Below are 57,671 nucleotides of genomic sequence, written 5' to 3'. Positions count from 1 at the left end.
GTTTTGGTCTGCCGCGCCACCGCGAACATTGAATCCGGAGGCACCTTCGCCGGCATTAGTGACTCCGGGCAATAACAAAATCGATTTTAATACGTCGACTTCGCCCATTACGACCGGCATTTTCTTGATCGAGGCGATGGAGAGTTTGTTTACGCTCATTTCAGCCTTACGAATGTTGGTGGCTTTGCGGTTGTCGGTGATGACCACTTCCTGCAATTGCTCTTCGATTGCCGAAAGCTTGAAATTGTTTTTGATGTTTCTTTCAAGATTGATGGTTTCGGTTTGCGTCTGGAAACTCATGTAACTTACTTGTAAGGTGTAATTTCCTTTGGGCAGTGTGATCGAATAGAAACCGTATTCGTTGGTGGTGGTTCCGGTTTTGAGCTCTGGGATGAAAACATTAACGCCAATTATGGTCTCGTTGGTTTTGGCGTCGGTAACGGTACCGCTAATGGTGAATTTGTCTTGTGCGAAAGCAATTTGAACCAATAGTAAAAGAAGGAACGTGGGGAAATAAAATAGTTTTTTGGCCATGAATGATTTGATTGTTTGTTTTTTGATTTTTGACCGCAAACGCCTCAAAATATTAGCTTGCGTTTTCGTGTGCCACTAAGACCGGAAGCGTTTAGGTTTGTTACTAACGGAGTTGTTAAATAAATGTTATGTTTGGCATTGATTTTCTTTATTCATTCTACGACAATTTATTATTGGGGCGTTATTCTTTATGATAAATTACTCTAAATGCATTCGATATCGCCTGATGCATAATTGTGGCATGGTCTTCTTGTGGCAAATAGTCAAAATGAATATTAATCTTTTTATTTTCCATTTTATTGATTTTTTCTACCAATAGATTAGCATCTACTTCCATGACTCGAGGTAGTGCGGTAGGGGCGAGTCCTTCTTTCCCCACACCAATGTATACGTCAGTTGGCTTGTTAACCAATACCGGTTTAACATTCAAAAGAGAACCATTATCCCACCACAAACTCGGACTGACAATAACATATTTATTGAAAAGAGAGGGTTTTTTAAATAAAATTTCTGTAGCGAGAAGTCCGCCTAAGGATTGCCCGATAATTGTTTTGGAACTGTGAGCTCTATATCTATTTTGAATAAAAGGTTGGAGTTCTTTCTCAATAAATTCGATGAATTGGTTTGAGTGTCCCGAAGTAGGAAAGTTTTTTTTGTCTGCCTCGACTGTGGTTGGGAAGGTGAAATCCCGTCTTCGGTCTACGGTAGCGATTCCGACCACAATAGATTTTGGTATGATATCTACCCATTCAAAACTGTCGAATTGCACCAGCCCGACCACATGGATAAAATCTTCGTCAGCAGAACCATCGAGTAGATAGATCACAGGATATTTAGTGGTCTCATCAGCCAAATAGCCTTCAGGAAGATAAATGTTCAACAATCTAGTCTCCCCGAGGATTTTGGATTGAAGTTCTTCAGTAGCTCCAATTATGAAAGGTTTGGATTTTCCAATGGTATTTTTTTGCTGACAAAAAGCCCATCCAGTTATTAAGGCAACTGCAAAGATTAATAAGTGCTTCATTTTAATAATGTTTTGTGGTTGTACATTAAAGTTGGGGTTGCCTAATCTCACCCCTTTAGCTGCTGTTTCCCCAGCTTTTTTAGATCAAGGCAACCCCGGAAAATTAAATTTTTATAACGCGATGTGTTGTTTTTTGCCCATTCTCATATTCGACCACTATATAATAAGTTCCAGATTTTAAGCCTGAAATATCAAGCGTTCCATCCTCGATGGGGAATTGGTGTTTTCTGGCCAGCATATCAATCATAGTTGCTGATTTCGGACGGAGATCATCTGGGGTATAAACAAAAATTTTACCCTGAGTGGGAACCGGATAAAGCAATGTTTCGCTTCTTGTTTCCGGAAGGTGGTTACCCAACGATGTAAGATCGATTTTATGTTTGACCACGCCAAGGTCAGTCGTTGCGATGTAGGCTTCGATATCATCCGGTCTAAAATTGAAATCACAGTTATAGCTTTGTATATAGTAAAGGTCAGTTTGGTTAAGGGTTTCCCAAGTAGTACCGCTATCTTTTGAATAATGGATTTCAAACCTAGAAATAGGACCATCATACTGTGCTCCGATAATCACTTCTGGGTGCAGGTCCGAGTGGACTATTTTATCTACAACGTGGTTGGAAATCAATTGCCAAGTATGGCCACCGCTGTATGATGTATATATTCCCGCGGTAGTTGCCAGAGTCACTTGTTGCGGATCTAACGGATTTTGTGAAATGTCTAAGATAGTGTCGTGGTCGGGATCCAGCCCTTGCAGCCCATTGTCTAACAGTTGCCACTGCGGGAGCGCTACACTGCCTGTTAGTTTATAGATTTTTGTACCTAGATTAATCAAAAGAGATCCATTCGCTATTGCTAAACTATACCCTAAGGTCTGTGTAGGAAGCGCCAATTCATGCAGTTCTGGGTTAGTGTCATTCGGGTCGTAGTAAAATAAACGGCTGTACTCATAGCCCTCTATTGTGTTGTATGCCAAAAGCAACCAATGTTTGCCCAGACCGGTCAGATACTCGTGGACACCAATGCATTCTGTTGTAAATGACGCTTCTAAAGTCGCTCCATATTGACTATAAATATTTACAGTATTGCCAATGAAACCATATAAGTGTTTAGCTACATAATGACTGTTTGATTTGTCATAAACAATCATTGGCGATTCCATTACAGGATAAAGCAATGGGATGACATCATAAGAGGTTTCGACAAGATTGGAAAGATTCCTGTGGCAATGTCCGAATTGAACACCGTGTAAAAGGTGATTGGATTGGTTGTCTTTTTTTAAGCTTACTGATTCAGAGTAAAAGAACGGGGATTTTACCTTGGTAAAGGTCTGTCCGCCATCGTTTGAAAAGAAAGGGTAATAGTTGCAAGCCAGATACATTTCCGAGGAGTTGAACGGATTCATGGTCACATTTAACCCGTAATAGTAGTCGCTGTCAGTATAACCGTAAGTCGTTTTTTGATTTGTTTCAAAATTGTTGGAAGTCAATACTACCTCGTTTTCTTCCAAAACCATTATCCTTGCAGGATTATTTTTGTCAAATTCAATATCCAATATGGCGTTGGAAAGGAAATCATTCCATTGGATCGGGATGATTTCCCAATTATCTCCGCCGTCATAAGAACGATACAGGTTCTCGGTGGATCCATAGTATCCCAAGTTCGTCCCTAATAAGATATGGTTCGGGTCGGTGGGATGAAATGCAAAACAATCTAGCACCACCCCGGGTAGTTTTTCAGTCCAATGTTGCCCGAAATCGTCTGATATCAGCAAGCCCCCTTCCTCATCATTGGGTCCGGAAGCCAACGCGACATATAAGCGTTGTGGGATATTTCGGCCCAAAGCCACATTGTTCACGTGAATCATGTTATTGTCCTGATGCGAATAAATCATATCCCATGATGTCCCTCCGGTTTGGGTATAGTACACCCGAGAGAACGCACCAAATCCGACTCTGTATCGCAGGTAAATAATGAGTTGATTGGTGTTGTCAGGATTGATATCGAACTTACTGACATGTTCCTCGTCTGAAGGCCCTCCATCTTCAGGATAATTAGGAATGGGCACTTCAAAGGTATGTTCAATGGTATTGTCATCGATATTGAGCAAGACAATGTTGTTTTGATGGTAAGTTTGCGAAATAGCAAAGGCAATTCGATGGTCATCGATAATTTTCAAATTGGTCAACCGCGCGTTATTATCTGGATATGAATAATGAACAGACCAATTTTGTCCATTGTCCGTAGAAGTGAGGATGTGGTTCTGTAGGCTCAAGGCAAACAATCTTCCAGGATCGCTGGGATGATAGTGGATGTCGAAAATCCGACCGTATTCATTAGATCCGACCAACTCAGCCTGCGCAATTGAAGACTGAAACAGCAATAATCCGAATAAAATTAAAAGTTTTCTTTTCATAGTTTTTCATTGTTTAGTTTTTAGTTATTGATTTATTTGAAACAAATAATTAAATCATTTACTCGTGTGGCAGTATTGTGCATTTGACTAAAGATTTATATTTGCGAAGGCAAAAATCGGAGGTGTAAGGCTCTAATAAGTTTCAGCCTATAAGATGAAACTCAAATTTTATTATTTTCAACTTTCACCCAATCAATGGGATAAGTGAACATATGATCATTTTTCGATTCACCAAATGAAGATGTATTCGTAAATTATTAGTGTCTTGTGATGATTTGCGACATGTTAGCGATATTAACCAAAGCTCGATAAAAAAATACAGTCATGCTGTTCGTACTAGGAATTTCCATTTCGTTATTTCTTTGTTTTTTGTTGGTTTTCAAACAATCCAAATCCAGGGCAGATTACATACTTGCCGCATGGCTGTTCGTTATTTTCGCCCATTTAGCACTTTTCAAAATCCATGATGCGCTTAGGGCTGATTACTTTTCATATTTATATGGTATAGAAGCACCATTGCCATTTTTGCACGGGCCATTATTATATCTGTATTTGGCCGCTTTGACGAATCATTTTCCCGTAGGTCGATATAGGTTTTTGATTCATTTTATGCCTTTTCTGTTTTCCTACCTGACCATGATTCCCTTTTTTTGTTTGTCGGCTCAGGAAAAGGAATATATTTATCGGCATGATGGTATAGGCTATGAGGATTTTGTATTCTACAGTTCTATTTTTATCAACATCTCTGGGGTATATTATGTCTTCCGGTCAATAGTACTGTTAAGGAGGCACCGAAAAGACATCTTGCATCAGTTTTCAGATATCGACAGAATAAATTTGCAATGGATGACCGGCCTCATTATCGGGATAGGGGCCATCTGGATTGCTGTGCTGTTTGGTAATGATCAGCAAGTATTTGCCTTGGCTGTATTTGTAGTATTGTATATCGGATATTTTGGAATCAATCAGGTCAGGATATTTGGTAACGCCGTGATTACTCAGTCCACCACAATGACTTCAAATGTTTCCCAAGTGACAGCCACGTTAGAAGAAGTTTCTCAAGAAAATAAATTACACGAAAACGTCAAATACGCAAAGACAGGTTTGAAAAAAGAAGCGGCAATGAAAATCGTACAAGCCTTGGATCAGCTCATGGATCAAGAACATTTATACCGGGACACGTATTTGAAGATTTCGGATTTGGCACTCAAATTAGATATCCATCCCAATGTGTTATCACAAGCCATTAATGAGTACAAGAACCAGAATTTTTACGATTATATCAATACCTTAAGGATTAACGAATTTATTTCTTTGATTGGACGGCCTGAAAATCAAAAATATACCATGATGTCATTAGCTTACGATTGCGGTTTCAATTCTAAGTCATCATTCAATAGGCATTTTAAAAGGGTCACAGGAAAAACCCCAACGGAATATGTTGGCCAAGCGATACCGGAGTAACTGTTTTTTTTAGGTTTCAGCTTGTAAGGTCGGGCCTATCCTCGATTTTTTTGTTGAAAATTTGCACCTAAATCAAACTGAAAGATGCAAAATATTAAGACAATTACTATACTGGTTTTGGCTCTTGCTTTTCAAACCGTAGGTGGGCAAAATAGCTGGGATAAATTAAAACACGGAAAAATCCGCATCAACGGGAATAGCTATAAAACTTATCAAGGGAGTATCGAAGTACCGGAAAATTACGATGCGAAGGATAGCAAGTTGATACCCTTATCATTATATATCATCAAATCGAACTCAACCAAGCGTCAAGAACCCGTATTTTTTCTCGACGGTGGCCCCGGAGCGTCCAATATAAAAAAAACGGGAAATCATTATTTATTGGAACACCATGATTTCGTCTGTGTGGGTTATCGCGGAATAGACGGAGCGGTAAAATTAACATCGAAAAAACTTTGTCGGGCCGCTCGAGGACTGAACCATCAAATCCTCAGTGAGAAATCTATTAAAAACTTTAAGAACGAATTGACTCAGTATTTTGTCTCCCTTGAAAAGCAAGGTATGGATTACCGTTTGTATCGAGTGCCGAATGTGATCCATGATATTGATTATGTGCGCCACCATTTGGGTTATCAGCAAATTAATCTCTTAAGTATCAGCTACGGAACACGTTTGGCTCTTTTATATGATTTGAAGTTTCCCGGAGTGGTGAAAAGATCGGTTATGGTAGGTGCCAATCCGCCGAAGCATTTTATCTGGTGGTCTTCCATGAATGAAAAAATCATTGCAAAATATGACGAACTATACCAAAACCAACCCTTTCGATACAAAGGGCCGGGCAGTATCAAACAAGCCATGGAAAAAGCTTTTGCGCAAGTGCCTAAAAAGTGGTCTTTATTTCGGTTAGATCCAGAAAAAATCAGAATGGCTGTTTTTATGATGATGTATGACAGGGATATGGCTGCCATCGCTTTTGATGCTGTTTTTAAAGCTGCTTATAGAAAAGATTACAGTGGATTTTGTGCCATGCAGAAATTTTACAATTATATGTCTTCCCGAAATGTATGGGGCGATATGTTTATAAAAGGAAGCATTGACTATGATCCCGATGTTGATTTTGTTGCCCAGCTTGCTCAAGAGGCGGAATCTACATTGGGTTCCGCTTATTCAAAATTTCTGTGGGGTGCGATGCCAGAAATTTTAAAATCAATTTCGATTCCCCGAGAATACAAAAATATCAGGAAAACACCAACCGAGACACTCGTTATCAGTGGGAGTCTAGATATTTCCACTCCATCAGATTATGCTACTAATGAACTCATGCCTTTTCTAATAAACGGTAAACAGGTAGTCTTGGAAAACAGTTCGCATGCTGATCTAATTAATAAACAAATTGAGAACTATCGAAAAACGGTGGCGTCGTATTTTGATTCGGGCATTCTCAGGGACAATGCATTTGATCGGGATCAGGTTGAATTCAAACCTAAAAAGAACCTCAATCTACTAACGAAGATTTTGTATCCTTTTCTGTTTTTAATTAAATAAGCACAATAAAAAAAGGCAACCGTTTCCAGTTACCTTTTATATTCTTAAAGCGGTTGATTAACCTAATTTCTTTTCCAAATTTTCTTTGATGGCTTCCAAGAAAGCTTCGGTCGTTAGATAGTCTACGCTGGTTAAACCTTCCGGTTTTACGAGCATCGCTAAATCTTTGGTCATTTTGCCGCTTTCTACGGTATCGATACAAACTTGCTCTAAAGCTTGGCAGAATCCAATCAATTCTTGGTTGTTGTCCAGTTTTCCTCTGTGCTCTAGTCCGCGTGTCCAAGCGAAAATAGAAGCAATCGGGTTGGTCGAAGTGGCTCTTCCTTTTTGGTGTTCGCGGTAATGGCGTGTCACGGTTCCGTGTGCGGCTTCGGCTTCTACGGTTTTTCCGTCAGGTGTTACTAAAACTGAAGTCATCAATCCTAAAGATCCAAAACCTTGCGCTACCGTATCAGATTGTACGTCGCCGTCGTAGTTCTTGCAAGCCCAAACGAATCCACCGTTCCATTTCATTGCAGAAGCAACCATATCATCAATCAATCGGTGCTCGTACACCATGCCGTTTTTCTCGAAATCCGCTTTGTAATGCTCTTGGTACACCTCTTCGAAAATGTCTTTAAAACGTCCGTCGTAAGCTTTCAAAATCGTGTTTTTGGTCGAAAGGTATAACGGCCATTTTTTCGTGAGTGCCATCTGGAATGAAGAATGCGCGAATCCGTAGATGCTTTCGTCGGTGTTGTACATGCTCATCGCCACACCGTCGCCTTTGAAATCGTAGACTTTCCACTCGGTAGTTTCTCCTGCTTCATTAGTGAACGACATGGTTAAAGTACCTTTTCCTTTGATAACTTTATCAGTCGCTTTATATTGATCGCCAAAAGCGTGACGACCAATCACAATCGGTTTGGTCCAGCCTTGAACATAACGCGGCACATTGCTCATGATAATCGGCTCACGGAAAACGGTTCCACCGACGATATTACGGATGGTTCCGTTGGGCGATTTCCACATTTCTGAAAGGTTGAATTCTTTCACGCGCTCTTCATCTGGCGTAATGGTCGCGCATTTGATACCGACATTGTATTTCTTGATGGCTTCGGCTGAGTCAATCGTAATTTGGTCTTTAGTGGCTTCGCGGCTTTCGATGCCTAAATCGTAGTATTTGATATCGAGATCCAGATAAGGAAGGATCAATTTTTCTTTGATAAAAGCCCAAATGATGCGTGTCATTTCATCGCCGTCGAGTTCCACCACGGGATTGACTACTTTAATTTTTGCCATGCTGATTGATATTAATGAGTTTGTAATTTTTTGCGGAAACAAATATATTAAAATCCGCTGCAAATCAGCCAGCTTGCCCAGCGAAAACGATTGATTTGCGGATTTGTGAATTTGGGTTTGTCAAAAATAGCAAAGTGTTAATTTAAGGTGAGAAAATTATTAAAATGTCAGATTTCAGTTCGATTCGGAGCAAAAAAAATCCCGATGGTGAAATCGGGACTTCTATAATATTGAGCGAAAAGATTATCTTCTTTTATCTCTGATTTTCGCTTTCTTACCGGTAAGTTCTCTGAAGTAGAAAATTCTAGCTCTACGAACGTGACCTTTCTTGTTGATTTCGATTTTTTGCAATGCAGGCAAGTTCACCGGGAAGATACGCTCAACACCAACTGAACCTGACATTTTACGGATTGTGAAAGTTTCAGTAACACCTGAACCTCTTCTTTGGATCACAACGCCTTTGAAAAACTGCGTTCTGGTTTTTTCACCTTCTTTAATTTCGTAGTAAACGGTAATGGTATCACCTGCTCCGAATTCTGGGAAATCTTTTTTAGCTACTAATTCGTTCTGTACGAATTCTAATAAATTTGCCATGACTAATGGTTTAAATAAAAGTTTTAAAATCAGAGCAACATGCACGGTTCTCGCCAGAGGTTGGTCTAAGTGGGCGCAAATTTAATTAATAATTAATAATTAACAAGGAATAATTTGAAAAAATATACTACTGTAACCACCTCATTATTAATTATTATTCATTGAGCAAGTCGGGACGACGCGCTTTTGTATGCTCATACGCCATGTCTTCACGCCATTTTTCGATTTTTCCGGCGTGGCCACTGGTCAAAACTTCAGGTACTTTCCAGCCGTTGTAGTCTGCTGGGCGCGTATAAATTGGCGGTGATAATAAATTGTCTTGGAAACTGTCGGTCAAGGCCGAAGTCTCGTCGCTCAAAACACCGGGAATCAATCTAATCAACGCATCGCTCAAAACCATTGCGCCGAGTTCACCTCCGCTTAAAACGTAATCGCCAATAGAAATTTCCTTCGTAATAAAATGATCGCGCACCCGTTGGTCCACACCTTTATAGTGCCCACACAGGATAATAATGTTTTCATACAATGACATGCTGTTGGCCATTTTCTGGTTCAGCGTTTCGCCATCGGGTGTCATGTAAATCACCTCGTCGTATTGGCGTTCACTTTTCAAATGCGTGATACAAGCATCAATCGGTTGCACGGTCATCACCATACCAGCACCGCCTCCAAACGGGTAATCGTCTACGCTTTTTTGTTTGTTGGTCGTGTAGTCGCGCAGGTTGTGGATGTGCACTTCCACAAGGCCTTTATCGATAGCGCGTTTCATAATCGAAGCTTCAAACGGGCTGCGTAAAAGTTCCGGTAAAACGGTAATGATGTCGATTCTCATGCGGCAAATGTACAAAGTTTTGGATTTTTTTTACTGCGTCAGTTCACTTCGCTTGGGTCAGAAGCCGGGAACCTGCTCTTCGCAGTGCACGGCACTTTGCTGCGATCAGGGCTAGGGCAATTTCCTGAGATAAACTTTTATCTTAAGCAATCAAACTCCGAATTGCCTTAAATGATGGTCGAGATGTTTCCACATGAGCATATCCCATTCTTCAATGGTAAGTGGCCCCCAAAACGGATGTTTGTGAAGTTTGATGCAACTTGGGCCTTCCTGGGCAAATTTCCGGAATGCCTGAATCAAATCTTTTTTACTGACTTCAAAGTCGGGTTGGTCTGTTATGACAAACTCTTTGGCAGTTGGGCTGTTTTTGTCGAGGTTACCTTTGACAATCACTTTGTTTTTGAGCAATCGACCCAATAATCTGAAAATGAACAGCACCTTTAATTCTATTTTTCCATAAGCTACTTCAATAGCTTTGGTGCTGTGCACGAACATTTGGTTTACACTCATTTTTCCCCATAATGCTTGGGTTTGTGGGGTTAGTTTTTCAATTCTATCGACCATCGCCTGATTATCGATCGGGTTAAATACTGAAGCCATAAGAAGTTATTTTTTAGCGTTTTCAAATTTAGCATATTAAAGTTACCTTTGCCGCTCAATTTTAAAAACACCAAAAATGGAAAACGGTATATACGCTAAATTCAACACGCCTAAAGGCTCGATTTTAGTAAAACTCACCCACGATTTAACACCGGGAACGGTCGGCAATTTTGTTGCATTGGCTGAAGGAAATCTTGAGAACAAAGTAAAACCACAAGGCCAAAAATACTATGACGGCTTAAAATTCCACCGCGTGATTCCAGACTTCATGATTCAAGGCGGTTGTCCGCAAGGCATCGGCACCGGTGGTCCGGGTTACAACTTCGACGATGAGTTCCACCACGATTTGCGCCACGATGGCCCAGGCGTTTTGTCTATGGCCAATTCAGGGCCGGGCAGCAATGGTTCGCAGTTTTTTATTACGCATGTCGCTACGCCTTGGCTCGATAATAAACACACCGTTTTCGGAAATGTGGTAGAAGGCCAAGATGTTGTTGATGCTATTGCACAAGGTGACACCATGGATTCGGTAGAAATCATCCGTGTAGGTGAAGAAGCCCAAAAATGGAATGCCGTAGAAGCTTTCAGAACCTTTGAAGGATCACGCGCCAAACGAGAAGCAGCAGAGCGCGAAGCAGCCGAAGCCGCTATGGAAAAACTGGCCGCCGGATTCGACAAAACTGAAAGCGGATTGCGCTACAAAATGATTCAGAAAGGAAATGGTAAAAAAGCCGAGAAAGGCAGAACCGTTGCGGTACATTATTCTGGTTCGTTAGATAATGGCAAAGTATTCGATTCGTCTTACGCGAGAAAAAAGCCTATTGAATTTCCTTTGGGAATGGGTCACGTTATCGAAGGCTGGGATGAAGGTATAGCGCTTTTACAAGTAGGAGATAAGGCCCGTTTTGTAATTCCATCGCATTTGGGTTATGGTTCGCGCGGAGCCGGAGGAGTGATTCCACCTAATGCGACACTAGTTTTTGATGTAGAACTTATGGATGTAAAATAAAATTTCGCTTAAAAAGGCTAAAAAAATAAAACCCGACGATTGATTATTGTCGGGTTTTTTTATATTTGAAAAACAAACATCAGATATGAAATTAAAGTACCTAGCATTATGCCTTACCGCAGGATTGATTTATTCTTGTGCTTCTAAATCGTCAACCGCTGCAACGCCACCGCCACCGCCAACACCTAACACGGCTGTAGTTAAGGATGTCGTGACAGATGAAGCCTCAGGAAAAGTAGCTTATGAAAATCACTGTGGTAAATGCCATAAACTTTTCGACCCCAAAGATTTTTCAAAAACTGAGTGGGCACCCATCCTAGTGAGAATGCAAAAGAAAGCCAAATTGTCTGATGCAGAAATGGCACCCATCACGAATTATATTTATACCCAATTATAATTATTTCAAGTAGTTACTTGAAAAAGCATCCTTTTTTGGATGCTTTTTTTATTTTGTTTAAGTCGCGGGCAAAATCATTGGTCAATGAATTTCTTATTTTGCTGGGTTGGGTTGTTTTTGTATTGAAAATAAGCGCTTTAAGTCGTTAAACAGTCTAGTTAATTTTTTCACAAACTTTAATTTGTTTAATGTTTAATGTTTTTTGTTAAACAAAATCAATATAGATTTGCTGCAAACAAAAATCAAACGACTATGAAAAATTTAATTAGAACTTTTGCAGTATTTGCACTTTGCTTGTCAGTATTGTCTTGCAGCGACGACGATGATGACAACACAACGTCAACTCCACAGACCATTGCCGCTATTGCGTCGGGTAATCCTAATTTGTCTACTTTGGTTAGCGCGTTAAACAGAACCGGATTGACAGCTACTTTTAACTCGGCTGGCGATTACACCGTTTTCGCTCCAACCAACGACAAGTTCGCAGCTTTTCTCTCTGCAAACGGTTATGCTAACCTTGAGGCCGTTCCGGTAGATGCTCTACGAGAAATTCTCAGAAACCACGTTCTTGGTACGTCATTAACCGCTTCTGAACTTACCACAGGTTATGTAAAAACATTAGCCAAAGGTTCGGCATCAACAACCAATACCTTGAGTATGTATGTGGAAGTGACAGCAGGAAATGTAAAATTAAATGGTGGCGCTTCAAACAAAGGAGCTTCAGTAGTCACAGCAAACATTAATGCTTCCAACGGAGTAATTCATGTTGTCGATAACGTGATTGCCTTGCCAACAGTTGTGAATCATGCTATCGCAAATCCAAATTTCACTTCATTGGTTGGCGCTTTAACTGGAGCAGGTCAGCCTGATTTTGTTGGGATTCTCTCCGGAGCCGGGCCATTCACCGTTTTTGCCCCGACCAACAATGCTTTCACCGACTTGAATACAGAGTTGGCACCGGGCGGAATTGCTGGCGTGAGCGCTGAAAATCTAACTAAAGTACTGCAATATCATGTAGTTAGCCCAGCCAATGTTTTGGCAGCAAGTTTAACAGAAGGGCAAGTGGTCAACACACTACAAACACCGCAGAGTTTTACAGTTTTACTAAACGGCGGCGCACGACTTAAAGATGCCAACAACCGTGAGTGTCCGATTACTGCCACTGATGTACAAGCGGCTAACGGGGTGATTCACGTACTGAGCAAAGTGCTTTTGCCAACCTTTTAATCTTCGCTGGGAAAAATGCTATGAAAAGGAAGATTACAGCCTGATACGAGATTGGGCTGTTAACACGGGTAGTATAGATTTACGTTTGTATTTCTTTACTTCCCGTGTTTTTTATTGTACCGAAAAACCGTCGGGTAAAACAGCCCCTTTTTTCACTACGATAATTCCGTCTTTCACCGTATACAAAGGAGTGTTTGCATCTGCTAGGTGTTTGCCTCCGTTGAGTTTTACATCGTTACCGATACGACAGTTCTTATCGACGATAGTGTTGTTGATGAAACAACGTTCGCCAATTCCGATGTTCTGAATATTGTGCTGGATGTTGTGTCGGATTTCTTCCAGGTTCTGATAATAATCGTTGCCCATCAGATACGAATTGAAAATCGTCGTGCCATGACCGATACGGCTTCTAATCCCAATTACCGAATGTTCAATCGTGGCCGAATTAATAATACAACCTTCTGCAATAATCGAGCGGTCAAAATTAGAAGCGCCCGTAATTTTCGATGGCGGCAAAACCCTGGTTCTGGTATAAACGCGGCTCGAATTATCGAACAAATTGAACTTCGGAAGCTCATCGGTCAATCCCAAGTTGGCTTCAAAAAACGAATCGATGTTTCCGATATCGGTCCAGTAACCTTCATATTGATAGCTCAACACTTTTTCCTTTCCGATGGATTGCGGGATGATTTCCTTACCGAAGTCTTTCGTGTCCGGATTGCCCATCAGTTGGATCAGCAAATCGCGGTTGAAGATGTAAATTCCCATCGAGGCCAAATAGTGCTTGCCTTCCGCTTTCATTTCGTCGCTAACTTCCGAAGTCCATTCTGGCAAGAATTCCGCCGCAGGTTTTTCGATGAATGAGGTAATCCAGTTCTCGGAATCCGTTTTTAAAATTCCGAATTCAGGAGCTTCTTTAGCAGTTACGGGTAAAGTCGCTATGGAAATGGTAGCACCACTTTTCTGATGCGCTTGAATCATTTCGTTGAAATCCATCTGATACAACTGATCGCCCGAGAGAATGAGTGCATAATCAAAATCGTGGTTCAAAAAATGTTGCATACATTGGCGCACGGCATCGGCAGTTCCTTGAAACCAACGCGGGTTATCAGGCGTTTGTTCCGCAGCCAAAATGTCCACAAATGCCGAACTGAACGTACTGAAATGATAAGTGTTTTTAATGTGCTGGTTCAGCGAAGCCGAATTGAATTGTGTCAAGACAAACATCCGCTGAATTTGCGAATTGATGCAATTTGAAATCGGAATATCCACCAAACGGTATTTTCCGGCAATCGGTACCGCAGGTTTAGAACGGCTTTCGGTAAGTGGCGCCAAACGCGATCCTTGTCCGCCGCCGAGTATAATGGCTAAAGTAGATTTGCTCATGTGAACTATTTTAAAGATTCGTAAACGTCTATGTATTCTGTAGCGACCTTATCCCAAGAATGGTCAATTTGTTGGATGTATTTTCGGATGGCATCGAAAGTTTTGGGTTGGTCAAACAGTTGGATTGCCCGAGAAATCGAATGAATCACATCAGAAACACTCGTCTCGTTGTGGCAAATTCCGAAACCGCCGTCGCCAATATCGAGCACGGTATCTCGCAAGCCGCCGGTTCTTCTGACAATCGGAATGGTGCCATACCGCAAAGCATACATTTGGTTCAGTCCGCACGGTTCTATGCGCGATGGCATCAACAGAAAATCCGCTCCTGCGTAGATAATGTGCGCTAGTTTTTCATTGTATCCGATATAGGCGCTGTAATTTCCGGCGTAGAAATTTTGCAAACTCGAAAGTTCTAGTTCTACACCAGTATCGCCCGAACCCAAGATAAGAATATTGATTTTTCCTTGGTTTTGATGCAAAGCCACACTACAAATTTGTGGCAAAAGATCGGCGCCTTTTTCTCCCACCAAACGCCCGATAAACGTAAATAGGGGCAAATCTGGGTTCAAGTGAAATTGCTCACACAAGTAAGCTTTATTGGCGGTCTTTCCTTTTTTGAAATCCTTGAGCGAATAGTTCTTCACCACTAAAGAATCGGTTTTAGTGTTCCAGACTTCGGTGTCAATTCCGTTCAAAATTCCGAGTGATTTCGGACGTTCCCATCGCAAAAGATTTTCCAATCCATTGGCGCGGTTGCTAATTTCATCAAGATAACTTGGCGAAACGGTTGTTACTTTCCACGCACATTTTATACCCGAAGCCAACGGATTAATAGTACCGTTCCATTCCAAATAACCGATTTTAGACAAATCGAACTGTGGCAGGTAATGCAATTTGTCATAACCGAACCAACCTTGGTATTGCCCATTGTGAATCGTGAGAATGGTAGGCGTCAACCGCAAGACTTCGTAGTTCAAACAATGCTGTACCATGAACGGAATCAAAGCAGTATGGTGATCGTGACAATGCAAAATATCCGGACGTTGACGGGTTTCAATCAGCCAATTCAGAAAAGCAATCTGAAAAGACAAAAAACGCTCGGTATCGTCTTCATACGAATAAACATTCGGGCGGTCGAAAAGTTCGGGAATCGCAATTTGGTACAATTCAAAACCTAATTTTCCCGTAGCTTCTTTGGCAATCGAATAAGAAAATACGAAACGACCCAGACGCAATTGGCCTTGATGTACGGTTTCATACTCATTCTCCTGAACGAATTTATTGTTATAAGCCGGAACAACAACTTTAGCCTTATGACCGGCTTGGTTGAGGTATTTGGGCAACGCACCAACCACATCGGCCAATCCGCCCACTTTGGCTACTGGATAACATTCGGCGCTGAGGTGAAAAATTTCCATGAATTGAATTTAGTTTTTTATTTCCATTTGATATTACATCCGATGCTGGGCTTTTGTATTTCGGGCGGCTCTTTTCCTTGAAGCATTAAATCGATGGCTTGTCGCAAATCATAGCCGCTCACCGGAATTCCGTTCGAAGGTCGTGAGTCATCCAACTGGCCGCGATAGAACAGTTTGTTTTGTTTGTCGAATAAGAAAAAATCGGGCGTACAAGCAGCGTCATAAGCTTGGGCAACTTCTTGGCTTTGGTCATATAAATAAGGAAAATCCATTTGGTGTTTGGCTGCAAAGGCTTTCATCAATTCTGGGCTGTCTTGCGGATATTTTATAACGTCATTGCTCGAGATGGCTACAATTCCAATCTGCTGCGCTTGACAGACTTGGCCTATTCGGACAATTTCGTCGATCACGTGAAGCACAAAAGGGCAATGGTTGCACATGAAAATCACGAGTGTTCCTTTTTCGCCCCGCAAATCGCCGTACGAGAAAACTTTTCCAGAAATCGTATCGGGAAGTTTAAAATTTGGAGCTAAGGTGCCCAGCGGAATCATGTTAGAAGCGGTCTGTGCCATTGTATTAGCAAGCGGTTTTGAGATTCTAAATGTAGGAAATAAATTTAAAAATTTTGCTATCGGCAGTAAATGGACGAATGGCTTAAAAATCGAAAATATATTGTTGTTGGTTTCAAAATAGTAATTTTACGCTGCTTCAATTTAAATAGAATCGAAATGGAAATCAACTGGAACGATTTTGAGAAAATAGAAATGCGTGTCGGAACGATTCTCTCCGTAGCAGATTTTCCCCAAGCCAGAAAACCGGCCTATCAAGTCACCATTGATTTTGGTGAAGTAATCGGCATACGGAAATCATCCGCGCAAATTACAAAACGGTACCAAAAGCCTGACTTAATCGGTAAGCAAATAGTTGCAGTAATTAACTTTCCCAAAAAACAAATCGGCCCTTTTATGAGCGAATGTTTGATACTGGGTGCTGTAGGAAATGATCAAGACATTGTGTTGTTGACTCCAGATGTTGTGGTAGCCAATGGGCTGCAGATCGGTTGAGCTAGTGGCGGTAACTCTTAAATGATTGGTTTTTAATTTTCTTGAAGCTTTTCTAGAAAAAATTCAGCAGAGTTACTGAAATTTTACATTTAAAAAATCGTTACAACGGGTAGACTTTAAGTAAACGAATTGTTTTTTAAGGGGTTATCTTCTGAAATAGTTTTATTTTCACAGTATGAATCGCGTATGGGTTTTGTTTTGGATGTTCTTTCTCTGGCCGATAATCGGCTTTGGTTTTACATTTAATGTAACGGCAACACCCGAGAATTGCGCCGGAAGTGGTACGCTCAACTTTACGGTTGCCAACACAGCACCGGGCGGAACGATAGTCTACGAGATCTACGAATTACCCAACATTACCGTTCCGATTGCTACCGTTAGCACTAACATTTTTACTGGGCTTTCTGCCGGAAACTACCGTGTAATTGCCAAAGAAACTGTTGGCACCACCACCACTTCACAACAGCAAGACGTTACTATAACCAATGAAGCGGTCAATTTGGCATTCACCATTCAAAGTTTCAATCAAGCTTGTTCTAGCAATAGCAATATTTCGGTCAATGTTACTTCAGGAGTAGCGGTTTCCTATGAAATTTTTTCAGGCCCGGTTACTTTTCCGTTACAAACCTCCAACACTTTTTCTGGGCTTCCTGTTGGGGTTTATCGCATAAGGGTTTTTGATAATTGTGGAACTGGCGTGGTTTCTACTTTTACAGTGACACTGAATCCAACAGGTTTGACCATCGGAACACCTTCTTTTTCAAATACAACGCCGCCATCTTGCACTGAGTTTATCGCAAGTCACTTAGTTACACCAGCCAACGGAACCGTAATCGGTTATCCGTTACAACTGGTTTTTGAGGTACATCCTCCGGGCGGTGCTCCGGCTCAAACATTTACCAGTTCGGTAGCTAACGGCGATCCTTCTTCAGAAATTATCAGTGAAACCATACCAACTTTTCCGAACCAGAACTATGATTACGATGTAACCATCACTGATTCTTGCGGATCTGTTTTTACGCAAAATTTTTTAGTCAATCAGAACATTTCGCTCACGCCAATTATTTATGATTTGGATTGCAATGCTTATTATTTCGAACTCAAACCCAACAACTACACGCCGCCTTACACTTTGAATTTCACCGTCACGCCACCGGGTTTCAATCCGGCTGTTTTTAATGCGGACTATCCAGGGCCATACAACACCGATACAGTCACTTTTGGAGGCACTTCGGCCCATACGCCAACCGGAAGTTATGAAGTAGTGATTCAAGATGTTTGCGGAAGAACCAATACAGTTCCGTTTACTATTATTGATTTTCCTGCCGCAGCTTCGGCTCTTGCCTACAATAACGGTTGTGCAAGCAATTCGGGCAATATTATAGTTTCGATTCCAGCTTATAAAGTCGTCACGGCCATCATCTTAAGTGCACCTGCCAGTTATCCTTTTCCGTTACCGCACGATGTGACTGCTTTAGTCGATACAACTTTGGGAACACTCACCTTGAATCCTGTTCCGATTGGCGATTATGTAATCATTACGACCAACAATTGCGGCGATTTGATGAGTCCGGTGAATGTCACTGTTCCGGTATATGTCAATCAGGGGTTGCAGAGCGACATTCGCCAAGGTTGTGATTTGAACCGAAGTGCGATTAAAATCTGGAGCGCTAATGCTGCACTGGCTAGTATTACAATTACTGCAGCTCCAGCTAGTTTTTTGCCGAATTTACCATTTGACGGCACCGCCAATATTGCTACTGATGGTAGTTTTTATATGAACCAATTGCCTCAAGGAACTTATAATTTTACGGCAACTGATGCGTGTAATTTCACCAATACGATTATCGTGACGATTGTGCGCGGCTATAGCGTTTTTAGTAATTCTTTTTCACTGCAGGCGAATTGTGGCTCGTTTGATATTCCGCTGAATTATTCTAGTAACGGCAATACGAATGAAACTTTCTGGCTACAGAAGCTAATTGACCCTACCAGCAATATTTGGGGCCATCCCGGAACCGAAGTGGTATATCCGGACGGAACGGTTCCCAACGCGGGCAATAGTTACTCGTTGCAGAACAATACCACGAATTATAACCTGATTTTTAGTGGCACTTTTAGAATTGTCCATAGTTTTTCGACTTACCATAACGGAGCCGATTTCAACAGCGGAAGCGCCGCCAGTTTAGATAAAGAATGTATTGAGTACTTGAGCCCGACTTTGTTTTTTGATCAAGTACTTGAGATTCTCGATGTTTACCGAATGCCTTGCACCAACAACGGCAATCTCGATGTGGTCATTCAGGCCAACGGAGCCGCGCCAATTCATTATACCATCATCGAGAAAGACGGAGCGCCTTTTTTCTTGGATAACTTCAATTCTAATATATTCTACAACTTGCCTGCGGGTTTGTACACTTATCAGCTCGAAGATCCGTGCGGTAATATTTTGACTGGTAGCTTCGATGTAAATCGGTTGCTTTCTCTAATTACGCTACCGCCAGCTGGAAGTTTGCCCGATATTTTGCAATGTAAAACTGTCATAACAGGCAATGAGATTTTCGATTTATCAACTCAAAATGCGGCGATACTTGGTACTCAAAACCCAGCCAATTTTACCTTAAGTTATCATCCGTCATTAGCTGATGTCCAGAACAATACCAATCCGATTTTAAATATCACCAACTACAATCCGGCTACAAATCCGATGACTGTTTTTGTTCGGTTGGTTTATAACCCATTGCCGAATTGTTACGAGACTTCTTCATTCGAATTGTTTGCCGGCCAAGTTCCGGTATTGAACGCCAACCCGAGTTATTTGAGTTGTTCTTTAGCTCCAATTACGTTAGATGTTTCTGCGGGCAATTTACCGACAACCACTTACAATTGGTCTGATGGCTCAAGCGGGGCGACGATTACGGTAAGTCAGCCCGGAATTACACTTCTTACCGTCGAGGCGACAAATAACTACGGAAGTGCCGGTTTGCCTTGTTCCAATTCGCAAAACATCGAAGTTAAGATTTCCGAACCGCCCGTGATTGAAAGTTTCGAAATCAGTGATTGGACGGCCAATGAAAACAGCATTACCGTTATTACTTCTAATTCGGGTTTGTTCGAATATTCGCTGGACGGCATTAATTTTCAGCAAGAGAATACTTTTTCAGGATTGAAACCTGGCGTTTACACAGTTTATGTTCAGGACCAATTGGGCTGCGGTATTACCCAAAAAGAGATTTGGTTGTTGTATTATACGAACTTTTTTACTCCGAATAACGACGCTTACCATGATACTTGGTTTATTGAAAACGCCGAAAACGAACCTGAACTGACCATAGCGATTTTTGACCGTTACGGAAAATTGATCAAATACTTGGGTGCTAAAGAGCGATGGGACGGAACTTACAACGGGCAACAAGCCGTGTCAACCGATTATTGGTTTTTTGTGACCCGAGCTGACGGCCGCACGCACCGCGGACATTTCACGCTCAAGCGATAATTCATTATTTTCCCTATCTTGCCGGTATAAAATAAAACATATGGATTTCTCTGCAAAGATGTTGCGCGAGGATGCGCTCAAAGGAAAAGTAATTGTCGTGACCGGCGGCGGAAGCGGCTTAGGTAAAGCAATGACGCAGTATTTTCTAGAACTCGGGGCAAAAGTGGCCATTACGTCGCGCGACCTTGAAAAACTCAAAATGACTGCCCAAGAACTCGAAGAGAAAACAGGCGGTACTTGTTTACCATTGGCTTGCGATGTGCGCCATTATGACCAAGTAGAAGCCATGCTGGGAGAAGTTTTAAAAACTTTCGGCAAAGTTGATGTTTTACTTAACAATGCAGCCGGGAATTTCATTTCGCCCACCGAACGTTTGTCTGCCAACGCTTTTGATACTATAATTGATATTGTGTTGAAAGGCACCAAAAACTGCACTTTGGCATTCGGCAAGCATTGGATCGATAGCAAGCAAACTTCAGCAACGATCCTTAATATCGTAACTACTTACGCTTTTACCGGTTCGGCTTATGTGGTGCCGAGCGCTACTGCAAAAGCCGGAGTTTTGGCGATGACCAGAAGTTTGGCGGTAGAGTGGGCAAAGTACGGTATTCGTTCTAACGCGATTGCACCCGGGCCATTTCCTACCAAAGGCGCTTGGGACCGATTGCTTCCGGGCGATTTGGCTGAAAAATTCGATATGTCGAAAAAAGTACCACTCAAACGTGTGGGCGACCATCAGGAATTGGCGAATTTGGCCGCTTATCTAGTGTCTGATTTCTCGGCATACATCAACGGGGAAGTGGTTGTGATCGATGGAGGCGAATGGCTCAAAGGCGCCGGGCAGTTCAACTTGTTGGAGCAAATTCCCGAAGAAATGTGGGACATGCTGGAGGCGATGATTAAGGCAAAGAAGGACAAATAGATTTTGAGACCGCTTCGCTGGAAGAATATTTCTTGCGGTGAAGCGGTTTTTTCTCCTAGACCGGATAATTTAGCTTCGAGTTAATGATTTTCTTAATATCAAATGCCTCGGGTTACACGAGCATAGCGAACTGGCGAAGCATATTAAGAGGAGCAAGTCCAGTGGACTTGAGGTAAAGTCCAGATTTTGATTTTAATAGGGCTTTTCAGGATTTATCTCAACGCCTAGCCCGGATAATTTGATATTAAGAGGAGCAAGTCCAGTGGACTTGAGGTAAAGTCCAGATTTTGATTTTAATAGGGCTTTTCAGGATTTATCTCAACGCCTAGCCCGGATAGTAGTGGAAATCCTTTTTTGTTAACGAAAAGAACTTGAGTTTAGCGAGCGTTTAGAACAAAAAAGATTGCAACGGATAGCCGGAAAAAGCTTCTCAAAATTATTATTAATTATTCACTATTTATTATTAATTCGGCGACCCTCAGTTTATTAACTTTTGTTAACAAGTTGCCCTTGAAAAACCCATAATTAATTGTATTTTTACGGCTCAAAAATTTAAAGGTTTACATGGGTAAAATCATTGCTATTGCCAATCAGAAAGGCGGTGTTGGAAAAACAACCACGTCGGTGAATTTGGCTGCATCATTAGGCGTTTTAGAAAAGAAAGTGTTGTTGATCGATGCCGATCCGCAAGCCAATGCAAGTTCGGGCCTCGGAATCGACATTGAAAGTGTGTCGCTGGGAACCTATCAGATGCTGGAACATAGCAACACGCCTGAGGAAGTCACCATTCAGACTACGGCTCCGAATGTTTCGGTAATTCCGGCACACATTGATTTGGTAGCAATTGAAATTGAGCTAGTCGATAAAGAAAACCGCGAGTACATGCTCAAACAAGCTTTGGAGAAAGTCAAAGACCAATACGATTTTATTTTGATTGATTGCGCGCCGTCGTTGGGCTTGCTCACGTTGAATGCACTGACAGCTTCAGATTCGGTAATCATTCCGATCCAATGTGAATACTACGCGCTCGAAGGTTTGGGCAAATTGCTCAACACGATTAAAAGTGTGCAGAAAATACACAATCCGCAGCTCGATATTGAAGGTTTGCTGCTCACAATGTTTGACTCTAGATTGCGTTTATCTAACCAAGTGGTTGAAGAAGTGCAAAAACATTTCAACGATATGGTTTTTGAAACAATCATTCAGAGAAATGTGAAGCTCAGTGAAGCGCCGAGTTTCGGGGAAAGTATCATCAATTACGACGCGACGAGCAAAGGCGCAACAAACTATTTGCACCTAGCGCAAGAAATTATTAAGAAAAACACGCTATAAGATTTATGTCACAAGCAGTCAAAAAACAGGCGTTGGGAAGAGGATTATCTGCCTTGTTGAAAGATCCTGAAAACAATATCCAATCGGTCAACGATAAAAACGCCGACAAAGTAGTCGGGAATATCATCGAACTCGACATCGATGCTATTGAAATCAACCCGTTCCAGCCGAGAAGCAATTTCAACGAAGAAGCACTTCAGGAATTGGCGGTTTCCATCCGTGAATTGGGTGTGATTCAACCGATTACCGTTCGTAAATTAGACTTCAATAAATACCAGTTGATTTCCGGGGAACGCCGTTTGCGCGCTTCGAAAATCAATAAGTTGGCTACTATTCCGGCGTACATCAGAATTGCGAACGACCAGGAATCGCTAGAGATGGCGCTCGTGGAGAACATCCAAAGACACGACCTTGACCCTATTGAAATCGCGCTGTCTTACCAACGTTTGATTGACGAAATCCAACTCACCCAAGAACAAATGAGCGAGCGTGTCGGGAAAAAGCGTTCTACGATTGCCAACTATTTGCGTTTGCTCAAACTCGACCCGATTATCCAAACCGGAATCCGTGACGGGTTTATCAGTATGGGCCACGGCCGTGCGATTATTAATATCGAAGACCAAGACATACAGGCCGATATTTACCAAAAAATCGTCAGCCAAAACTTGTCGGTACGCGAAACTGAAGCGCTCGTGAAAAACTACCAAGACAGTTTGAAACCTACTGCCAAAAAAGCGCCTAAAGCTTCTAATTTTACGATTGCCGACGAAGAAAAGAAAGCCATTTCAGGTTATTTCGGAGCCAAAGTCGATATCAAAATGGCCGGCGGTAAAGGAAAAATCACGATTCCTTTTCATTCTGAGGAAGATTTCCACCGGATTATTAAACTGATTAAAGGCTAAGTGTTGCGGTATGTAGCCATACTGCTGCTGTTTTTGTATGGCGGAAACCAAATTGTTTTCGGCCAGGAGAAAGACACGCCTGTATTGATTACCAAAGATTCGGTCAAAGACAAAGACATCAACCCGCTAGCACCAGCGAAAGCCGCTTTTTATTCTGCTATTTTGCCAGGTTTGGGGCAGGCTTACAACAAAAAATATTGGAAAATACCAATTGTCTATGGCGCTTTGGGAGCGACACTTTATTTTTATACCACCAACAATAATAAATACCACGAATTTCGAGATGCGTATAAAGCGCGTTTGGCCGGAAACCCCGATCCGAAATACGATTATCTCGACGATTCCAGATTGATTGAAGCCCAACGTTTTTATCGCAGAAATCGGGATTTGTCCATGCTGCTCACCATCGGTTTTTATGCTTTGAATATCATCGATGCCAACGTGGATGCGCACTTAGGGCAATTCAACGTGAACGATAATTTGTCATTGCGTACCGATGTGCGCCCAGATGAACGTTACAACAAGCCTACTTTTGGGCTCGCTTTAAATTATACTTTCAAATGAGAATAGCACTACTCGGTTACGGAAAAATGGGAAAGGTGATTGAGCGGATAGCGCTTTCTCGCGGCCATGAAATTGTGCTCAGAAAAACCAGTAATGACAGTTTTGAAGGCCTTGAGAATGCGGATGTTGCGATTGATTTTAGTATTCCCGATGCCGCAGTTGGTAACATTTCGCAATGTTTGCTTACTAACGTGCCGGTAGTTTCAGGAACCACTGGCTGGCTGGCTGATTACGAGAAAATGGTGACTTTTTGTAAAAATAATAACGGCGCTTTTATATACGGATCGAACTTCAGTTTGGGTGTGAACTTGTTTTTTGAATTGAATTCGTATCTGGCTAAAATGATGTCGAAGTTTGATGCTTATAAGGTTTCAATGCAAGAGATTCATCACACACAAAAGCTCGATGCGCCCAGTGGAACAGCTATTACTTTGGCTAAAGAAATTATCGACCATTCCAATTATTCCAGTTGGACGTTGGAAAATGCCAAGGAAGATGAGTTGCTTATTGAAGCCAAGAGAATCGAAAACGTTCCCGGAACGCACACCGTGGTTTACCATTCCGAAGTCGATTCCATTGAAATTAAGCATACGGCACACAATCGCGAAGGGTTTGCCTTAGGTGCTGTATTAGCGGCAGAGTGGATTGTCGGGAAAACCGGTGTTTTTACAATGAAAGATGTATTAAATTTAGACAAATAAAATAGAACGAATAACCTAATAACAGAGTAGAGGTCATGACAATATTTCAATGGTTTGTTTTTTTTCTGATTCTTCAAGTAGTTCATTTCATCGGAACCTGGAAAATTTATGAAGCCGCCGGTCGCAAACGCTGGGAAGCTGCTGTTCCGATTTACAATGCTATCGTTTTAATGAAAATCATCAACCGCCCGACTTGGTGGACAATCCTATTATTTGTGCCCATCGTCAACCTGATTATGTTTCCGGTGGTTTGGGTAGAAACAATTCGCAGTTTCGGAAAAAATTCTACTACGGATACCATTCTTGCCATAGCAACCTTGGGTTTGTATGTGGCTTACGTGAATTACACACAGCCTTTGAATCACATTCCGAACCGAAGCTTGATTCCGACCAATAAAGGTGCTGACACAATCAGTTCATTACTATTTGCGATTGTTGTGGCGACGATTGTGCACACTTATGTGATGCAACCTTACACGATTCCGACTTCTTCGTTGGAGAAATCTTTACTGGTCGGAGATTTTCTTTTTGTGAGTAAATTCCATTACGGCGCGCGCGTTCCTATGACTACCGTAGCGATGCCGATGGTTCATGACACCATTCCGGTGCTGCACAAGAAATCGTATCTGAACAAGCCGCAGTTGCCTTATTTCCGTTTTCCGGGCTTGCAGCAAATCGAGAAGAATGATATTGTGGTTTTCAACTGGCCGGTCGATACGGTGTATAAGTTCTTTGACACTTCTAAACGCAAAGCGGATAAACCGATCGACAAAAAATCAAATTATGTGAAGAGATGTCAGGGAACGCCGGGCGATATGTTGCAGATCAAAGACGGCGTTGTGTTTATCAACGGTAAAGAGTTGGCGCTACCGGAAAGGGCCAAGCCGCAATATTCTTACACCGTGACCACAAATGGTTCTTCTTTTGACCCGACTTACATCGTGAAAGATTTGAATATTACCGATGGCGTATATCAGACTTCACCAAACACTTTCTTGTTTTCTGCCTTAACGACTGAATCTGCAGCGCGTTTGAAAAGCAATCCGATAGTCAACAATATTGTTCGAAATATTGCACATGAGCCCGAACCGACCGTGTTTCCGCAAGTTTCCAACGGTTGGAACAAAGACAATTACGGGCCGATTTACATTCCTGAAGCCGGAAAAACTGTAGCCCTTAATAAAGAGATTTTGCCTTTTTACAAGAGAATCATCACTGAATATGAAGGCAACGACTTAAAAGTGAGCGGCAATGAAATCCGAATCAACGGCAAGGTCGCTACTTCATACACCTTTAAACAAAATTATTATTGGATGATGGGAGACAACCGCCACAACTCTGAAGATAGCCGTTATTGGGGTTATGTGCCGGAGAACCACATTGTTGGAAAGCCGGTTTTTATATGGATGAGTTTGGATTCGCACGGAAGCGGTTTGAATAAAATCCGTTGGGAGCGAATGTTTACTACCGTGGGCGGCGATGGACAACCTTATTCTTATTTCAAGTTCTTTTTGATTGCTTTGGCAGCTTATTTTGGGATCACTACCTATCTGAATAAGAAGAAAGAGAAAGAAACCAACAATTAAAAAGGCAAACACAGATTGCACAGATTAACACAGATTATATCCGTGGAAGTCTGTGCAATCTGTATTAAATATCGTTTTTGATGAACAACATTCTCATTCATCCGACTTATTTCCCATCCATCAGTCATTTTGTAGCGATGGCTCAGGCCGATTCGATCACCCTTGAGATGGACGACAATTTCCAGAAGCAAACCAATCGCAATAGGATGATGATTTACAGCCCGAATGGTATACAACTGTTGAATATTCCGATCAAACACACCAAAGAAGCGCACCAGAAAACCAAAGACGTGAAACTGGAAACGGCTTTTGACTGGCAGAAACAACATTTTAAATCACTCGAAGCAGCCTACAGAACTTCTCCTTTTTTCGAATATTTCGAAGATGCCATCACGCCGATTTTTACCAAGAAGCACACGTTTCTGATGGACTTGAATCTCGAAACTATGGACATTGTATCCAAATGTTTGGCCATGCCGTTTGAGTACAAGCAGACCGCTGAGTATTTCCATGATGCGCCCGATTTTAAAGATTTGCGGAATTTAGCAAACGGCAAGAAAGACACGGCTGTTTTCGACCCATACACGCAAGTTTTCGGCGAAAAGCATGGTTATCTCAATAATTTAAGCATACTCGATTTGTTGTTCAATGAAGGCCGTTATGCGCTAGATTACCTAAAAAAGCAAACGCTTTAAGTTATTCCTCAATTTGAAGCCTGGTCATAATCGGGTAGTGGTCTGAATTCACAAAATCCGGAAAACTCTCAAAACTCTTGACTTTCATGCTGCTGTCGGCAAAAATGTAGTCGATGCGCGCCGGATAGTATTTAAAATGGTAGGTGTTGCCAAAACCACTTCCGGCTTCCTCAAAAGCGTCTTTTAAGGTTCCTTTGATACTGCGATAAACGTACGAATAAGCGCTGTTGTTCATGTCGCCGCAAATAATCACCGGAAAATCACAACGGTTTTTATGGTTCATCACAATCTCCGCCTGTTGCTGCTGTTTTCGAAAAGCAATGCTGATACGGTTAAAAACTAATTGTGATTTCTGCTGGTTGATTTCGTCAATATTCTCGGAAATTTCGTTTACGTCTGGCGATATCTTAATCGATTGCAATTGCATATTGTACACGCGGAGAATGTCTTTTCCTTTTTTGATATCGGCGAAAATGGCACTGTTGTTTGATTTAGGAAACGCCAAATGGCCCTCGTCTATAATCGGGAATTTCGAAAAAATCGCCAGCCCGGATTTGATTTGGTTGCCCTGCATGTTGATATAGCGATAAGGATATACTTTCAAATCGATTTTAGCGCCTTCGGAATATTCCTGAATGCAAAGAATGTCGGGATTTTTATCGTTGATGAAGGTTTTGATGTAGGCGACAACGTCTGTGTCGGGCAGCCAATTGAACAGGTTAAACAGCCGCACATTGTAACTCATTACCGTAAAATCTTTGTCTGTTCTGGGCAAGTCAATCGAAGAGAATTTGTAGAACTTATTGATAAAGGTAATGCCGAGCAACAATACCAACGCGGAAAGCAAGATTTGTTTTTTGAATTGGATCAGCCAATAGATGAAAAACAATCCGTTGAAGATTAATAAGAGCGGCAAAACCAAGGTGAGTACTGCCAAAAATGGAAATAATTTCGGCGCAAGGAAAGGTAACACGTAAGCAAGGAAAGTCAATACAGCCAACACTATATTGGAAAAAAACATGCCTTTATTGAACCAAGAGAGTTGCTTCATTCCTGTTTTCCGGCTTTGAATAGAAATTCCTTTTCGTCTTTGGTCAGGCTGTCGTAACCCGATTTACTGATTTTATCCAGAATTTCGTCGATTTGTTGTTGTGTTTTGTCTTTAGTTACAATTTTTGAAACACGGTTTTGAGGTTTGTCGGTGTTGCGGTGTACTTTTTTGAACGGTGTACTTTTCTTCTGGTTTCGGGCTGCAAACAAACCGGTAATTACGCTGACGATTTTGCTTAAATCAGTTCCGTTTTGGAGCAGTTTGATGTATATAAATCCGAAAAATGCGCCGGAAAGATGCGCGATATGTCCACCGGTATTTTCAGTAAAAATCTGGATCAAATCCAGCAATAATATCACAAAGGTCAGTTGCCACAATTTGACATTGCCGATGAGCAGTAAACGCAAGTTCATGAAAGGCGAGTAAGTAGCTGTTGCCACGAGAACCGCCATAATGGCTCCCGAAGCGCCAACAATTGAAGAAGTATTCCCTGCACTTAAAACCGGATAGAGTATTACAAAAGCCAAACCTGCGAAAATGCCGCTAAGTAAATACAAGCCCAAAAGTTGCTGTTGGTTGAAAAACGTCAGGAACAGCCGGCCCGCAAAGTTAAGGACCATCATATTGAACAACAAATGAAAAAAACCGGCGTGGAAAAAGAAATAAGTTAGTAATGTCCAGGGTTTATAAATCCATTGGGTAATATCAGAGGACAACGCCAACCAATTCGGATAATTGAAAAAACCGAACCTAAATTGGTAGAAAAACAAAATCGACAACAAGAAAACACCACAATTCCAATAGATCAGCTTCTGTTCGAAACCGCCCAATTTGTATTGCATTTTTAAATCGTCTAAAATGTTCATGGTTATTTGGTTTTTAGCAGTGAAATCTCAATACTAACGCCTGACTATATTAATTCCAACGGTTGTTCCTGAATTGGTCTTTCTTCCAGTACCACATCATCAAAAAACCAACTAAGGCGCCGCCAATATGCGCGAAATGGGCGATGCCGGTTCCGCCTCCGAAAATCGAATTTCCTTTAAGACCTAAAAACAAATCCAAGCAAAGCAAGCCGGGCACAAAATACTTGGCTTTAATAGGAACTGGAATAAACATTAGCGCGAGTTCTGCGTTCGGAACCATGAAAGCGAAAGCCACTAGAAGGCCATAGATTGCTCCTGATGCACCAACGGCCGGCGAAGCAAAAGCACTAGTAAAGTTTTGTAATCCGGAATTTCCTAGAGTTTCAATCCAACGCGTGTCCATTTGTTCCTGATTGAGCAAACCGTAGATTTCATCTGGCTTAAAACCGGCCTCGATTAAGGTATTCAACCCTTGATGGAATACCAGATAGTTAACTAAAGTATGTAGGATTGCCGAACCCAAACCACAGGAAATATAGAAGAACAAGAATTTTTTGCCGCCCCAAAAGTGCTCCAGTGCAGAGCCGAACGAATACAATGCAAACATGTTGAAAACAATATGCATAATACCTCCGTGCATGAACATATGAGAAAGCGGTTGCCAGTACTGGAATTTGTCGTTTTCAAAAAAGAAAAGCGAAAGAACATTGTACGCCTGTTCGCCTACCATTTGTGAGCCGATAAAAAACAAAATATTAATAATCAGCAATTGCTTGACCGTTGGGGTAATCTGCATCATAGCGCGAATTTTTTATCTAAATCTTCCACCCGCATCGTGATGAAAGTAGGTTTTTGAAAAGGTGAAACGTCGGGTTCTTTGCAGGCAAACAAACCATTGATTAGGTTTTCTTGCTCTTTTTCACTCAAGTAAGCACCGTTTTTTACCGCGAGGCTTCTAGCCATAGACTTGGCAATAGTATCGCTCTGACTAAAACTGTTGCCGGGAATACCATCTTGCAAGTCACGCAGCAATTCTTCCAGCAAACTCCGCACTTCACTTTCAGTAACATTGGCCGGAATGCCTGAAATAGTCACATCTTGTGTATCTTCTTCAAAATGAAAACCTGTACTGGTCAAAGCGGGCTGCAACTCACGAATCAGATGCAATTCGTGACTTGGGAAATGCAATTGCAAAGGAAACAACAACCGTTGGCTATTTGCTTGTTGTAAAGTCATATTTCCAAGGAATTGCTCATACAGAATGCGTTGGTGGGCACGGTTCTGATTCACGATGAGCATACCTGATTTGATTGGGTTGACGATATATTTTCGTTGAATTTGATACGTTTTATTGCCTTGAGGTTCAGGGTCTTGATTTTCAAATAATGAGGTCGTTATCTCTTCACTTTCGAATTGCATACCCGAAGATTCGGCAATACTGTCGGTGTCGTCTTTCAAGCCTACGTACAAACTTTCCCAAGTTGGCATTGGGCGCTCTTTCTCGTAATGGTGTTGTTTTTTGATTTTGGCTTTGTCGCTGTAAGAAGCCGATTTTTCCTGAGCAAATGGGTTGAAATTACTATCAACTTGAATGGTCGGATAAGTAACTTCAGCGTTTTTATAATGGTAAGGTGTGTCGAGGTTGGCATCGCGGTCGAAATCGAGCACCGGGGCTACATTGAATTGTCCTAAGCTGTGTTTAACCGAAGCGCGTAAAATGGCGTATAGTGCTTGCTCGTCGTCGAATTTGATTTCAGTTTTGGTTGGATGGATGTTGATGTCGATGGACTGCGGCGGAACGTTCAGAAACAAGAAATAACTCGGTTGCGCGCCTTCCTTGAGCAAACCTTCATAAGCATTCATTAAGGCATGGTGCAAATAACCGCTTTTGATGAATCGGTCGTTGACAAAGAAGAATTGTTCGCCTTTGTTTTTTTTAGAGAATTCAGGCTTGCCGACAAAACCGTCGATTTTCAGGATGTCAGTTTCTTCTTGAACCGGAACAAGTTTCTCATTGGTTTTACCAGCAAAAATAGTCACAATGCGTTGCCGAGGATTGCTCTGAGGTAAGATATAAACTTCGCTGCCGTTGTGGTAGAACGAAAAGTGAATCTGCGGATGGGCAAGCGCCACACGCTGGAATTCATCTACAATATGACGAAACTCAATCGTGTCGGATTTCAAGAAATTGCGTCGGGCAGGTATATTGAAAAACAAATTCTTCACCGAAAACGAAGTGCCTTTAGGCAACACGGCTTCTTCTTGCGAAAGGAATTTACTGCCTTCGATAATGAGGTGTGTGCCGAGTTCGTCTTGCTCTTGCTTGGTTTTTAGCTCGATGTGTGCGATGGCTGCGATAGAGGCTAATGCTTCCCCGCGAAACCCTTTGGTGTGCAGTTGGAATAAATCTTCAGCTTTGCGGATTTTTGACGTAGCGTGCCTCTCGAAACACAAACGCGCATCGGTGACACTCATCCCAACACCATTATCGACTACCTGAATCAGTGTTTTTCCAGCGTCTTTGATGATGAGTTTTATTTCGGAAGCCTTGGCGTCGACTGCGTTTTCGAGCAACTCTTTCACTACCGATGCTGGGCGTTGCACCACTTCACCGGCAGCGATTTGGTTGGCAACATGGTCAGGAAGTAATTGGATGATGCTCGACATCGACTTTGTTTTTTAGCAAGGCGTACAAATTTAACTAAAATCCGTCAGCTTTTACAGCCAAGGTTATCTTAAAAAGCAAAAAACCTACTCGTTAAAAGCAGGTTTGTGATGTATATTTTCGGTGGTTACTCTTCTATTTCTAGCGGGTTGTTTTCGATTTGGAGTTGTCCGGGTGGCAGTTCTTGTTGGTTCAGCGAGAAATTCAAACCGGCTTGTTGTCTGAGGTAAGCCATTTTTATCGCTGCGATTGCTGCTTCAGTTCCTTTGTTGCCATGCGCACCGCCGCTTCTGTCGAGAGATTGTTGTTCGTTGTTATCAGTTAGCAAACAAAAAATTACCGGAACATCGGATAATACATTCAAATCTTTGATGCCTTGCGTGACGCCTTCACATACAAATTCAAAGTGCATGGTTTCGCCTTTAATTACGCAGCCAATGGCTATCACAGCATCGACATTTTGGGTTTCAATCATTTTCTTTGAACCGTAAACCAGCTCAAAACTGCCGGGAACATTCCATCTTAAAATGTTCTCAGCCTTTGCGCCGCAATCCAACAAAGCGGCTTCAGCACCCGAAAATAGCCCGTTGGTGATTGGGTCGTTCCATTCAGAAACAACAATCCCAAACCGAAAATCTTTCGCATTTGGGATAGTGTTTTTGTCGTAATTCGATAAGTTTTTATTGGCTGTAGCCATCTCTAGAAGTTTTTAATTTCGAATAACCAAATCAGAAATCAAAAAGCGCGAATTGGGAATTATTGTGCTAAACCAATCAAGCCATCAATGGTTGAGCCTTCCGGAGAAGCTTCGTATTTCTCTTTAATTTCAGTGAAATATTTCAACGCATCTGCTTTTTTGCCCAATGCCAGTGCAGTTTGCCCGGCTTTTAGCAAGAAACGCGGCGTAGTCAAATCGTTTTTGTTCATCTCAGAAGCCTTTAAGTATTGCTCCAAAGCTTTTTCTGATTGCTTTTTTTGAGAATAAGCATCGCCAATCGCACCCACAGCTAAAGTGCTAAGCATCATATCATCTGATTTGAATTTCTCTAACGAAGCAATTGCCTCGTCATTTTTTCCAAGGTTTAAGTAGGCAATTCCGCAGTAGTAGTTGGCCAAGTTCCCGGATGCAGTTCCTGAATATTCATCAGCAATGGCTTTGAAACCCTGTTTTCCTTTTTCTCCGTTTAACGCAATGGTAAATAAAGAATCTGCGTTGGCTGTAGCATCAACTGCTTTTTGAAAAGTTTGTTGGGCATCGAAAATAGCAGTGGCCGCTTCGTCTTCTTTCGGTTGTACGATAAATTTTTGGTACAGTAAATAACCTACGGTTACCAAAGCAATAGCCCCAACTACTCCAAAAATATATTTCTGATTTTTAGCAACCCACTCTTCGGTTTTAGAAGCTGTTTGGTCCAGAGAATTGAAAACACCTGCAGTGGTACTGTCTTTTTCGTCAATTTTTACATCTTCTTCGATGAAAGTGTTTTCTTTTTCTACTTTTTCTTTCGGAGCCTTGTAACCTCTTTTATTATATGTTGCCATTTATATTAAATTTATGAGCCGCAAAAATAAAATTTTTATTCAAACACACGCAAAAAAAAATGTTTTTCTGTCGAATTTTTTCAGCCTGAATGCTTTGGGATTTTTTGGCTGGGTTTTCTTTGGCATTACAAATGTTTTTGAGGGAAGATTCTCGATAATTTTCAATAATTTGCAGCCGCTTAAAAATCAATTGAAATTTCCGGTTTGCCACGATGTATTTAAAATCAATTGCGCTATTCAACTACAAGAATTTTTCTGAAATCGACTTTGAATTCGACAGCAAGATCAATTGCTTCGTGGGGAAGAATGGTGTTGGGAAAACCAACGTGCTCGATGCGATTTACCATTTGGCATACGGGAAAAGCTATTTCAATCCTTTGGCGGTTCAGAATATCAAACATGGCGAGGAGTTTTTTGTCATCGACGGTACTTTCGAGATAAAAAGCCGCAACGAGCAAGTGGTTTGCAGTTTAAAGAAAAACCAGAAGAAAATCTTACGGCGCAATGGGAAATTGTATGAGAAATTCTCCGACCACATTGGGCTCATTCCGCTGGTGATTATTTCTCCGGCCGATCGTGATTTGATAGTTGAAGGCAGTGAAGCCCGCCGAAAATTTATCGACACCGTGATTTCGCAATCCGATCCGGGTTATTTGCAAGAGCTTATACAGTACCAAAAAGTGCTGCAACAGCGTAATGCCTTGCTCAAATACTTTGCCTTGAATCATACGTTTGAGAACGATACTTTGTCGATTTACAACGAACAACTTCATAGGCTCGGGCACCAGATTTACGAAAAGCGCAAAACATTTCTTGAAACGTTTATCCCAATTTTTAACCAACATCATCATGCCATTACAGATTCGCAAGAGGCGGTGCAACTCGTTTACGAAAGCCAATTGCACGATCGGCTGATGTTAGAACTTTTCGAGGAGAATCTGAGCAAAGACCGCATTCTTTATTACACTTCCTGTGGCATCCACAAAGACGATCTTTCTTTTGAAATTGACGGTTTTCCAATCAAGAAATTTGGTTCGCAAGGCCAACAGAAGTCTTTTCTAATAGCGCTCAAGTTGGCTCAGTTTGAGTTTATCAAAAAACAATGCGGCGAGAAACCTTTGTTGCTTTTTGATGATATTTTCGATAAACTAGACGAGTATCGCGTTGGAAAAATCGTGGCCATGGTTAACAATGATGAATTTGGCCAATTGTTTATCTCAGATACACACCCCGAACGCACCGAAAGCATAGTAAAACTGACGCATCAAAGCTATAAAATTTTTAATCTTTAAATTGAGGCGAAATTTGTTTTTCGGTTTCAAAAATTGACTAATTTTGCTGGGCTATTTAAAAAAAATCCCCATGAAAGTTCAACACTTAGGGCTGCTGTTTTTGAGCCTGCTCATTGTTTCCTGCCAAGCGCAAAACAAGGAAAATTACGAGAACATCACCGCGCAGGTTTTCGCTGAAAAACTCAAAGCTACTCCTAACGCACAACTCATAGATGTTCGTACACCTGAAGAATACGCCAGCCAACATATCGACAACGCAAGGAATATCAATATCAACGGAAATGATTTTATCGCCCAAGTAAACCAACTCGACAAAACTAAACCAGTATTCGTGTATTGCATGGTAGGCGGTCGCAGTAAAAAAGCTTCCAACCAACTTGCAGAAATGGGTTTTGCTAAAGTATACGATTTGCAAGGTGGAATCATGAAATGGAATGCTGCAGGTCTAGACAAACCGTCGGATAAAATCATCGGTATGTGTTCGCAGGAATATGGCGATTTGCTCAGAGCTAGCCCGAAAGTACTGATTAATTTTTATGCGACTTGGTGCGAGCCTTGTGTAAAAATGGCGCCTTTTATCAAAAAGATGCAGGCCGAAATGAAAGACCAAGTCAATATTGTTAGACTCAATGCCGATGAAAATAAAACCTTGATTAAAGAATTAAAAATCGATGAACTTCCAGGTCTTTTGTATTATGAAAATGCCGAATTGAAATGGAAGCAACTGGGTTTTATGAGTGAAGAAGAACTGAAAAAAAGATTGCAGTAAAAGATGTTGTCAGCGCAAACCCTTCAATTTCTTGAAGACTTGAAGGCCAACAATAACCGCGAATGGTTTTTGGCCAATAAAAAAAGATACGAAGCCTATAAAGCCGAGTATCACCAACTCATCAGCGATTTACTTGACGCGATGAAGCCGCACGATCCGTCACTGGGCATGTTGGAGGTGAAAGATTGTACGTTTCGAATTAACCGAGATATTCGTTTTTCTAAAGATAAATCACCCTATAAAACCCACATGGGCATTTGGCTACGAACCGGAAATAAAGGCACTGAATCTGCAGGTTATTATCTACAAATCGAAAAAGGCAATGCTTTTGTTGGTGGCGGAATGTACTGCCCGATGCCGGAGCAATTGCAGAAAATCAGAAAGGAAATAGAGTTCTTTTACGACGATTTGGAGCAGATTATCCAAGACAAAAACTTCAAATCTGTTTACGGCAATTTGAGTCGCGACGAGAATTCGACCCTTAAAAACCCACCGCGCGGCTACGATAAAGAACATCCTGCCATTGAATTTTTAAAACTCAAAAGTTTTACGGCCATTCAAAAGTTCGATGCCAAAGAGGCTACCAAGAAAGATTTTGTAGCCCAAGTCAGTCAAAAACTTCTCGCGCTCAAACCGCTGAACGATTATATCAATCGAGCCTTAACTGCCCAAGAATAGTGACTACTTCCAGAAAAAAGATTTTATTTCTCGGTGAAACTTACCGAGCCGATGCGATTACTTGGATGCGCGGTTTGGAAACTTTCGGCTCATTCGAGATAGTTACTTGGGAATTAAAAACTTCCGGCACTGGTTTTTTAAACAGATTCAAAAGGATCGTCGAATATTGCGGTGCGATTTTCAGCATTAGAAAGCTAGTGAAATTACACAGACCAGATATGGTAATTGCCGAACGAACAACCAGTTATGGTTTTCTGGCTGCTTTGTCGGGCGTTCAACCGGTTGCCATTGCCCAGCAAGGAATTACCGACTTGTGGCCCGAAGAGTCGTTGCTCTATCCGATAAAAAAATTAATCCAAAGTTATGCTTTTCGCAAGGCTACACTAATCCACGCTTGGGGTAATGCGATGACCGTTTCGATGAAAAAGGCGAGAGTGGATATGCGTAAAGTAATGGTGCTACCCAAAGGGATTGATCTGGAGCTTTTCAAAAAAAATGACGAATTTAACCCAAACCAACTTCATGCTATCGTCAGCCGTTCGTTGTTCGCCGAATATAAGCACGCTATCATTTTGAAGGCATTTGCGTTGCTAAAGAAACAAGGAATCGGGTTTACGCTGACCATTGTTGGCGATGGCCCGGAAAGGCGAGTATTAGAGAGTTTGTGTCAGAAATTAGACCTTGCCAACGAAGTACATTTCACCGGTCGTATTGTCAATAGCGTCTTGCCCGAATTGCTCAGAAAAGCCAACTTTTATATCAGTATGCCGGTGACTGAAGGTGTTTCGGCTTCTTTATTTGAGGCGATGGCTTCGGGTTGTTATCCGGTAGTGAGCGATGTTTTTGGCAACCAGAGCTGGATTACGCATCGGGAGAACGGACAGCTCATCAAGACTAATGACGAGGAAATGCTTGCGCAAGAATTGCTTTGGGCACTTGAAAATCCGCAATACAGACAGCAGGCGATAGTCAAAAACAGAAAAATGGTTGAAGAGAGAGCCAATTACGCAGTCAATATGAAGCAAATTGCCGATCGGTACCACGAGCTAATTGAACAATATCAAAACCGATAACTGTGTGCGCAATTAACGGAATACTGCATTTTCACTCGCAGCAAAAAATACAAGAGCAGCAACTCCTCAGGATGCGTGACGTATTGGCGCACCGCGGGCCGGATGACCAAGGCATTTTCATTGACCAGAATATTGGTTTAGGCCACCGCAGGTTGTCAATTTTGGATGTCAGTGCCGCCGGGCATCAACCTTTTCTTTCCGAAGACGGACGTTATGCGATGGTGTTCAATGGAGAAATCTACAACTTTAAAGATTTCTATGCTGAACTCAAAAGCCATGGTTTTGAAATTAAGACGCATTCCGATACCGAAGTGCTGTTGAAGCTTTATCAATGTCAAGGTTTGAAAATGCTCAGTAAACTCAACGGTATGTTCGCCTTTGCCATTTGGGACAAACTGGAGCGAAAACTGGTTTTGGTGCGCGATCGGATGGGAGTGAAGCCGCTATATTACGCCTACTATCAGGGCAGTTTCTATTTTGCTTCAGAGCAGAAAGCGCTTTTTACAGCTGGAGTTCCGTTGCAAATTTCCGCTGAGGGCATGCAAGAATATATTTTCAATCGTTTTGTGGCCGGCGAAAATACAATGTTCCGCGAAGTACACAAGGTGTTGCCGGGCCATGTGATGACGATCGATCAGACTGGCAAGTCGACTTCCAGTAAATGGTGGAATCTCAAAAGTGAAATCCAGAACCATCCCGAAATTAAAAATCCGGTTGCATGGTTTCGGGAAACTTTTGACCAATCTATCAGGCTCAGAATGGTTAGCGATGTACCGGTTGGCGTATTACTCAGTGCCGGGCTAGATTCTTCATCGGTCATGTCGTCTTTACATTTTCAGAAATACAAAGAGATTGAGGCTTTCAATATTGCTTTCAAAGAAGAGGAACACAACGAATCGCATTTGGCCAAACGCCTTACACAACAGTATTTGTATCATTTCAATTCTGTGCAACTCGAAGGGAAAGGTCTTTACGACCGGTTAATCCAATCTACTTATTTGCAAGACGAACCGCTGATGCACCTCAATGAACCGCATCTTTTAGCGATTTCGCAATTGGCAAAACCTAAAGTAAAAGTATTGCTTTCCGGTGAAGGTTCAGACGAACTTATGGGCGGTTACGTTAGGTATAAACCACTGCAATTTCCATCGTTGTTGCAATCAGTTGCGCTTTTATCAGGTTGGGATGCTTTTGCCCAAAAACCTCGATTTGAAAAACTCACACGGTATGCTAATATCAAAGACCGACGCGATTTGGTATTTTTTAATGGTAGTAATATTTTTCCCAAAGATATTGCTTCAACCTTTGGCATAAATCAAATGCCAGAGAATGCCTACCGCAAGAAAATCTACCAAGAAGCCCAATCACTATACCCGAACAACCTCAGAAGACAAGCGCTTTATTTTGACCAGCACACCTATTTGTGCTCGCTGCTGGATCGCAATGACCGCTGTACCATGGGCGCTTCGATTGAATGCCGCGAGCCGTTTTTAGACAAAGAGTTGTTGGCAGGCTTGGGTTCGCTGAATGATTCATGGCTGTTTACCGGCAAGAAAGGCAAGTATATTCTCAAAACGGCTATGGAAAAACGATTGCCCTACCAAATCCAGCAATTTCGGAAAGTCGGACTCAGCACACCTTGGAGCGATTACCTAACCAAAAGCCCGGAGTTTCGTGAAGAAATGGAAGCATTTTCCAACAGCGAAATTTTCAGAATGCCTTATTTCGAGCATATCGATATCAAGAAACTCATCGAACGAATGCAACTTGGCGACCGACGTATGGTTGCCTATATCATGCCTTTGTTTATGCTGCACATTTGGATGCGTTATTACGTTGAAAAATTTTTACCAGACTTGGAAGTCATGTAAATAGATGTAAATTTGAAAAAAATCCCATGGAAATCCAGCACCAGTTTTCATTAAAGCCTTACAACACTTTCGGAATCGACGCTAAAGCCAATAGGTTTGTCGCCGTGCATACTACTGATGAATTAAAGTCGGTTTTACAGCAACACGCTCAAGAAAGAAAGTTCATTCTCGGCGGTGGAAGTAATATGTTGCTCACTCAAGATATTGACGCGTTGGTCATCCACATCGATTTGAAAGGAAAGAAAATCCTCAAAGAAACCGATGACCATGTCTGGATTGAAGCCCAAGCCGGTGAAAATTGGCACGAGTTTGTGCTTTGGACTTTGTCGCAAAACTATGGCGGGCTCGAAAATATGTCATTAATTCCGGGAAATGTAGGTACCACACCGGTACAGAATATTGGCGCTTACGGCACAGAAATCAAAGACACGATGGTGGCTTGCCAAGCGATGAAAATCGACGACCAAACCCTGCGCGATTTCTCGAACGCTGATTGTCGGTTTGGCTATCGCGAGAGTATTTTCAAGCAAGAAGCCAAAGACCAATATATCATTACTTCGGTGGTTTTTCAACTCACCAAACGGTACCATAAAATTAATATTGCTTACGGCGACATCCAGTCTGAGCTTGCTAAAAAAGGCATCAATCAGCCAACGATACAAGATGTTAGCAATGCCGTAATCGCCATCAGGCAAAGCAAACTGCCCGATCCGAAAGAACTGGGCAACAGCGGTAGTTTTTTTAAGAATCCTATCCTTTTGAAATCTGATTTTGAAGCGATTCACCAACGGTTTCCCGAGATGAAATACTACGAAGTTTCTGCTACCGAAGTCAAAGTTCCAGCGGGTTGGCTTATTGAACAAGCGGGTTTCAAAGGCAAGCGTTTTGGTGATGCCGGCGTACACAAAAACCAAGCTTTAGTGCTAGTGAATTACGGAAATGCTACCGGTCAGGAAATCTTAAAATTGTCCGAAGAAATTCAGAGAACCATTTTCGAGACTTTCGGCATCCACATCGAAGCTGAAGTCAATGTGATTTAGAGTTTTCTCAATCGCTCAGCGGCTTCGGTCAGCGTATTTTCTTCTTTAGCAAAACAGAACCGAATACAACCCGTTTGTTTATTGTCGGCATAAAACGGGCTCAAAGGAATTGCGGCCACGCCATAATCCTGAACCAATCGCCTGGTGAATTCCAAATCATTTTCCTCCGAAATTTTCTTGTACGACACCGTTTGAAAATACGAACCTTCGCACGGCAGCAGCTCAAAATTTGTCGGTTGCAATAATTCGCGGAATAAATCGCGTTTTTGCTGATAAAATTTCCCCAAATCGGCCATTTTAACTTGGTTGAGATAATCGTTAATCGCGTACTGGGCCAAACTGTTGACGCTAAAAACTAAAAATTGGTGCACCTTTTTGATTTCGTTCATGAGTGGTTCGGGCGCTATCAAGTAACCGATTTTCCAGCCCGTGATGTGAAACGACTTTCCGAACGAAGAAACACTCACACAACGCGGGTACAACTTCGGCCTTTGATGCACCGAGATATGTGGTTTCTCAAACGTGATGTACTCGTATACTTCATCAGAAAGCACGATGAGGTTCGGGTACAATTCCAGCAATTTTTCGAGTTCCAGAAAATCGTCTTCGCTCCAAATTCGTCCCGATGGGTTGTGCGGATTATTGATAATAATCATTCGTGTTTTCGAGTTTGTTGCAGCGGCAATCGCTTTCCAATCGGGCGTAAAATCATCGTTTAGGTTCACGCGAACCGGCTCGGCGTTGCGCAGTAAAATTGGCGTTGGGTAACAATCGTAACTCGGATCGAGAACAATCACTTGTTGGTCTTTTTGAACCAAAGCCTGAATGGCAGTAAAAATTCCCTGAGTAGCGCCGGCGGTAATCAAGATATCTGTCGCCGGATTTATTTTTCGGCCATACGAAGTTTGGGTCAATTGCGCCAATTTTTCCAGCAGCGGCGCATATCCGGCCATTGGTAAATACTGGTGAATTTCCTTTTGCGCCCAATCCGAAGTAATGTTTTTCAAAACCGGATCGACTTCGAAATTCGGGAAACCCTGCGCCAAGTTAATCGCGCCATACTGATTCGCCATTTGCGTCATTACCGAAAAAATGCTAGCGGTTTGCTGAAAACTGTGGGTCATAAAGTCAATTTGAGTTCTAAAAATAGGAATTTGGCCCGGAATGGCAATAAAGGTTTTGTTTTTTAGAAGCTGGTTCCCGCTGTACGCTATATCTCTGCGCTGCGCTCCGAGGATGCCGCTGCCATCGGGGCTAGGGTCGCGGTGGTGAGTTGAGCCTCAGAAGTAGATTTGATTTACGATTTTGGGAAGGCGTTTTTTAGCGTAGAAAGGTTGAAAGTTTTTGTTTTTTTTTTGAATTGAAGTCTGGTCTTTCGATTTAGTCTTTTTTTTTTTTTTTTTTTAACTGGATTACTTGCGTGATCCAGAGTTTGGGGTTGTTGCTAACAAATCCTTAAGGCTTTTGCAAAGCCTTGATTTTGTATTTAAAGAAAAAGCCAATTTGTAAGCGAGCTTACATTGGCTTTTTCTTTAAATACAAAATCCTTTTTGCCTTGGCAAAAAGGATTTGTTGTCGGGATGACTGGATTCGAACCAGCGACCCCTAGCACCCCATGCTAGTACGCTACCAGGCTGCGCTACATCCCGAAATCGGGTGCAAATATATTTTATTTCTTGGAAGTGTTCGGAAAAATTTGAAAGAAAATTACTCTTCTGTTTTTTTTCTTTTACTGCTGTTCTGATTCAGTTTGAATTGGTAGTTGAAGGTCTTGAGTTTGTTTCTTCTTTCTTCAGCGCGCAGCTTGAGTTTGAGCTCGAAATTCATATCTACCGAATTAAGCTGCTTGATGGCCTTGGTGAAAATAGCTTCGTTTTCCTGAGCAATTTTTGTGTTAACCTCTGGTTTTTTGGGCGGGTTTTCTATCGCTGTGTTGGTTCCTATGTTAGTATTCGCTTTTGGAGATGGGAAATCAAACGACAATATAATCTGTTCGTCATTCGGATCCATTTTGAGCACGAAATTATCTACTACGAAATGATCTGAAAATATCCGGTTCTTGAGCAACATGGCTTCGTCGAGCAAAGCATCAAAATTCGCAATAGCATTGTGGTCGTTTAAATAATGGATGATTTCTTCAATGGCTGTCGGTGCCACGTTGTAATGCAGATAGCCTTCACTACCTAGAAATATTATAGCTGCTTTGTCTGCAATTTCAAATTTCTTAGACAAATACAATCTCTGGAATTTCTTTTCCTCAAAGGTTGCCTCGATGAAATCTGTAATGTTGTATCGCTCATCGAGCGTATGGAAAAAACGAGTGCCTTTGGCATTACTATATACCGGCACTTGAAATGCGTTCTGTTTTTTGTCTTTAATATAGCCTACTAGTTTCATTCAAATCGGTTTTGAATTGACCTATAATCTGTAGGGCTTAGCGCAGAGGTTTGGGGAAAACCAAAATCGGTCGGACTAAAGTAGGAAATTAATCTTTAGAAATAAAAGCTAGCCATAAAAAAAGCCCGACTTCAATTAAAAAGTCAGGCTCAATTTTATCGTTACAAAACGTTATTTCTTAATGAATTTTGCCGAAAAACCTTTGGCTGAAATCATATAAACTCCTTTTGCAAGCTGGCTTACATCAATATTCACAGGATTATTATCGGTCAAATTCAAGGATTGACGACTCACAATACGACCTTCTGTATTAGTTATCGTAAAATCGTATTGGCCGCTTTGTGCTTGATTTCCTTTCACAATATTGATTTCTCTTTCCGCAGCTGTCGGGAAAATAGCAAATTGAGTTGTATTGAATTGATCATTCGCCAATGCTGCAAAATTCACAATCACATCGTCAATATACAAAGTACTTCCAAAATTCGGTGTCGATCCTTCTTCGGCCATAGAAAATGAAATTTGCATCGAAGTGGGTGTTCCCGATGCAGTGCGTTGAACAGGAGTGTATAAATAACTATAATTGTTGCTCATTTGCGAAATTGAGGCCTTAGCAGTGCCAATTTCCATTCCTTCTTCATTAAAAAGAACCAATTTGGCTTCGGCCACATCGTTGCCCATCGGGAAAAATTTGTAGTAAAAACCGAGCATGGTTACATCGTCATTTTCAGTAACGGGAACACCCGGATTCCAGCCCGGAAAATCCTGAGTCGCATCGTTAAAAATAATCGATTTCCCAGGGTAAATTACTTGGGTGTTCATATCCCAACCGTTGGTGATTTGCATGGCAGTTAATCCGCGGTGTGCATCCCAAGTTGGAAAAACAAAACCCGGCCAGCAGCCAAATGTTACCGAATTTTGAACCGGTTCTTGTGTTTCTAAATCAATAGAAAAAGGAAGTGCCAAGTTGGTATTCCAGTTACTGATTAAACCGTTTTCCTTGATGGTTTCGAAATTTCCATTGACCACTTGCCCTTGGAGATTTCCAAAACTCAAAACAGTGACGGCCATTAGGGTGAGTAAGTAATTTTTTTTCATGATTGTTTAGTTTGGTTAAGAACACTGAAATTTCTTCTTCATAGCAATTTCACATTCCAAAAGTAGCCAAATTGTTTTAAGGTACTTTAAAAAGTAGGTAGACAATAGGTGAACAATCGTCTTAAGGCTGATAAATACTGAGTTTTTTTATTATAGTTATACCGATAAAATGAATTCAGTGAGATTGTCTTCTGTGGTCAATTGCAGTTTTTTTCTAAGTCGATAACGCGCGGTTTTAACACTGTCGGGCGAAATATTCAGAATCGAAGCCATTTCTTTAATCGAAAGATTGAGCTTGATTAGTGCGCAAATCTTCAAATCGTTCGAACTGATATCGGGATATTTCTGTTTGAGTTTGTTGTAGAAATTCTTGTTGACGCTCTCAAAATATTTGTCGAAATCGTTCCAATTTTGGTCTTGCGTGAAATGGCTGTTGATGATTCTCGAGAGTTGTTTCTCGGTCGAGTCATCTTTCTTGCGGATGATGGATTTAATTTCTTCCAGTAGCTCGTTCTTTTGTAGCATTTGTAGCGTAATTGCGCTGAGTTGGCTTTCTTTGTGCTCGATGTCGTTCTCGAATTGCTGTTCTTTTAGCTTTTTCTGTTCTTCGAGCGCCGTAAAAAGTTCCTCTTTGGTTTTCAAGAGTTGCTTGTCACGTTTGTTGATGCGCTTGAGAAAGAAATACGAAAATGAAAACACAATCAGTAAAATTAGCACTAAACTGAATAATAAAAAGTTGGTAAGTCGCGATACTTCTTTTTCTTTGGAAATGAGTTCGAGTTTACGGTCTTTCTCAGCCACTTCAAATTGTACTTCAAGGTTTTTGGCGATTTGTTCTCGCTCGAGCGAGTAGTAGCGGTCTTTGATTTGGATTTGTTCGTCCTGAAGTTGGCTAACTTCCATGAATTGCTGCTGTAATTTTTTGAGATCGATAAGTGCTTGTATGGATTTGATTTCAAATACTTTATCAGACAATTTTTCCGACAGAAGTTTTGCCTTTTGAAAATAAATCTCGGCCTGAGGTTGCTGGCGGTTAAACGTCAGTTCCCAATTTCCTAGTGCAATTAAAGACAAAACTTGCGCTTGTTTGTTTTCTGATGAATCGGCCAAACGCATCGCTTTGCTGTATAGCTCATAACTCTGCTGTTTTTGATTCTTCTTTTTAGACAAATCGCCCATTTTGATATAAGCATTAGGCAAGTAAGCAATATTGTTCGAGCGTTCAAATTCTGCGAGTGCTCGTTTGAAAAAGTAAGTCGAGGAGTCGCTTTTTTTTTGGTGCTCGTATAAAGTTCCCAAACTGCTGTAGGCCAAACCCAATGTGCCTTCGGTATCGTTAGTGCCTTCAAGATCGCTGACAACACTCTTACTGAGCGCTATAGCTTGAGGGTATTTTTTCTGCCGACTGTAAATGGTGCTAATGAGTTGCAAACAGCGGCTACGGCCTTTTTTGGCTGCCTGCGGATTTGTAGCAGAAAGCTTTTTATACTCACTCAAAGATTGGGTGGCATAACGCAAACCTTTTTCAGAACTGGCCCCGAACGAACAAATGCCCAAATACAGTAAAGCTTCGGCTTTGTCATGTACGTTATTTTCTTTTTTTGCCTTTTCGTAGGCCTGAAAGAAATAATTGAACGCTTCATTTTCTTGGTCTTTCACCAGTGCATCCCAACCTTTTTGCAGCAAAATATTGTCCGAGGGATTTCCGTAAGCGATACCGCAAAAAAGTAATAGAAAATAGCAACTCAACTTCTGAATGATATTCATTTGAATACATTTTAATTAGAAATATGCGATGTGAAAATTGCTAATGAAGAAGCCAAATATAGGACAAATAATTTACTTGACTCAAATAATTTTAATTGCATGCAGGCAGTGACGCAATCCATTGTTGCACCAGATTCACGCCTTCTTGATGCACCATGGTTCTGCCCACTCGAGGCATACGGAAATTAGTATTGTCAGTATTCATCATGTAATACAAGGTTGATTGGGCAGTGTTATTGGGAGAAACGATCATGCCATGACTAATACCCGGAACTTGCAAAGCAGCGCCCACACAAACCCCCATTTTAGCCGGTTCGACCGTTTCATTAAATGCCATTCGGATGGAAACAAATTCTCCATCACCATGTTCTCGATGGCAATGCGCGCAATTACTGTCAAAGTACGAACGAACTCTAAGGTTCAAATCCTGAGAAGCGTCAAGATAGTTCACTGTTGAAATAATGTTTGCAGGCAAATTGTTTTCGAGATACCCAAAAGCAATCCATTTGGAAAGTTGGTTTTGACTGCCTGAGGAATAGGAATAATTGTGATTGAGATTTTGCGGTTTGATGCCAATTGGCTGGTTTTCGTGCATTCCCGCATGACATTTAGCACAATCTATTTGAGAAGGAATTTTGTAGTTGATGGTTTGCAAAACATTGTTCTGGTCACGCCAAGAAAGCGGAACCGTACTGCCTTGTAAATCAAGAGTGGCTTCGGTTTGCTCGTTGTTCCAAACGTAATTGGCAAAAATCCACCCACTGGTTTTTCGGATCATCACCCGTGTCTCGATAATTTTTCGGGTATTCTCTGGCTGTACTTGGTCGTAATAGAAATTCTTCAGTAAAGCCGAACCTATAGGCAAGTTCAAAACTTCATGATCAGTAGTGTAATTGGCTATACTATCTTTTGGCATCCAAACAAAACGCGATTTTTGCGCATAGTCGGTGAAAAGTTCGCTGGCAGGCCGATAAGGCAAAACACCAAAAGACGGCTGCAATTGGTTTATCGCACCGGAAAAGAACTTGTAATCAGATAGTTTTGGATAAGGTACTGCATCGAGGTTCATCACAACAGGCGAAGTAGCGACATATTCATCATCAGACGAAGCGCAGGAACCAAGCGCGACGGTCAACAACAAGGCAAGAAGCCCACTTTTTGAAAAGATCTTAATATGCATTTTAATCCAACAGAATTTCTAGAATTTTAATAGCTGCATCACTGATTTTGGTTCCAGGACCAAATACCGCCACAGCACCAGAATCAAATAAAAACTGATAATCTTGTGCCGGAATCACACCACCTACAACAACCATAATGTCTTCACGACCGTATTTCTTGAGTTCTTCTATGACTTGCGGAACCAAAGTTTTATGCCCTGCCGCCAAAGAGGAAACCCCAAGAATATGCACGTCATTTTCCACCGCTTGCTTGGCTGCTTCGGCCGGCGTTTGGAAAAGTGGTCCTATGTCTACGTCGAAACCAACATCGGCATAACCGGTAGCTACTACTTTGGCGCCGCGATCGTGCCCGTCTTGACCCATTTTCGCAATCATGATTCTCGGGCGACGGCCTTCTTTTTTGGCAAACGTATCGGCCAATTGTTTGGCTTTCTCGAAACTTTCGTCGTTTTTGATTTCTTTACTATACACGCCGCTGAAAGATTTGATTTGTGCTTTGTAACGACCGAAAATCGTTTCCAAGGCGTCGCTAATTTCACCCAAAGTTGCTCTGTTTCGAGCAGCGTCTACGGCCAATTCGAGCAAATTGCCTTTTCCGGTTTGCGCACAATTAGTTAGTTGATTAAGTGAGTTTTTAACTTTTGCCGAATCGCGCGTAGCCTTAATTTTTTCTAGCCTTTCAATTTGTTGTTTGCGCACGAGTTGGTTATCTACGTCAAGAATATGCAACGGATCTTCTTTTTCAAGACGGTATTGATTCACGCCCACAATAATGTCTTGGCCGCTGTCAATTCGGGCTTGTTTTCGGGCCGCCGCTTCTTCGATACGGAGTTTTGGAATTCCAGCTTCGATGGCTTTGGTCATTCCGCCAAGTTCTTCCACTTCTTCGATAAGTTTCCAGGCGCTTTGAGCAATTTCATTAGTGAGGCTTTCTACATAGTAACTACCAGCCCAAGGATCGACGGTTTTAGTGATTTTGGTTTCTTCTTGTAAGAAGATTTGCGTATTACGAGCAATTCTTGCCGAGAAATCAGTAGGTAAGGCAATGGCCTCATCTAAGGCATTGGTATGCAAAGATTGTGTTCCGCCAAAGGCTGCCGCTGCTGCTTCAATGCATGTTCTAGCCACATTATTGAACGGGTCTTGCTCGGTCAAACTCCAACCTGAAGTCTGGCAATGTGTTCTTAAAGCCAATGATTTATCATCTTTCGGATGGAACTGGCTCACGAGTTTGGCCCAAATCATTCTTGCGGCTCGCATTTTTGCAATTTCCATAAAATGATTCATTCCGATAGCCCAAAAGAAGGAAAGTCTGGGTGCGAATTCATCGATTTTCATTCCGGCAGCCAAACCAGTTCTAATGTATTCTAAACCATCAGCTAAAGTATAGGCGAGTTCAATATCGGCAGTAGCTCCGGCTTCTTGCATATGATAACCCGAGATGGATATCGAATTGAATTTAGGCATTTTCCGGCTGGTAAATTCGAAAATATCCGCAATAATTTTCATCGACGGCGTGGGCGGATAAATGTAAGTATTGCGTACCATGAATTCTTTCAAGATATCATTTTGGATGGTGCCCGAAAGTTGTTCCGGGGCAACGCCTTGTTCTTCGGCGGCTACAATATAAAATGCCATAATCGGAAGTACGGCGCCATTCATGGTCATCGAAACCGACATTTTTTGCAGTGGAATTTGGTCGAAAAGCACTTTCATGTCTTCCACAGAATCAATGGCGACACCTGCTTTTCCGACATCGCCTACCACGCGCTCATGGTCTGAATCGTAACCGCGATGCGTGGCCAAGTCGAAAGCAACAGATAACCCTTTTTGGCCTGCTGCAAGATTTCTTCTGTAAAAAGCGTTACTTTCTTCTGCGGTTGAAAATCCGGCATATTGACGAATCGTCCATGGGCGGCGTACATACATCGTAGCATAAGGACCGCGCAGGTTAGGAGCGAAGCCGGCGCCAAATTCCAAGTGCTCGAGATTTTCTGTGTCCTTTGCGCTATAAATCGGTTTGACTTCGATGCCTTCTGCAGTCAAGAAGTGCTGAGTTGACACTAGTCGGTGGTCAGTTTGATAGCCCTTAAGGGTGAGATGTTGGAGGTCTTTTCTTTTCATAATATTGTCATGAACCAATTTTTATAGGCAATGAATACTGGACTCGTACATTTTTGCCGTTTTGTGAACCCGGAATCCACTTCGGGCATTTCTGTAACACACGAATAGCTTCTTCGCCTGTTCCCGAACCAATATCCCTAATCACTTTGATATCATTAATGCTCCCGTCTTTTTCTATGACAAAATTAACGAATACCTTACCGTTTAAATTTTTCATATTGGGAACCCAGTAATTTCGGGCTATATAACTGTAAAATTCGCTTATACCACCTGGAAAGTCCGGCTTGACATCTACTCCAGCAGTGTTGTAAAGCTTTTCCTCGTCCTTAGCCTGAGGTTCGGCATCGGTGAGTTGGGCGCTAGCGAACTGCGTAAAAATCAATAAAAGAAGAGAAAACAATACCTTTTTCATAGCTCGCTGTTTACTGATTCTTGATTAAGCCGCTCCTGTTCTGTTTTTTCGGCCAATCTTCTCTCGATAATCGGAGTAATCAATGTTTTCCTGGGTTTGATTTTGACAAATGGGTACAATTCCAAATCGTCTTTCATGCGGTCGTTTTTGTTCGGGTATTTGTTTGTGCCTAATAGGATTTCTTTTCCTTCATCGAATAGTTTTTGTTCCGCGTCGGCACTTTCCTGGATTTTTCGTTGGATGGTTCCTTCAGTGAGCTGTTTCAAGAAACCACCGTGGGCTTCGATGTCTTTGAACAAGGCCAACGCTTTTTCGGCGAGTTGCTGGGTCAAACTTTCAATGTAATAACTGCCGTCCGCCGGATTGTCTACTTTGTCGAGGTAACTTTCGTTTTTTAAAATCAGCAGTTGATTTCTGGAAATACGGTCGCCAAATTCGTTGTCTTTGTGGTAAATCGCGTCGTAAGGCAAGTTCACAATCGTATCGGCGCCACCGAAAATTGCGCTCATGCATTCGGTTGTGGTACGCAGCATATTGACGTTATAATCGTATAAGGTTTTATTGCGTTTGGTAGGAACTGCCAGGATGTGGCAATCGTGTAGATGGTTATATTCCGAGGCAATTCTGTTGAACAGTAACCGCAGCGCCCGAAGTTTGGCAATTTCAAAAAAGTAATTGGTTCCAACCGCAACCTGAAACACAACGGGTTGGTTGATGGTCAATCGGTTGAAATACTCGTTGGCATGCGCCAGCATATAAGCAAGCTGTTGCACGATGTTGGCTCCGGCGTTTTGGTATAAAGTGCCGTCGATACTCAATAAGGAGCTTTGCGTGGTTGCTAATTTGGCGAGCGTTTCGAAGTTGTCTTTTTCAGCCGAAGCGAACCAATTGCCGTCTTTGGCCAAATGGCCTATCGGATCGAGATTGAGGAATATTTTGGCATTGTGGTCTTGGGCAATCGCCTCAATTTTTTTGACGAAATCTGACGAGAGAAACTGTAAGTTGAAATGGACGTTAACGGAGTCCAATGGCAATTTTTCGAGTAGTTGGGCTACATTGGTTTCTTGGTTTTCAATCGTGAAGTACAAACTTTCTGCACCGCGATTGATACTGTCTTGCGCTCTGGCAATTGATTTTTCCAAATCGTGAACAAAGATGGCTTGTCCGATTTTAAATTCCGTGGCTTTGGTGTTTACCGATAGTGGTTCACCAGCTTCGTCGGTGTGATAAAAGGGCTTGACTTTAATGCCTTCGGGCGATTCCCAAACTAGGGTATCATTGTAGTCAGCACCTTTGAGTTCAAACTGGATTTGTTGTTTCCATTGCTTGGAAGAAACGGGTTCAAAATCTGGAAATAAATTCTCTGCCATTGTTATATATTTTATCTCGCAGCGCAGCGGTCTTTTTACCTTTTTTTCACCGTGTCGCCTTCGTATTCGATGATGTAAATATCTTCACTGTCGCGTTTCATATAATATTTCTCGCGCGCCAATTTCTCGACCTGATCGGGGTTTTGCAGCTGTTTGATTTTCTGCTGGTCTTTGCGAATTTCGTCTTGGTAGTATTTTTTGTTGGCTTCGAGTTCTTCGATTTCTTTGTTTAGTACGCGATGATCGAAGTAGGAGTAATTGTCTAGAAACAGCATCCAGACGCAGAAGAACAGCAATACCCAAATGTATTTGTTGCTGACGAACTTGAGGAACCAGTGTTTTTCTTTAGGCGGTTGTTCTTCCATGGGACAGGTTTTTTAGCCCCGATAGCAGCGGCATCCTTTCGTGCCGGGGTTCGGCAGGAAAGATAGAGCGGATAGCGGGAAATAGCTTCTTAAAAAAAGCCCGATAAAAGTAGGAAAAATTTATGAAATACGCTGATTAATTACGGCGCGAACCACATCGATGGCCACGGTGTTGTATTTGTCGTTCGGGATGATAATATCGGCGTGGGCTTTGGTAGGCTCGATGAATTGCAGGTGCATCGGTTTGAGCGTGGTTTGGTAGCGGTTGAGCACTTCGTCCATGTCGCGGCCACGTTCGGCAATATCGCGTTTTAAGCGGCGGATGAGTCGTTCGTCTGAATCGGCATGAACGAAAATTTTCACATCGAACAGATCGCGCAGTTCCGGATGGGCGAGAATCAAGATGCCCTCGACAATCATTACTTTTCGCGGATGGGTGTGAATCGTGTCGTCGGTACGGTTGTGCGTCACGAAAGAATAGACTGGTTGGTCAACACTGTTTCCGGCTTTGAGCTCTTTGAGGTGCTCTACAAGCAAATCGAAATCAATCGCGCGCGGATGGTCGAAATTGATTAGGGCGCGTTCGTCGAAGCTTAGGTTGGAATTGTCTCGGTAATACGAATCTTGAGATATAATGCCCACCTCGGTCTCGGGCAATTCGTTCATGATTTGGTGGACTACGGTGGTTTTACCGCTTCCGGTGCCGCCGGCAATTCCGATAATTAGCATAGAGTAGTTGTTATGGTTTTCTGACGCAAAAATAGAAATTTAATTGAAAGTGTTCGGCTGTTTTCTAGTTGAAATCACAATCAATTAAATTCCTATTTTTTTCATGGTATTTTAGCGCACCAGTGAGAAGTGGCTCTTGAATTCTTTTGACTGCCCGTTCTCGGTGTATTCGGCTCTAAACCAATAATCTGTAGAAGGTAAAGGTTGCCCGTTGAACGTTCCGTCCCAGCCTTCGCCCGTTGGAATGACCTGTTTGATGAATTTTCCGTGGCGGTCAAAAATATAAACTTTGGCCGATGGTTGGTCTTTGAGCCCGATGACGTTCCAGGTATCGTTGAAGCCATCATTGTTTGGTGAGAAGAAGTTCATATAACCCAAAATGACAAACTCCGTAGTAATATAAGTACAACCGTTTTCATCTTCTACGGTTATTTTGTGCGTGCCCGGAGCGATATTGGTAAACAGATTCGATTGTTGCGGTGGGCCGTAATCCAGTTGATACAAGAATGGACCGGTTCCGGTGTTTACGGTGACTATTACGCTGGCATCGTTGGTGAATTGTCCGTTGATTTGTGTGGTAATTCCGAGTGCCGGGTTCGATTCGGTTACGTTGATAGTTACCGTAGATGAATTACATCCGGTGCCGTTGTTGGTGGCTGTCACGGTATAAATACCCGGTTGTGTGGCCACAAAAATAGCACTCGTATTGGCTTGCGTAACCCCGTCAATGGTCCAGGCGAAAGTATGCGTGGCCGGATCAATTCTGGTGTTCAGTGTGAGCGGGTTGATTACATTTCCGGTCAATGAATCGATACAGATTACACCGTCAGTAACTGCTGGAGTTGCTGTAATAGGTTGTGGATTGATTACAACACTTGAAATAGGCGAGATACAACCGAAACCATTTTGCGCGGTTAAATCATAAGTGCCTGGAGCGAGGTTTCCGTAAAATAATGTATTAGAATAGCCGCTGCCGTCAAAACTGTAAAGTTCACCCGCTACCGCATTGATGTTGATTTCTCCCAATGCAACCGTACAATTCGGTTGTGCTGTAACATACGATGGCGTTGCAGGGGTTGGTGGTTGCGGGTTTAGGCTGATGGTGCTTGGTGCTGAAATACAACCGCTGCTGTTCATCGCACTCACGTTGTAGCTTACGCCGCCCGGTAAAAGATTATAGTTCAAAGTACTGGTGAAAGGTCCGCCGTCTAAGCTGTAAGTTAGACCAATAACCCCAGAAACTACTACTGTTCCAGTAGCTACGGTACAAGTCGGATGAATCGGGGTAAGCGTTGGCGAGGCTGGTGTGAGTGGTTGTACATCAAGTGTCACAGTCACTACGGGTGAGGTACAACCTGCGGCATTTTTGGCTTTAATAGTATGGGTTGAACTTTCTAATAAACCAGAGTAAATTAAATTGCTCAAGTAAGGTCCGCCGTCAAAGCTGTAAGTTTCTCCAGTAACACCATTGATGGTGATGGTTCCGGTGGCCAACGTACAAGAGGGTTGTGTCACCACGAAAGTAGGTGCAGCCGGTGTTGAGGGTTGAGCTAGAATATTCACTAGAGCTGGTGCTGAAACACATCCGCCCGTGCTTTTGGCTACTATGGTGTGAACTATTCCTGCAGAAAGCCCGCTGTAAAATGCAGTCGTTGTGAATGGGCCGTTATCCAAACTATAAGTCACACCAGCCTGAACTGGGAAAATGGTCGCTGAGCCGGTCGCCGTAGTACAATCGGGTTGGGTAATCGCACCAATTGTAGGTACCAACGGAAGCGGGTCAATAGTAAGAATGACGGGTGTTCTGGTTAAAGAGGGGCAAATACCATCGCTAGATTCTGCGTAATAAATCACCGAAATCGCTGTGTTTATTGATGGTGTAACCACGCTGCCACCTACCGGAGCATTGAACCAAGTAATGGTTAATCCTGGAGCTGTAGCCACCGCAGTAATTGTTTGAATCGGTGTTTGTACACATTGGAAAATATCACCCGCAGAAACTGGAGCAGCCGGAGCCGGATTAATAGTCAGCGTAACTGATGTTCTCGTGAAAGAGCTGCAAGTAGCGTCATTGGCTTGAGCGTAATAGGTAATATTTCCGATACTATTTAATGTTGGATTGGTCACCGAAAGCCCACCAGTAGCGGCATCAAACCAAGTGATATTCTGTCCGACCGAGACAGTTACCGCTGTATTTGCATTCAGGGTTTGTAACGGTGCAATTTGGCACTGTGTAATATTTCCTGATGATACCGGAGCGGCTGGCGCGGCATTAATAGTCAAGGTCACCGCAGTTCTTGTGAGTGAAGAACAACTGCCGTCATTGGCTTGTCCGTAATAGGTGATGGTTCCCGGTGTGTTTAGTGTAGCCGACGCAATCAAAGTTCCGCCTGTGGCAGTCGTAAACCAATCTACTGTTTGTCCGGCAACTGGTGTGATGGCGTTGCTTGCATCGAGGGTTTGTATCGGCGATTGCTCGCATTGGGTGATATTTCCGGTCGAAATCGGAGCCGAAGGAGCGGCATTAATCGTTAACGTGACCGCAGTTCGGGTAAGCGAATTACAAGTTCCATCATTTGATTCTCCATAGTAGGTAATCGTTCCTGTAGTGTTCAAAGTGGGCGAAATTACTGCTGTGCCGCCGGTTGCTGAAGAAAACCAATTAACGGTTTGTCCCGGAATGGGTGTAATTGCAGTACTTGCGTTCAAAGTTTGAATCGGCGATTGTTCGCATTGGGTGATGTTACCACTCGAAACCGGAGCTGCCGGAGCTGCATCGATAGTGAGAGTAACAGTCGTTCTGGTAAGCGAATTACAGCTTCCATCGTTGGATTGTCCGTAGTAAGTTATTGTTCCTGTTGTGTTCAAAGTGGGCGAAATTACTGCTGTGCCGCCGGTTGCTGAAGAAAACCAATTAACGGTTTGCCCCAGAATAGGTGTTACTACTGAGTTGGCATTCAAAGTTTGTATCGGCAATTGCTCGCATTGGGTAATATTTCCGGAAACCGCTGGAGCCGCCGGCGCTGCATTGATGGTCAGAGTGATTGGAGTTCTTGAATACGATGGGCAAGTTCCATCATTTGATTCTCCGTAATAAGTAATAGAACCGGTTGAGTTCCATGTAGGGATTGGAACTAAAGTACCGCCTACTGCCGAAGTATACCAACTCACATTTTGCCCTGGTAATGGCGTGATGGCTGAAACGGCATTCAGAGTTTGTATCGGCGATTGTTCACACTGAGTGATATTTCCGTTGGAAATGGGTGCAAATGGCGCAGCGTTAAGGGTTAAAACCACTGCAGTTCTGGTTAGTGATGAACACGTTCCATCATTCGCTTGGGCATAATAAGTGACCGTTCCAGTTGTGTTTAATGTAGGCGACAATACGGCAGTTCCAGCCGTGGCCGCTGTAAACCAATCGGTAGTTTGCCCTGTTACTGCTGTGATGGCGTTATTAGCGTCAAGTGTCTGAATAGGCGAAATTTCACATTGAGTGATGTTTCCTGTAGAAACTGGAGCCGCTGGCGCTGCATTAATCGTTAAAGTGACTGCAGTTCTAGTTAGCGATCTACAAGTTCCATCATTGGCTTCGGCGTAGTAAGTTACTGTTCCTGGGGTATTCAAAGTCGGTAATAAAACCGGTGTTCCGGCGGTTGCGGCGGTATACCAATCGGTGGTTTGTCCGGGAACTAATGTAATGGCATTGTTGGCATCAAGGGTTTGAATCGGCAACTGTTCACATTGTGTAATATTTCCCGTAGAAACCGGTGCTGCTGGAGCGGCGTCAATCGTTAAAGTAACTGCCGTTCTGGTTAATGCTGAACAGGTTCCATCATTGGCTTCGGCGTAATAAGTAACTGTTCCGGTAGTGTTCAAAGTAGGCAATAGAACGGTTGTTCCACCAGTAGCTGCGGTAAACCAATCTGTTGTTTGTCCTATCACTGAGGTAATCGAATTATTGGCATCAAGGGTTTGAATCGGCGACTGCTCGCATTGGGTAATATTTCCGGTCGAAACGGAGGCGGCTGGCGCGGCGTTGATCGTTAACGTTACTGCAGTTCGAGTCAGAGAAGAACAAGTTCCATCATTAGCTTCAGCGTAATAAGTAACTGTTCCGGTAGTATTTAAAGTAGGAAAAAGTACCGTTGTTCCTGCAGTAGCGGCCGTGAACCAATCAATTGTTTGTCCTAGAACAGGAGCGATGGCATTGTTGGCATCAAGGGTTTGAATAGGCAACTGTTCGCATTGGGTAATATTTCCTGTAGATACCGGAGCTGCCGGAGCCGCATTGATGGTTAAAGTAACAGCAGTTCTCGAATAAGACGTGCAAGTTCCATCATTTGATTCGGCATAATAGGTAATAGTTCCGGTCGAACTCAAAGTAGGCAATGCTACAGAAGTTCCCGCTGTGGCTGCGGTATACCAATCTATTGTTTGTCCGAGAACCGGCGTGATGGCGTTATTGGCATCGAGGGTTTGTATTGGCGATTGTTCGCATTGCGTGATATTGCCCGTCGATACAGGAGCTACCGGAGCACCATTAATCGTCAACGTAACGGCAGTTCTGGTCAAGGAAGCACAAGTCGTATCATTTGCCTCTGCGTAATATGTTGTACTTCCGACTGAATTAAGTATTGGAGTTGCGACACTGCTTCCCGCGGTAGCTGCTGTAAACCAACTGATGGTTTGTCCTGTTACCGGAGTAATCGCATTATTGGCATCGAGGGTTTGCATCGGAGATTGCTCACATTGGGTAATATTTCCCGTTGAAATTGGCGCGGCCGGAGGAGCAATAATAGTCAAGGTTACAGCAGTTCTAGTATTTGACGAACATGTGCTGTCGTTAGATTCTGCATAATATGTCACGGTTCCAATAGTATTCAAAGTTGGCAACGGTACAGCAATTCCACCTGAAGCCGCGTTGAACCAATCGATGGTTTGCCCAACTACCGGAGTAATCGCATTGTTGGCATCGAGTGTTTGTATTGGCGATTGTTCGCATTGGCTAATATTTCCAGTAGAAGATGGCGCTGCCGGAGCAGGGTTAATTGTTAGCGTCACCGCAGTTCTGCTGAGTGCCGAGCAAGTTCCGTCGTTGGATTGTGCATAAAAAGTAATAGTGCTAACGGTGTTCAAGGTAGGTAATGCTACCGATGTACCTGCTGTTGCTGCGGTAAACCAATCGGTGGTTTGTCCGACTACTGTGGTAATTGCGTTGTTGGCATTTAGAGTTTGAATAGGCAGTTGCTCGCATTGGGTAATATTTCCGGTGGAAACAGAGGCTGCCGGTGCACCATTAATTGTCAGAGTTACTGGTGTTCGAGTTAATGATGAACAAGTTCCGTCATTTGCCTCGGCATAATAGGTAACCGATCCAACCGAGTTCAAAGTAGGTAATGCTATGATTGTTCCTCCTGTGGCTGCATTGTACCAAGTTGTGGTAATTCCCAGTATCGGACTAATAGCGTTATTGGCATCCAAAGTTTGTATTGGAGCTTGTTCGCATTGGGTAATATTTCCAGTAGAAAGCGGAGCTGCCGGAGCTGCATTTATGGTTAAAGTTACAGGTGTTCTATTTATTGAGACACAATTACCGTTGGAGGCTTCGGCATAAAGAACAAGGGTTCCGGTAGTGTTGTGGGTTGCAGATGCTACAGTTGTTCCGCCTGTTGAGGCATTATACCAAGTTACCGTTTCGCCCGCGCCTACCGTAGCAGTAGCGGTTAAGGTTTGAATCGGAGATTGCTCACATTGCGTGATATTTCCACCAGAAACAGGTGCTGCCGGAACAGCATTAATAGTCAGCGTTACTGGAGTTCTTGTTAACGATGGGCAACCATTATTTGCCTCTGCATAATAAGTGACACTTCCGAGCGCATTTAAAGTGGGCGTTGCTACTGCTGCTCCACCAGTTGCCGCATTGAACCAACTCAAGGTTTGTCCAACAGCTACCGTAGCAGTGGCAGTTAAGGTTTGTATCGGCGATTGTTCACACTGGGTAATATTACCTCCAGAAACTGGTGCGCCTGCCGGAACCGAATCGATTGTCAAGGTAACAGCAGTTCTTGTCGTGGAAGGGCATCCGTTAGAAGCTTCCGCATAATAGGTTACCGAGCCAGTTGTATTTAAAGTAGGTGTTGCTACAATTGCTCCACCAGAGGCCGCATTATACCAGCTTAAAGTTTCTCCAGCCAAAACAGTTGCCGTAGCGGTTAATGTTTGAATCGGAGACTGCTCACATTGGGTAATATTTCCACCTGAAACTGGAGCCGCCGGAGCTGCGTTGATGGTCAAGGTTACCGGTGTTCTGGTTAACGAATTACAAGTTCCGTCGTTGGCTTGTGCGTAATAAGTAACCGAACCTATAGTATTCAAAGTAGGTGATGCTACCGAAGCGC

Annotated in this window: 47 protein-coding genes and 1 tRNA gene (1 of these 48 running past the window's edge); 20 read left to right on the top strand and 28 right to left on the bottom strand. The window is 42.4% G+C overall.

Annotation, left to right across the window (positions count from 1 at the left end):
- From G4D82_RS03080 to G4D82_RS03070, 3 genes are all read right to left on the bottom strand, one after another.
- A protein-coding gene (locus tag G4D82_RS03080; RefSeq protein ID WP_166334389.1) for a TonB-dependent receptor crosses the window boundary here: on the bottom strand, positions 1 to 534 show its 5' portion. It extends 1,851 nt beyond the left edge of the window; only the first 534 of its 2,385 coding nucleotides appear in the window; the start codon lies at positions 532 to 534; its stop codon lies off the left edge, out of view.
- A gap of 181 nt (positions 535 to 715) precedes the next feature.
- Entirely contained in the window at positions 716 to 1,558 is an 843-nt protein-coding gene (locus G4D82_RS03075) for an alpha/beta hydrolase (RefSeq protein WP_166334387.1), read from the bottom strand.
- Between the two features lie 103 nt (positions 1,559 to 1,661).
- Complete coding sequence (locus G4D82_RS03070; protein ID WP_166334385.1) at positions 1,662 to 3,971, bottom strand: T9SS type A sorting domain-containing protein; 2,310 nt, start codon at positions 3,969 to 3,971, stop codon at positions 1,662 to 1,664.
- A gap of 324 nt (positions 3,972 to 4,295) precedes the next feature.
- Here G4D82_RS03070 and G4D82_RS03065 point away from each other — a divergent pair, with 324 nt between their 5' ends.
- Together G4D82_RS03065 and G4D82_RS03060 are read left to right on the top strand one after the other, a co-directional pair.
- Positions 4,296 to 5,435 carry a helix-turn-helix domain-containing protein gene (locus tag G4D82_RS03065; protein WP_166334383.1) on the top strand — a complete coding sequence of 380 codons (1,140 nt, stop codon included), beginning with the start codon at positions 4,296 to 4,298 and terminating at the stop codon, positions 5,433 to 5,435.
- 84 nt (positions 5,436 to 5,519) lie between these two features.
- Positions 5,520 to 6,980 carry an alpha/beta fold hydrolase gene (locus G4D82_RS03060; RefSeq protein ID WP_166334381.1) on the top strand — a complete coding sequence of 487 codons (1,461 nt, stop codon included), beginning with the start codon at positions 5,520 to 5,522 and terminating at the stop codon, positions 6,978 to 6,980.
- Between the two features lie 57 nt (positions 6,981 to 7,037).
- Here G4D82_RS03060 and G4D82_RS03055 read toward each other — a convergent pair whose 3' ends face one another.
- The 4 genes from G4D82_RS03055 to G4D82_RS03040 all read right to left on the bottom strand — a co-directional run bounded on the left by G4D82_RS03055 (position 7,038) and on the right by G4D82_RS03040 (position 10,287).
- A complete protein-coding gene (locus tag G4D82_RS03055; RefSeq protein ID WP_166334379.1) occupies positions 7,038 to 8,261 on the bottom strand; it encodes an NADP-dependent isocitrate dehydrogenase in 1,224 nt (407 codons plus the stop codon).
- A gap of 243 nt (positions 8,262 to 8,504) precedes the next feature.
- Positions 8,505 to 8,855 carry a 50S ribosomal protein L19 gene (gene rplS, locus G4D82_RS03050; RefSeq protein WP_166334377.1) on the bottom strand — a complete coding sequence of 117 codons (351 nt, stop codon included), beginning with the start codon at positions 8,853 to 8,855 and terminating at the stop codon, positions 8,505 to 8,507.
- A 154-nt stretch (positions 8,856 to 9,009) separates the two neighbouring features.
- A complete protein-coding gene (trmD, locus tag G4D82_RS03045; protein WP_166334375.1) occupies positions 9,010 to 9,687 on the bottom strand; it encodes a tRNA (guanosine(37)-N1)-methyltransferase TrmD in 678 nt (225 codons plus the stop codon).
- A 150-nt stretch (positions 9,688 to 9,837) separates the two neighbouring features.
- On the bottom strand, positions 9,838 to 10,287 hold the full coding sequence (locus G4D82_RS03040) for a DUF1569 domain-containing protein (protein ID WP_166334373.1): 450 nt from the start codon (positions 10,285 to 10,287) through the stop codon (positions 9,838 to 9,840).
- A gap of 76 nt (positions 10,288 to 10,363) precedes the next feature.
- On the opposite strand from G4D82_RS03040, the gene G4D82_RS03035 reads away from it, so the two are divergent.
- The 3 genes from G4D82_RS03035 (at position 10,364) to G4D82_RS03025 (ending at position 12,920) form a co-directional block, all read left to right on the top strand.
- Positions 10,364 to 11,296 carry a peptidylprolyl isomerase gene (locus G4D82_RS03035; protein WP_166334370.1) on the top strand — a complete coding sequence of 311 codons (933 nt, stop codon included), beginning with the start codon at positions 10,364 to 10,366 and terminating at the stop codon, positions 11,294 to 11,296.
- 85 nt (positions 11,297 to 11,381) lie between these two features.
- Positions 11,382 to 11,693 carry a cytochrome c gene (locus G4D82_RS03030; RefSeq protein ID WP_166334368.1) on the top strand — a complete coding sequence of 104 codons (312 nt, stop codon included), beginning with the start codon at positions 11,382 to 11,384 and terminating at the stop codon, positions 11,691 to 11,693.
- Positions 11,694 to 11,945: 252 nt separating this feature from the next.
- The gene (locus G4D82_RS03025; RefSeq protein ID WP_166334366.1) at positions 11,946 to 12,920 is read left to right on the top strand and encodes a fasciclin domain-containing protein; all 975 of its coding nucleotides are present in this window, start codon (positions 11,946 to 11,948) and stop codon (positions 12,918 to 12,920) included.
- Positions 12,921 to 13,031: 111 nt separating this feature from the next.
- Here the strand turns inward: G4D82_RS03025 and G4D82_RS03020 are convergent, their stop codons facing one another.
- The 3 genes from G4D82_RS03020 to G4D82_RS03010 are packed head-to-tail and all read right to left on the bottom strand — an operon-like array spanning position 13,032 to position 16,296.
- Complete coding sequence (locus tag G4D82_RS03020; protein WP_166334364.1) at positions 13,032 to 14,306, bottom strand: glucose-1-phosphate adenylyltransferase; 1,275 nt, start codon at positions 14,304 to 14,306, stop codon at positions 13,032 to 13,034.
- A gap of 5 nt (positions 14,307 to 14,311) precedes the next feature.
- Positions 14,312 to 15,724, bottom strand: coding sequence for a glycogen synthase (locus tag G4D82_RS03015; RefSeq protein ID WP_166334362.1), 1,413 nt, complete (start codon positions 15,722 to 15,724; stop codon positions 14,312 to 14,314).
- Positions 15,725 to 15,741: 17 nt separating this feature from the next.
- On the bottom strand, positions 15,742 to 16,296 hold the full coding sequence (locus G4D82_RS03010) for a thioredoxin family protein (RefSeq protein ID WP_166334360.1): 555 nt from the start codon (positions 16,294 to 16,296) through the stop codon (positions 15,742 to 15,744).
- A 156-nt stretch (positions 16,297 to 16,452) separates the two neighbouring features.
- On the opposite strand from G4D82_RS03010, the gene G4D82_RS03005 reads away from it, so the two are divergent.
- The 9 genes from G4D82_RS03005 (at position 16,453) to G4D82_RS02965 (ending at position 26,986) form a co-directional block, all read left to right on the top strand.
- On the top strand, positions 16,453 to 16,788 hold the full coding sequence (locus G4D82_RS03005; protein ID WP_166334358.1) for a tRNA-binding protein: 336 nt from the start codon (positions 16,453 to 16,455) through the stop codon (positions 16,786 to 16,788).
- A gap of 175 nt (positions 16,789 to 16,963) precedes the next feature.
- Positions 16,964 to 20,284, top strand: coding sequence for a T9SS type B sorting domain-containing protein (locus tag G4D82_RS03000; protein ID WP_166334356.1), 3,321 nt, complete (start codon positions 16,964 to 16,966; stop codon positions 20,282 to 20,284).
- Positions 20,285 to 20,324: 40 nt separating this feature from the next.
- On the top strand, positions 20,325 to 21,206 hold the full coding sequence (locus G4D82_RS02995; RefSeq protein WP_166334354.1) for an SDR family oxidoreductase: 882 nt from the start codon (positions 20,325 to 20,327) through the stop codon (positions 21,204 to 21,206).
- A 564-nt stretch (positions 21,207 to 21,770) separates the two neighbouring features.
- Positions 21,771 to 22,538: a ParA family protein gene (locus G4D82_RS02990; RefSeq protein ID WP_166334352.1), complete on the top strand. Its 768-nt coding sequence runs from the start codon at positions 21,771 to 21,773 to the stop codon at positions 22,536 to 22,538.
- 5 nt (positions 22,539 to 22,543) lie between these two features.
- A complete protein-coding gene (locus G4D82_RS02985; RefSeq protein ID WP_166334350.1) occupies positions 22,544 to 23,440 on the top strand; it encodes a ParB/RepB/Spo0J family partition protein in 897 nt (298 codons plus the stop codon).
- The gene (locus G4D82_RS02980) at positions 23,441 to 24,004 is read left to right on the top strand and encodes a DUF5683 domain-containing protein (RefSeq protein WP_317167552.1); all 564 of its coding nucleotides are present in this window, start codon (positions 23,441 to 23,443) and stop codon (positions 24,002 to 24,004) included. It abuts the gene before it with no gap.
- Entirely contained in the window at positions 24,001 to 24,705 is a 705-nt protein-coding gene (dapB, locus tag G4D82_RS02975) for a 4-hydroxy-tetrahydrodipicolinate reductase (RefSeq protein WP_166334348.1), read from the top strand. The genes G4D82_RS02980 and dapB overlap by 4 nt, the downstream gene beginning before the upstream one ends.
- Before the next feature lie 35 nt (positions 24,706 to 24,740).
- Complete coding sequence (gene lepB, locus G4D82_RS02970; protein WP_166334345.1) at positions 24,741 to 26,291, top strand: signal peptidase I; 1,551 nt, start codon at positions 24,741 to 24,743, stop codon at positions 26,289 to 26,291.
- An 80-nt stretch (positions 26,292 to 26,371) separates the two neighbouring features.
- A complete protein-coding gene (locus G4D82_RS02965; RefSeq protein ID WP_166334342.1) occupies positions 26,372 to 26,986 on the top strand; it encodes a WbqC family protein in 615 nt (204 codons plus the stop codon).
- A gap of 1 nt (position 26,987) precedes the next feature.
- Here the strand turns inward: G4D82_RS02965 and G4D82_RS02960 are convergent, their stop codons facing one another.
- The 6 genes from G4D82_RS02960 to G4D82_RS02935 all read right to left on the bottom strand — a co-directional run bounded on the left by G4D82_RS02960 (position 26,988) and on the right by G4D82_RS02935 (position 33,110).
- Positions 26,988 to 28,037 (bottom strand): endonuclease/exonuclease/phosphatase family protein, encoded by a 1,050-nt coding sequence (locus tag G4D82_RS02960; protein ID WP_166334340.1) that lies wholly within the window; start codon positions 28,035 to 28,037, stop codon positions 26,988 to 26,990.
- Positions 28,034 to 28,903, bottom strand: a complete 870-nt coding sequence (locus tag G4D82_RS02955; RefSeq protein WP_166334338.1) for a rhomboid family intramembrane serine protease — start codon at positions 28,901 to 28,903, stop codon at positions 28,034 to 28,036. Before G4D82_RS02955 ends, G4D82_RS02960 begins: the two co-directional genes overlap by 4 nt.
- A 49-nt stretch (positions 28,904 to 28,952) precedes the next feature.
- Positions 28,953 to 29,702 (bottom strand): rhomboid family intramembrane serine protease, encoded by a 750-nt coding sequence (locus tag G4D82_RS02950; protein ID WP_207788116.1) that lies wholly within the window; start codon positions 29,700 to 29,702, stop codon positions 28,953 to 28,955.
- Positions 29,699 to 31,570, bottom strand: coding sequence for a DNA mismatch repair endonuclease MutL (gene mutL, locus G4D82_RS02945; RefSeq protein ID WP_166334335.1), 1,872 nt, complete (start codon positions 31,568 to 31,570; stop codon positions 29,699 to 29,701). Before mutL ends, G4D82_RS02950 begins: the two co-directional genes overlap by 4 nt.
- A gap of 125 nt (positions 31,571 to 31,695) precedes the next feature.
- Positions 31,696 to 32,265 (bottom strand): 6,7-dimethyl-8-ribityllumazine synthase, encoded by a 570-nt coding sequence (ribH, locus tag G4D82_RS02940; RefSeq protein WP_166334333.1) that lies wholly within the window; start codon positions 32,263 to 32,265, stop codon positions 31,696 to 31,698.
- A 59-nt stretch (positions 32,266 to 32,324) separates the two neighbouring features.
- Complete coding sequence (locus G4D82_RS02935) at positions 32,325 to 33,110, bottom strand: tetratricopeptide repeat protein (protein WP_166334331.1); 786 nt, start codon at positions 33,108 to 33,110, stop codon at positions 32,325 to 32,327.
- A gap of 212 nt (positions 33,111 to 33,322) precedes the next feature.
- Here G4D82_RS02935 and recF point away from each other — a divergent pair, with 212 nt between their 5' ends.
- From recF to murB, 6 genes are all read left to right on the top strand, one after another.
- On the top strand, positions 33,323 to 34,402 hold the full coding sequence (recF, locus tag G4D82_RS02930) for a DNA replication/repair protein RecF (protein ID WP_166334329.1): 1,080 nt from the start codon (positions 33,323 to 33,325) through the stop codon (positions 34,400 to 34,402).
- A gap of 70 nt (positions 34,403 to 34,472) precedes the next feature.
- A complete protein-coding gene (locus G4D82_RS02925; RefSeq protein WP_166334327.1) occupies positions 34,473 to 35,171 on the top strand; it encodes a rhodanese-like domain-containing protein in 699 nt (232 codons plus the stop codon).
- 3 nt (positions 35,172 to 35,174) lie between these two features.
- Entirely contained in the window at positions 35,175 to 35,849 is a 675-nt protein-coding gene (locus tag G4D82_RS02920; RefSeq protein WP_166334325.1) for a DUF2461 domain-containing protein, read from the top strand.
- A complete protein-coding gene (locus G4D82_RS02915; protein WP_317167551.1) occupies positions 35,849 to 36,922 on the top strand; it encodes a glycosyltransferase family 4 protein in 1,074 nt (357 codons plus the stop codon). Before G4D82_RS02920 ends, G4D82_RS02915 begins: the two co-directional genes overlap by 1 nt.
- A gap of 2 nt (positions 36,923 to 36,924) precedes the next feature.
- Positions 36,925 to 38,793, top strand: a complete 1,869-nt coding sequence (gene asnB / locus G4D82_RS02910) for an asparagine synthase (glutamine-hydrolyzing) (protein WP_166334323.1) — start codon at positions 36,925 to 36,927, stop codon at positions 38,791 to 38,793.
- Positions 38,794 to 38,819: 26 nt separating this feature from the next.
- Positions 38,820 to 39,833, top strand: a complete 1,014-nt coding sequence (gene murB, locus G4D82_RS02905) for a UDP-N-acetylmuramate dehydrogenase (protein WP_166334320.1) — start codon at positions 38,820 to 38,822, stop codon at positions 39,831 to 39,833.
- Here the strand turns inward: murB and G4D82_RS02900 are convergent.
- The 12 genes from G4D82_RS02900 to G4D82_RS02845 all read right to left on the bottom strand — a co-directional run bounded on the left by G4D82_RS02900 (position 39,830) and on the right by G4D82_RS02845 (position 57,648).
- Positions 39,830 to 40,957 carry a methionine aminotransferase gene (locus tag G4D82_RS02900; protein WP_166334318.1) on the bottom strand — a complete coding sequence of 376 codons (1,128 nt, stop codon included), beginning with the start codon at positions 40,955 to 40,957 and terminating at the stop codon, positions 39,830 to 39,832. The two genes, murB and G4D82_RS02900, sit on opposite strands and share 4 nt — an antisense overlap.
- 451 nt (positions 40,958 to 41,408) lie before the next feature.
- A tRNA-Pro gene (locus G4D82_RS02895) sits at positions 41,409 to 41,482 on the bottom strand.
- Between the two features lie 58 nt (positions 41,483 to 41,540).
- Entirely contained in the window at positions 41,541 to 42,230 is a 690-nt protein-coding gene (locus G4D82_RS02890; protein WP_166334316.1) for a hypothetical protein, read from the bottom strand.
- A 171-nt stretch (positions 42,231 to 42,401) separates the two neighbouring features.
- The gene (locus G4D82_RS02885) at positions 42,402 to 43,325 is read right to left on the bottom strand and encodes a T9SS type A sorting domain-containing protein (RefSeq protein WP_166334313.1); all 924 of its coding nucleotides are present in this window, start codon (positions 43,323 to 43,325) and stop codon (positions 42,402 to 42,404) included.
- 156 nt (positions 43,326 to 43,481) lie between these two features.
- Positions 43,482 to 45,092, bottom strand: coding sequence for a helix-turn-helix transcriptional regulator (locus tag G4D82_RS02880; protein WP_166334311.1), 1,611 nt, complete (start codon positions 45,090 to 45,092; stop codon positions 43,482 to 43,484).
- Between the two features lie 91 nt (positions 45,093 to 45,183).
- Positions 45,184 to 46,272 carry a hypothetical protein gene (locus tag G4D82_RS02875; RefSeq protein WP_166334309.1) on the bottom strand — a complete coding sequence of 363 codons (1,089 nt, stop codon included), beginning with the start codon at positions 46,270 to 46,272 and terminating at the stop codon, positions 45,184 to 45,186.
- Between the two features lies 1 nt (position 46,273).
- Positions 46,274 to 48,397: a methylmalonyl-CoA mutase gene (scpA, locus tag G4D82_RS02870; protein WP_166334307.1), complete on the bottom strand. Its 2,124-nt coding sequence runs from the start codon at positions 48,395 to 48,397 to the stop codon at positions 46,274 to 46,276.
- A gap of 7 nt (positions 48,398 to 48,404) precedes the next feature.
- Positions 48,405 to 48,809: an energy transducer TonB gene (locus G4D82_RS02865; protein ID WP_166334305.1), complete on the bottom strand. Its 405-nt coding sequence runs from the start codon at positions 48,807 to 48,809 to the stop codon at positions 48,405 to 48,407.
- Entirely contained in the window at positions 48,806 to 50,179 is a 1,374-nt protein-coding gene (locus G4D82_RS02860) for a methylmalonyl-CoA mutase subunit beta (RefSeq protein WP_166334302.1), read from the bottom strand. Before G4D82_RS02860 ends, G4D82_RS02865 begins: the two co-directional genes overlap by 4 nt.
- Before the next feature lie 35 nt (positions 50,180 to 50,214).
- On the bottom strand, positions 50,215 to 50,544 hold the full coding sequence (locus tag G4D82_RS02855) for an FtsB family cell division protein (protein WP_166334300.1): 330 nt from the start codon (positions 50,542 to 50,544) through the stop codon (positions 50,215 to 50,217).
- Positions 50,545 to 50,664: 120 nt separating this feature from the next.
- Entirely contained in the window at positions 50,665 to 51,273 is a 609-nt protein-coding gene (gene udk, locus G4D82_RS02850; protein WP_166334298.1) for a uridine kinase, read from the bottom strand.
- A 111-nt stretch (positions 51,274 to 51,384) separates the two neighbouring features.
- Positions 51,385 to 57,648: an Ig-like domain-containing protein gene (locus tag G4D82_RS02845; protein WP_207788115.1), complete on the bottom strand. Its 6,264-nt coding sequence runs from the start codon at positions 57,646 to 57,648 to the stop codon at positions 51,385 to 51,387.
- Between the last annotated feature and the right edge of the window lie 23 nt (positions 57,649 to 57,671).

The sequence above is a fragment of the Flavobacterium lotistagni genome (assembly GCF_011392125.1).
GTDB lineage: Bacteria > Bacteroidota > Bacteroidia > Flavobacteriales > Flavobacteriaceae > Flavobacterium > Flavobacterium lotistagni.
This window is presented reverse-complemented; position numbering and strand designations above follow the sequence as displayed.

Bases quoted from the DNA above. Each gene is read 5' to 3' on its own strand.
- G4D82_RS02935 (WP_166334331.1), bottom strand. From the start codon at position 33,110: ATGGCAACATATAATAAAAGAGGTTACAAGGCTCCGAAAGAAAAAGTA.
- ribH (WP_166334333.1), bottom strand. From the start codon at position 32,265: ATGGCTACAGCCAATAAAAACTTATCGAATTACGACAAAAACACTATC.
- G4D82_RS03020 (WP_166334364.1), bottom strand. From the start codon at position 14,306: ATGAGCAAATCTACTTTAGCCATTATACTCGGCGGCGGACAAGGATCG.
- G4D82_RS02990 (WP_166334352.1), top strand. From the start codon at position 21,771: ATGGGTAAAATCATTGCTATTGCCAATCAGAAAGGCGGTGTTGGAAAA.
- G4D82_RS03030 (WP_166334368.1), top strand. From the start codon at position 11,382: ATGAAATTAAAGTACCTAGCATTATGCCTTACCGCAGGATTGATTTAT.
- G4D82_RS03035 (WP_166334370.1), top strand. From the start codon at position 10,364: ATGGAAAACGGTATATACGCTAAATTCAACACGCCTAAAGGCTCGATT.
- G4D82_RS03010 (WP_166334360.1), bottom strand. From the start codon at position 16,296: ATGGCACAGACCGCTTCTAACATGATTCCGCTGGGCACCTTAGCTCCA.
- G4D82_RS03025 (WP_166334366.1), top strand. From the start codon at position 11,946: ATGAAAAATTTAATTAGAACTTTTGCAGTATTTGCACTTTGCTTGTCA.
- G4D82_RS02900 (WP_166334318.1), bottom strand. From the start codon at position 40,957: ATGACCCACAGTTTTCAGCAAACCGCTAGCATTTTTTCGGTAATGACG.
- G4D82_RS02925 (WP_166334327.1), top strand. From the start codon at position 34,473: ATGAAAGTTCAACACTTAGGGCTGCTGTTTTTGAGCCTGCTCATTGTT.
- G4D82_RS02865 (WP_166334305.1), bottom strand. From the start codon at position 48,809: ATGAAAAAGGTATTGTTTTCTCTTCTTTTATTGATTTTTACGCAGTTC.
- murB (WP_166334320.1), top strand. From the start codon at position 38,820: ATGGAAATCCAGCACCAGTTTTCATTAAAGCCTTACAACACTTTCGGA.
- G4D82_RS03040 (WP_166334373.1), bottom strand. From the start codon at position 10,287: ATGGCTTCAGTATTTAACCCGATCGATAATCAGGCGATGGTCGATAGA.
- trmD (WP_166334375.1), bottom strand. From the start codon at position 9,687: ATGAGAATCGACATCATTACCGTTTTACCGGAACTTTTACGCAGCCCG.
- G4D82_RS02875 (WP_166334309.1), bottom strand. From the start codon at position 46,272: ATGCATATTAAGATCTTTTCAAAAAGTGGGCTTCTTGCCTTGTTGTTG.
- G4D82_RS03015 (WP_166334362.1), bottom strand. From the start codon at position 15,724: ATGGAAATTTTTCACCTCAGCGCCGAATGTTATCCAGTAGCCAAAGTG.
- G4D82_RS02880 (WP_166334311.1), bottom strand. From the start codon at position 45,092: ATGAATATCATTCAGAAGTTGAGTTGCTATTTTCTATTACTTTTTTGC.
- G4D82_RS03000 (WP_166334356.1), top strand. From the start codon at position 16,964: ATGAATCGCGTATGGGTTTTGTTTTGGATGTTCTTTCTCTGGCCGATA.
- G4D82_RS03065 (WP_166334383.1), top strand. From the start codon at position 4,296: ATGCTGTTCGTACTAGGAATTTCCATTTCGTTATTTCTTTGTTTTTTG.
- G4D82_RS03005 (WP_166334358.1), top strand. From the start codon at position 16,453: ATGGAAATCAACTGGAACGATTTTGAGAAAATAGAAATGCGTGTCGGA.
- mutL (WP_166334335.1), bottom strand. From the start codon at position 31,570: ATGTCGAGCATCATCCAATTACTTCCTGACCATGTTGCCAACCAAATC.
- G4D82_RS03070 (WP_166334385.1), bottom strand. From the start codon at position 3,971: ATGAAAAGAAAACTTTTAATTTTATTCGGATTATTGCTGTTTCAGTCT.
- dapB (WP_166334348.1), top strand. From the start codon at position 24,001: ATGAGAATAGCACTACTCGGTTACGGAAAAATGGGAAAGGTGATTGAG.
- recF (WP_166334329.1), top strand. From the start codon at position 33,323: ATGTATTTAAAATCAATTGCGCTATTCAACTACAAGAATTTTTCTGAA.
- G4D82_RS02855 (WP_166334300.1), bottom strand. From the start codon at position 50,544: ATGGAAGAACAACCGCCTAAAGAAAAACACTGGTTCCTCAAGTTCGTC.
- G4D82_RS02955 (WP_166334338.1), bottom strand. From the start codon at position 28,903: ATGAACATTTTAGACGATTTAAAAATGCAATACAAATTGGGCGGTTTC.
- G4D82_RS02890 (WP_166334316.1), bottom strand. From the start codon at position 42,230: ATGAAACTAGTAGGCTATATTAAAGACAAAAAACAGAACGCATTTCAA.
- G4D82_RS03060 (WP_166334381.1), top strand. From the start codon at position 5,520: ATGCAAAATATTAAGACAATTACTATACTGGTTTTGGCTCTTGCTTTT.
- G4D82_RS02860 (WP_166334302.1), bottom strand. From the start codon at position 50,179: ATGGCAGAGAATTTATTTCCAGATTTTGAACCCGTTTCTTCCAAGCAA.
- G4D82_RS02960 (WP_166334340.1), bottom strand. From the start codon at position 28,037: ATGAAGCAACTCTCTTGGTTCAATAAAGGCATGTTTTTTTCCAATATA.
- G4D82_RS02985 (WP_166334350.1), top strand. From the start codon at position 22,544: ATGTCACAAGCAGTCAAAAAACAGGCGTTGGGAAGAGGATTATCTGCC.
- udk (WP_166334298.1), bottom strand. From the start codon at position 51,273: ATGCTAATTATCGGAATTGCCGGCGGCACCGGAAGCGGTAAAACCACC.
- G4D82_RS02920 (WP_166334325.1), top strand. From the start codon at position 35,175: ATGTTGTCAGCGCAAACCCTTCAATTTCTTGAAGACTTGAAGGCCAAC.
- G4D82_RS02965 (WP_166334342.1), top strand. From the start codon at position 26,372: ATGAACAACATTCTCATTCATCCGACTTATTTCCCATCCATCAGTCAT.
- G4D82_RS03075 (WP_166334387.1), bottom strand. From the start codon at position 1,558: ATGAAGCACTTATTAATCTTTGCAGTTGCCTTAATAACTGGATGGGCT.
- G4D82_RS02995 (WP_166334354.1), top strand. From the start codon at position 20,325: ATGGATTTCTCTGCAAAGATGTTGCGCGAGGATGCGCTCAAAGGAAAA.
- G4D82_RS02885 (WP_166334313.1), bottom strand. From the start codon at position 43,325: ATGAAAAAAAATTACTTACTCACCCTAATGGCCGTCACTGTTTTGAGT.
- scpA (WP_166334307.1), bottom strand. From the start codon at position 48,397: ATGAAAAGAAAAGACCTCCAACATCTCACCCTTAAGGGCTATCAAACT.
- rplS (WP_166334377.1), bottom strand. From the start codon at position 8,855: ATGGCAAATTTATTAGAATTCGTACAGAACGAATTAGTAGCTAAAAAA.
- G4D82_RS03055 (WP_166334379.1), bottom strand. From the start codon at position 8,261: ATGGCAAAAATTAAAGTAGTCAATCCCGTGGTGGAACTCGACGGCGAT.
- lepB (WP_166334345.1), top strand. From the start codon at position 24,741: ATGACAATATTTCAATGGTTTGTTTTTTTTCTGATTCTTCAAGTAGTT.
- G4D82_RS02950 (WP_207788116.1), bottom strand. From the start codon at position 29,702: ATGATGCAGATTACCCCAACGGTCAAGCAATTGCTGATTATTAATATT.